Here is a 57,671-nt window from a genome sequence, read left to right as displayed (position 1 = left end):
GGCCGGGGCGACGAGAGCGCCCGGGTGGTCCTGGTCGGCGAACAGCCCGGCGACATGGAGGACCAGAAGGGGCTGCCCTTCGTCGGTCCCGCCGGGCGGCTGTTGCGCAAGGCCGCCGACGACGCCGCGCTCGACTCCTCGCAGATCTATCTGACCAACGCGGTCAAGCACTTCCGCTTCGAGTTGCGCGGCAAGCGGCGTATCCACCAGACCCCCGACCGGGTGCACATCACCGCGTGCCGGCCGTGGTTGGTCGCCGAGTTCGCCCGGCTGCGCCCGGAGATCGTGGTGGTGCTCGGCGCGACAGCAGCCAAGGCGCTGCTCGGCCCGTCCTTCCGGGTCACCCGCCAGCGGGGCGAGCTGCTGCCCTGGCCCGCGTCGGCCCAGCACGCGGAGGACTTCCAGCGGGTGCCGGTGGACAACGCCGGAAAGCGGGCCGACGCGCCCGAGGCCCGCCTGCTCGCCACCATCCACCCGTCCGCGGTGCTGCGCGCCGACGATCAGGACAAGGCGTACGAGGGGCTGGTCGCCGACCTCACCGTCGCCTCCCGCGCCCTGTCCGGCTGACACCGCCCCGCCCTGACACCGCGGCGCCGGAGGGACGAGCGTCGGCTCGGCCGACAGCGAAACCCACTGCCGCTGGTCGGCACGGGTGCGCGAGGATGGGGCACCCCCATCCTAAGGAGCGCCGATGGCCACCGACCTGACCGCGCCGCGTACCGTCCGGCCCGACGTCGCGCCGATCCAGCGCCGTACCCTGCGGCTGCTCTTCACCACCCAGATCATCGGCGGCGTCGGCGTGACCATCGGCATCGCCGTCGGTGCCCTGCTCGCCGCCCGGATCGCCGGCACGGCGGTGGCCGGGCTGGCGCAGAGCGCCGGTGTGGTGGGCGCGGCGCTGCTCGCCGTCCCGGTCACCCGGATCATGGCGCGGCACGGCCGGCGGCCGGGTCTGGTGATGGCGTACGTGGTCGGCGCCGTCGGCGGCGTGCTGGTGGTGCTGGCCGCGGCCACCCGCTGGGTGCCGCTGCTCTTCCTCGGCATGCTGCTCTTCGGCGGAGGCACCGCCGCGAACCTCCAGGCCCGCTACACGGCGGTGGACCTCGCCGAGCCGGCCCGCCGGGGCCGGCAGCTCTCCCTGATCGTGTGGGCAACCACCATCGGCGCGGTGGCCGCGCCGAACTTCGCCGCGCTGGCCGACCGGGTCACCACCGGCTGGGGGCTGCCGCCGCTGGCCGGCCCGTTCGCGTTCAGCGCGGTCGCGTTCGTGCTGGCTGGCGGCGTACTCCTCGGGTTGCTCCGGCCCGACCCGCTGCTCACCGCGCGCCGTCTCGCGGCGGCCGACGCGCCGCCCGCCGAAGTGCCGGCTGCGGCCGCCGCGCCGGTCGGGGTGCGCGCGCCGCGCGGCGCCGGGATGCGGGCGGCCTGGTCGGTGGTACGCGGACGGCCCGCCGCCCGGCTCGGCATCGCGGCGGTGGCGGTCGGCCACCTGGTGATGGTGGCGGTGATGTCGATGACCCCGGTCCGGCTCGGTGAGTCGCACGCCGACGCCGACGTGCTGCGGCTCGTCGGCATCGTGCTGAGCCTGCACATCGCCGGCATGTACGCGTTCTCCCCGCTGGTCGGCTGGCTCACCGACCGGCTCGGCCGGCGGGTGGTGATCCTCGGCGGGGTGGCGCTGCTGCTGGCCGCGTGCGCGGTTGCCGGCACCGCCGGGCACCACACGCCCCGGCTCTCGGTGGGGCTGGTCCTGCTCGGGCTGGGTTGGTCGGGGACGATGGTGGCCGGCTCGACGCTGCTCTCCGAGTCGGTGCCGGGCGGCGTGCGGCCGAGCGTCCAGGGGCTGTCCGACCTGACCATGGGGCTGGCCGGGGCCGGCGCCGCCATGGTCAGCGGGTTTGTCATGCAGGTGGCCGGCTATCCGGTGCTCACCCTGCTCGCGGCGGTCGCGACGGTGCCCCTGGTGGCGCTAGCGTTGCGGCCGGTGCCGACCGGGGCACCGGACGAGGAGGGCTGATCACGTGCGGCTGACCGACTTCTGGGCGCGGCTGGAGGAGGCCTTCGGCCCCGGCTACGCGGCCAGCATCGCCCGCGACCAGGTGCTGTCCCAGCTCGATGGACGCACCATCGAGCAGGCGCTGGCGTCGGGGGAGCAGACGCACGTGGTGTGGCGGGCGGTCTGCGCCGCGTATCCCGACCGCGTGCCCGCGCGACTACGCTGAGCAGCCTTTTCGCGGCTTCCGCGTGTCGCTTGTCGAGTCGTACACCTGTTCGGCTATTGTCCACAGCGGGGTGCTCGTCCACAGCTCGCGGCCCGTCGGCTGGTTTTCTGTCGGACCCAGCGCCTAGCGTGTCCGCGTGACGCGAAGCTCAGCAAAGACGCCGGCGAAGGCAGGGGTGGCAACCATGGCAGCAGGGCCTGACCGGGAGAAGGCACTCGACCTTGCTCTCGCTCAGATCGACAAGCAATTCGGCAAGGGCTCGGTGATGCGGCTGGGGGAGCGGCCCGTCATCCAGACCGCCGTGATCCCGACCGGTTCCATCGCGCTCGACGTGGCACTCGGTGTGGGTGGTCTGCCACGTGGCCGAGTGGTCGAGATCTACGGTCCCGAGTCCAGCGGTAAGACCACGGTGGCGCTGCACGCGGTGGCCAGTGCCCAGCGGGCTGGCGGCATCGCGGCCTTCATCGACGCGGAGCACGCGCTCGACCCGGAGTACGCGAAGGCCCTCGGGGTCGACACCGACGCGATGCTCGTCTCCCAGCCGGACACCGGCGAGCAGGCGCTGGAGATCGCGGACATGCTGATCCGCTCCGGCGCGATCGACGTCATCGTGATCGACTCGGTGGCGGCCCTGGTGCCGCGCGCCGAGATCGAGGGCGAGATGGGCGACAGCCACGTGGGTCTCCAGGCACGGCTGATGAGCCAGGCGCTGCGGAAGATCACCGGTGTGCTCAGCAACACCGGCACCACGGCGATCTTCATCAACCAGCTCCGGGAAAAGATCGGCGTGATGTTCGGCAGCCCGGAGACCACGACCGGTGGCCGGGCGCTGAAGTTCTACGCGTCGGTCCGGCTCGACGTGCGCCGCATCGAGAGCCTCAAGGACGGCACCGACGTGGTCGGTAACCGCACCCGGGTCAAGGTCGTGAAGAACAAGGTCGCCGCGCCGTTCAAGCAGGCCGAGTTCGACATCATGTACGGCAAGGGCATCTCGCGCGAGGGCTCGCTGATCGACGTCGGCGTGGAGCAGGCGATCATCCGCAAGTCCGGCGCCTGGTACACGTACGACGGCGACCAGCTCGGCCAGGGCAAGGAGAAGGCCCGGGAGTTCCTGAAGGAAAACCCGGACGTGGCAGCCGAGATCGAGAAGAAGATCCTGGAGAAGCTCGGCGTCGGGGTCGGCGCGAGTGACGCCGCCGGTGGCCCGGAGCTGCCGCCGGTCGACTTCTGACCGGTCGCTGACCCGTGGCAGGACGACGCGCTCGTACGGGGCGGGGCTGGGATGCCAGTCCGCCCCGTACGGGCGACGCCAGCGATCCACCCCGTCCCCGGCGGGGTCGCCGTGGCCGGTCCGGGGAGGCCGACGCGGCCGAGTCCCCGTCACCACCTCGCGACGAGTCGGAGGTGGCCCGCGAGATCTGCCTGCGCCAGCTCGCCGTCCGGCCACGCACCCGGGCCGAGCTGGCCGGGGCGCTGGCCAAGCGGGGCATCTCCGAGCAGGTCTCGGCCGAGGTGCTCGACCGGTACGACGAGGTCGGCATCATCGACGACGCCGCGTTCGCACGGGCCTGGGTCTCCAGTCGGCACTCCGGGCGGGGTCTGGCCCGGCGGGCGCTCGCCAACGAGCTGCGCCAGAAGGGCGTGGACGGCGAGGTGGCCACCGAGGCGCTTGGCGAGTTGGACGAGGAGACCGAGGCGGAGACCGCCCGCGCGCTGGTGGAGCGGAAGCTGCGCACCGCCCGTGGTGAGCCCGACGCGGTCTTCCGGCGGCTGGTGGGCATGTTGGCCCGCAAGGGTTACCCGCCGGGCGTGGCGATCCGGGCGGTGAAGGACGCGATCGCCGCGCAGAGCGCCGAGGCGGCCGAGTTCGCCGAGCAGATCGACGCCGACGCGCTCGCCGACGCTGAGGGCGAGTTGGAGCGGGACAACCACCCGGGCGGGTGAGCGGCCGGGTGGATGCCCGGGGCCGACCCGCCGCGCCACTCGGCGGATGTCCGCAATTGGACGGATGGGTCACACCGCCGGGCCGGCCTGGACGGCCGAGTGTCATCCAGTGGGCGCTTGGGCCGGGTTGAGCAGGGCGGACACGCTCACTGACCGAGCCCACTCACGGAGTTTGTCCGCCCGTGTCCGGCTCGACATCAGCACGTGGTGATGTGGCGGCTTCTCTCCGTTCGGGGGGTTTGATCATGAGTTCTTGACCAGACCGCCTCCGGAGACCTAGCCTCGCCATACAGGCTCACATTGCCCGACCAAGCGCAGGCTAAGCGCACAACATAGATCGCGTAACAGAACAGCATCACTTTGGCCAGCGCAACCGGCCATTCATCGCAGCTCCGGGCAGGCCGGTCCGGAGCCGGCGCGACAACTGCACCCGGCCGCCGACGATGCCCGCGGGCACCGCCGGCGGAGAGAGCTACCCACGGCCAGTCGCTCCGGTCGGGCGTCCAGAGCCGCAGGAGCGTGCCCTCGGCACGGTCGCTGCGGCGCCGACGTATCCAGGGGGAGGCGGCCATGGCGGGGCGGCACAAGTTCACCGGCGGTCCGCACGAGGTCCCGGCATGAGCACCTTCGACATGGCGCTCCTCGCCGCCGTACTGGTCCTGACCGTGGTGGTGGTCGGCGCGGTGCTCTTCGGCGTCCGGACGCTGCGCCGGGTCGGCGCGGCCCCGGTGCCGGAGGATCCGGCGTTCATCGCCGAGAAGGACCGCCAGGAGCAGTCGCTGGCCGCCCTGCGCAGCGCGGCCGACCACGCCAACAGCACGATCGACGTGGCGAAGTCCGCGGCGTCGGCCGCCCGGGCCGAGGCCGCGGCGGCGAAGGCAGAGGCGAAGGCGGCCCGGGCCGAGGCCCGCCGGGTGCTCGACGACGCCCGCGCGGAGGCCGACACGGTGCTGGAGCGGGCGCACAAGCAGGCCGAGGCGGACGCTGAGCAGTTGCGCACCACGGCCCGTCGGAGCGGCGAGCGGGAGGTGGCGGTGCTCGCCGCCACCACCCGGGAGCAGGCGGCCGAGGTGGAGCGCCGGGCGGCCCGGATGGACGAGCGCGAGCGGCTGCACACCGAGGAGGTGGAGCGGTTCGCCGAGCGGGAGCGGCAGCTCACCGGGGCCCGCGCCGCACTGGCCGCCCGGGAGGCCGAGCTCACCCGACGGGAAGCCGAGCTCACCGAGGCGGAGGAGCTGCGCCGCCGGGAGCTGGAGCGGGTGGCCGGGCTCACCGCCGAGGCGGCCCGGCTGGAGCTGATCGAGGCGATCGAGACGCAGGCCAAGCGGGAGGCGGCGCTGCTGGTGCGGGACATCGAGTCCGACGCCCGCAGCACCGCCGAGCAGCGGGCCCGGCACATCGTGGTCGACGCGATCCAGCGGGTGGCGAGTGAGCAGACCGCGGAGAGCGTGGTCAGCGTCCTGCACCTGCCCGGCGACGAGATGAAGGGGCGCATCATCGGCCGGGAGGGGCGCAACATCCGCGCCTTCGAGTCGGTGACCGGGGTCAACCTGATCATCGACGACACCCCGGAGGCGGTGCTGCTCTCCTGCTTCGACCCGGTACGCCGGGAGGTCGGCCGGCTAACCCTGGAGAAGCTGGTGCTGGACGGGCGGATCCACCCGCACCGGATCGAGGAGGTCTACGACCTGGCCCGGCACGAGGTGGAGGAGCTCTGCCACCGGGCCGCCGAGGACGCCCTTGTCGAGGTCGGCATCACCGAGATCCACCCCGAGCTGGTCACCCTGCTGGGCCGGCTGCGCTACCGCACCTCGTACGGGCAGAACGTGCTCAAGCACCTCGTCGAGACCGCGCACATCGCCGGCCTCATGGCCGCCGAGCTGCGGCTGGACGTGCCCACCATCAAACGGTCGGCGTTCCTGCACGACATCGGCAAGGCGCTCACCCACGAGGTGGAGGGCAGCCACGCCATCATCGGCGCCGACCTGGCCCGCAAGTACGGCGAGCACGAGGACGTGGTGCACGCCATCGAGGCGCACCACAACGAGGTGCCCCCGCAGACCATCGAGGCCGTCCTCACCCAGGCCTCCGACGCCTGCTCCGGCGGTCGGCCGGGCGCGCGCCGGGAGAGCCTGGAGGCGTACGTCAAGCGGCTCGAGCGGATCGAGGAGATCGCGGCCAGCAAGCTCGGCGTCGACAAGGTCTTCGCCATGCAGGCCGGCCGGGAGATCCGGGTGATGGTCAAGCCGGACGACGTGGACGACATCGGGGCGGCTGTGCTGGCCCGGGACGTGGCCAAGCAGATCGAGGAGGAGCTGACCTACCCGGGTCAGATCCGGGTCACCGTGGTCCGCGAGTCCCGGGTCACCGAGATCGCCCGCTAGTCCGCGACACCGGCAGCTCGGCCTGCTCCGCGGGCGGATCGTACGGCGAGTGCGGTGCAGACCACCGCGACGGCCAGGCAGAGGAACGCGATCGGGTTGACGTTCGAGGGAACGAGATCCGCCGTGGTGCCGTCGTTGTAGCGACAAAGGTGTCTCAGCGGCAGCCAGTCGGTGCTGGTCGGCGTCGACGCCAACGGCTTCGCGGAGCAGTACTCGCTGGTGGCCCGGAGGTCGATGAAGTGGCCCGCCCACACTCCGTGCAGGTAGACGATGACGGCGCCGGCCGGCGCCACCACTGTCCCGACGACGAACTGGGCGACGGTGTTCATTGGTGAGAGTTTGCCCTGTTCACGGAGCGAAGTGAGAGGGCCAACCCGGACTCCGGGCTGGCCCTCTCACGGTGAGCTGAGTCTCAGATGCCCCCGCCGCCCTCGGCCTGGGACATCAGTGCCGCGGGCGGCGGATTCTGTGCCGGGGTGTTCGCGGTCTTGCGGCCCTGGGCGAGCCGGCGCTGGACGTACTGCGCGAGCTTCGACAGCGAGTAGTTCACCACGATGAAGAGAACGGCGATCACGACGTAGACCTGGATGGGGTTACCCAGTGCGCCGATGATCTGCTTGCCGATGTTCAGGGTCTCCTCGTAGCTGATGATGAAGCCGAGTGAGGTGTCCTTGAGCACTACCACCAGCTGACTGATCAGCGCCGGCAGCATGATCCGGAATGCCTGCGGCAGAAGGATCATCCGGGTGGTCTGTGCCGGGGACAGCCCGATGGCGGCGGCGGCCTCCGCCTGGCCGCCAGGTAGTCCCTCCATGCCGGAGCGGAGGATCTCGGCGATCACCACCGAGTTGTAGATGGTCAGGCCAATGACCAGATACCAGAGGTTGTCGAAGGCGATGCCGAACTCGGGAAAGCCACGGGCCACGAAGAAGATGGTGATCACGACCGGCAGGCCGCGGAACACTTCGACGCAGACCCGGGTGATCGCCGACAGCAGCGTGCTCAGCCCCCGCAGCAGGTACGCCAGCGGCGTGGCGAGCCCGGTGAACTTGCGACGGGTCAGGCTCTTGAGCTGGATCCGCAGCACCGCCAGCAGCGTGCCGACCACCAGCGAGGCCACGATGGCCATCGCCGCCGCCATCAGGGTGTTCTTGAAGCCGAGGCCGATCCGCTCCCATACCAGGGAGAAGTTCTCGTTGGAGGGGTCGACCAGCGGACCCCACAACTCCATCGACAACTGGCCCTTTTCGTCCAGGGGCCGGTAGATCAGGAAGTACGCCCCGACGAGCAGGACCAGCCCGGCGACGATGCTGCTGATCAGCGTGATCCGCCGCTGCCGGGGCCCGGGGACGTCGTAGAGGACGCTGGTCTGCTGACTCATCGGGCCACCGCCTGTCGCTTCTCGATCCGGTCCAGCAGGGTGCCGAGCGGCACGGTCATGATCAGGTAACCGATCGAGATGCCGATGGCGACCGGGACGAAGGCGTAGCCCTCGGCCCCGGTGAGCTGGTCGGCCGTGGCCGACAGGTCGCCGACCACCCCGAAGAAGCCGGCCAGCGCCGAGTTCTTGATCATCGCGATGATCACCGAGCCGAGCGGCACCACCGAGGCCTGCCAGGACTGCGGCAGCACCACGTAGCGCAGGTTCTGCCCGAAGGTCAGACCCAGCGATCGCGCCGCCTCCGCCTGGCCGGCGGGCACCGCGTTGACCCCGGACCGCAGCGCCTCACAGACGAACGCGGCCGTGTACAGCACCAGAGCGATCAGCGCGAACCGGAAGTACGGCAGGTCCGTGCCGAGCCGGGTGAACAACGAGTCGATCACCGGGATGCGGAGGAAGTCCGCGTTGGATCCGAGCGCCGGCAGACCGAACGCGGCGAAGAACATCACCACGGTCAACGGCATGTTGCGGAAGACGTTGACGTAGCTGGTGCCCACCGCGCGTAGCGGCGGCACCGGCGAGATGCGGAGCACCGCCACGATGGCACCCAGGATGAGGGCGCCGATCGCGGCGAGTATGCAGATCTGGAGGGTGAGCCAGAAACCACCCGCAAAGACGTCGAACTTGTCGATGAGTACGTTCACGGGTCGGTGTTCCTTCCACCCTCCAGATCGAAGGTTCAGATCAGTAGCGGTTGATGGTGGGCGCCGAGCCCAGTTCCGCGCCGAACTTGCCGGCGGTGTCGTCCCAGGCCTTCTTCCAGCTACCGTCGGCGACCGCCTTGTCCAGCGTGTCGTTGATGAAGCTGCGGAAGTCCGCGTCGTCCTTCTTCACGCCGATGCCGTACGGCTCCTTGGTGAAGTTGGAGCCGGCCAGCTTGAAGGACGCCTCGTCCTTGGCGATGTAGCCGAGCAGGATCACGTTGTCCGTGGTCACGGCGTCGACCTGGCCGCCCTTGAGGGCGTCACGGCACTTGTCGTAGGTGTCGAAGAGCACCAGCTGGGTGCCGACGTCCTTGACGTGCTTCTTGATCTCCTCGGCCGGGGTGGAGCCGGTGACCGAGCAGACCTTCTTGGTGCCGTCCTTGAACGAGTCCGGACCGGTGATCGTCGTGTCGGCCTTCTTCACCATGATGTTCTGGCCGGCCTCGTAGTACGGCCCGGCGAAGGCAATGCGCTCCTTGCGCTTGTCGTTGATCGTGTAGGTCGCGGCGACCAGGTCGACCGTGCCGTTGACGATCACGTCCTCGCGGACCTTCGAGGGGGCCTCGACCCACTCGATCTTGTCCTCGGGGATGCCGAGCTCCTTGACGATGATCTTCGCGACCTCGACGTCGAAGCCCTCCGGCTTGCCCGACAGGCCCTTCTGACCGAAGCCCGGCTGGTCGAACTTGGTGCCGACCTTGATCTTCTGGGCCTTGTTCAGCTTCTCCATGGTGCTGCCGGCGGCGAAGGACTTGCTGCCGGCGCCGGTGCCTTCCCCGCCGTCGTCGCCGCCACAGGCGGTCAGGCCGAGCGCCAGAGCGGCGACCGCGGCAACTGCCGCAACGCGCGTGATACGCATACACTTCTCCTTCTTCAACGGGGCCCGCCGGTGGCCGGCGTGCTCCACTACGGACGCCTAGTGCGTGAGGATCTTGGAGAGGAAGTCCCGGGCGCGCTCGCTGCGCGGGTTGGCGAAGAACTCCGCCGGTGGGGCGTCCTCGACCAGTTGGCCGTCGGCCATGAAGATGACCCGGTTCGCGGCGTGCCGCGCGAAGCCCATCTCGTGGGTGACCACGACCATCGTCATGCCGTCGCGGGCCAGCGAGGTCATCACGTCCAGCACCTCGCCGACCATCTCCGGGTCCAGGGCGCTGGTCGGCTCGTCGAAGAGCATCGCTTTGGGCTGCATGGCCAGTGCCCGGGCGATGGCCACCCGCTGCTGCTGGCCGCCGGAGAGCTGGGCTGGGAACTTGTCCGCCTGGTTGGCGATGCCGACCCGGTCGAGCAGAGCCAGGCCGCGCTCGCGGGCAGCGGCCGGCTTCTCCTTGCGGACCTTGACCGGGCCGAGGGTGACGTTCTCCAGGATGGTCTTGTGGGCGAAGAGGTTGAAGGACTGGAAGACCATCCCGACCTCACTGCGCAGCTTGGCGAGGGGCTTGCCCTCGGCCGGCAGCGGCTGGCCGTCGAACGTGATGGTGCCGGAGTTGATTGGTTCCAGTCGGTTGATGGCGCGGCACAGCGTCGACTTGCCGGAGCCGGACGGGCCGATCACCACGACCACCTCGCCCCGGCCCACCGACAGCGAGACGTCGTCCAGCACGTGCAGCGGCCCGAACCACTTGTTGACCGCGTCCAGCACGATGAGCGGTTCGCCCGTCGTCACGTCGTCCACCGTCCCTGTCGTCTCCCCGATAGGGGTCGGTTGACCCCCGGTGCGGCCACTGTAGGCGGCGTGATGTGGCGGAACGCAACCTGGCGGGTCACGGAGCGGTAACACCGGTCGGGTTCGTCGCGACGAGTCCGATTCCGGTCACCGTGCGAGCCCCATCGGTGGCGTCGACGGCGGGTTACCGAGACCATGGGGGGATGACTGAACCGGTACGCCTGACCCGGTACGCCCGCGGCGGCGGCTGCGCCTGCAAGATCCCCCCGGGCGAGCTGGAGATCATGGTGGCCGGTCTCGGGCCGGCCACCGGCACCGCGGAGCTGCTGGTCGGGTTGGACCACGGTGACGACGCGGCGGTGGTCCGTCTGGATGAGCGGACCGGCCTGGTGAGCACCGCCGACTTCTTCACGCCGGTCGTCGACGACGCGTACGACTGGGGTCGGATCGCCGCGGCCAACGCGCTCTCCGACGTGTACGCGATGGGCGGCGTCCCGCTGGTCGCGCTCAACCTGCTCTGCTGGCCGCGCGACGTGCTGCCGCTGGAGCTGGCCCGCGAGGTGCTGCGGGGCGGTCAGGACGTGGCCCGGGAGGCCGGCTGCCACCTGGCCGGCGGGCACAGCGTGGACGACGACGGCCCGAAGTACGGCCTCGCGGTCACCGGCACCGTCCGGCCGGAGGAGCTGATCACCCTCGACGCGGGCCGCGCCGGGGTGCCGCTGTCGCTGACCAAGCCACTCGGGGTGGGTGTGCTGAACACCCGGCACAAGGCCACCGGCGAGATCTTCCCGGAGGCGGTGGCCACGATGAGCGCGCTCAACCGGGACGCCGCCCGGGCGGCGGTCGCCGCCGGCATCCGGTGTGGCACCGACGTGACCGGGTTCGGCCTGCTCGGGCACGCCTCGAAGCTGGCCCGTGCCAGCCGGCTGACGGTGGCGATCGACACCGCGCGGGTGCCCTACCTGCCCGGTGCGCGGGAGGCGCTGCGCGACGGGTACGTCAGCGGCGGCAGCCGGCGCAACCTGGACTGGGTCACCCCGTGGACCGACTTCGGCGCCGTAGGCGAGGACGAGCCGCTGCTGCTGGCCGACGCGCAGACCTCCGGCGGCCTGCTGGTCGCCGGTGAGCTGCCGGGGGCGCCCGTGGTGGGCGAGTTGCTGCCGCGCGGCGAGCACCTGGTCGTCCTGCGCTGACCGGCTGCCGGTGCGCGGTCGCCGGTTCGGAACGCGCGCCGCCGGTCGTGTGGGCGGGGCACCATACCCGATAAACTGTCACCTTCCCGCCACTCTGAGCATTGGCGGTCAGGGAAATTTTGCCCGGAATGGTCACAGACCGGTAACTTGCCCCCGGCTGAGGTCATATGCCCCCCACCATCGTCAGTAAGGCCCGATCCGGAGGCCGGTGGGACGAACGCAGCGAGGAGGCGGAATGACCGAGCTGTGGAACTGGAGAATCGACCGGGTACGACCCGTGGAGGTCTACCCGGCGCTGGCCGAGGCGCTCGGCCGTGTGGTGATGCCGCTGGCGGTGGCCGACCCGGCCCGGCTGCCGGCGTACGCGGTGGTCTGCGACGTCTGGCAGGCGCCGGGGGAGTTCGCGACGATCGTGGACTGCTACGGGGTGCCCGAGCGGCTTCCCGAGCACGCCAGCATCGCCGCCTTGGCCCGACTGCTCGACCGCAACTGCCTGCTGCGCGACGACACGCTCGACGCCGGCCGGCATCTGCTCGTCACACCGGACGGCACGGTCCGCCCGGTGCACTTCGACATCCGGGACACCGACGACGGCGAGGTGCTCAGCAGGCAGCGGCTCTGCACGTTGGCCGACCCGGGCTGCCGGGGTTGGTCGCAGTGCCACCGCTCACGCTGGGCGCCCGACACGGTCGCTCCGGCCCTCGCCGCGGCCTGACCCCGGTCGGCCCGGCTGGCCCGGTCCGCGGTGCCGCGCCGATCAGCTGGAGGTGGTGGCCGTCCGGTCGGCGGCGGCGGGCCCGGCTCCCCGGACCACGAGCTGGTCGAGCAGGGTGCGGGTGGCCTCGGTGACGGCGGCCACCGCGGCGTCGAACGCGGCGGCGTTGTGCGCGGCGGGCGCCCGGAAGCCCGAGATCTTCCGGACGTACTGCAACGCCGCCGCCTCGATGTCCGCGTCGGTCACCTGCGGGGTGAACGGCTCACGCAGGGTCTTGATGCTCCGGCACATGTGACACTCCTCATCTGTCGCTGTCGACACCCCGGCTGCCACCGGCGGTGCCGGCGGCCGCACCGACGGTGACATTGAGTCGATATTTGTCTATCCTGGTCACGGACCAGAGCCTTTCGAGCCATTGTCGCCGCTCGCGCTCCCGCGCCCCGGGCCCCCGGAGACTCATTGTGGACCATGCCCCCACCCGCCCATCCCGTCCAGCGCTCGACGATCTGACGCGTAGCCTGCACACCCCGCTGGAACGGATCGCCGTCGAGCATGCCGACCTGGTCGCGACGGTTCGGCAGCGCGTCCTTGCCGGTGAGTCGATGCCCTCGGGCGCCGTTCCCGTCGCCGCCTTCAACTCGTCCATCTGATCGATGGTCTGCCGGTGCGGCTCGTCCGGATCGGGCGGATCCTGCCGGCGGGTCAGCCAGTTCGTGCTGAAGGTGCACAGCAGGTGTGACCTCAGCTGCGACCACTGCTACGTCTACCAGCACGCCGACCAGACCTGGCGTGGCCGACCGGTCCGGATGGCACCGGCCACCGTCCGGGCTGCCGCGAAGCGGATCGCCGAGCACGCGCGCGAGCACGAACTGCCGGTCGTGCACGTGGTGCTGCACGGCGGCGAGCCGCTGTTGCTCGGCGCGGCCGGGCTACGCGAGGTGGTGGCCGAGCTGCGGGCGGCGATCACGCCCTGGACCCAGCTCGACCTGCGCATGCAGACCAACGGCGTGCTGCTCGACGAGGAGCTGTGCGGCGTGCTGGTCGACCACGACGTGAAGGTCGGCGTGTCGTTCGACGGCGACCGCGCCGCCAACGACCGGCACCGCGTGTTCGCCCACGGCGGCAGCAGTCACGACCACGTTCGGCGGGCTCTGGCCCTGCTCCGTCAACCGGCTCATCGGGCCAGCTACGCCGGCATCCTCTGCACCGTCGACGTCCGCAACGATCCCGACCGGGTGTACGAGGCGCTGCTGGCCGAACACCCGCCGCGGGTCGACCTGTTGCTGCCGCACGCCACCTGGGACCGCCCTCCCGACCGCCCCGGCGTCACGGCCACCCCGTACGCGGACTGGCTGGGGCGGATCTACCGGCGGTGGGTGGACGACGGGCGGCCCGTGTCGATCCGGCTGTTCGAGGCGCTGCGTCCGGGTGGAGGCGGCACCGAGGCGTTCGGCCTCGCCCCGGCCGACGTGCTCGTGGTCGAGGCGGACGGCACCTGGGAACAGGTGGATTCGCTGAAGACGGCGTACCACGGCGCGGCCGGCACCGGATTCGACGTGTTCGGTCAGTCGGTGGACGAGGCGGCCCGGCACCCGGGGGTCGCCGTCAGGCAGGCCGGCGTGGCCGGGCTCAGCGCCACCTGCCGAGCCTGCCCGGTCGTCGACCGGTGCGGCGGCGGGCTGTACGCCCATCGTTGGCGCACCGGCTCCGGGTTCGACAACCCCTCGGTGTACTGCGCCGACCTGCGCCGCCTCATCGACACGGTGGCCGCGTACCCGGCGCCGGGCCACGCCGCCCACCCCGATCGCGACGACTCGCCCGTCGACGAACTGCTGGACGAGCTGGCGACCGGGCACGAGTCGGAGGGCACCCTCGGTCTGCTCGCCGCCACCCAGCTCTCCATCACCCGGGCACTGCTGGTGGCCTGGCGGGAGAAGACCGGCCCCAGCGCCGCCTGGGAGTTGCTCGCACACCTCGACGGCACGGCACCGGACGCGGTCCGGGCGGTCCTGGCGCACTCCTTCGTCCGCCCGTGGCTGGTGCACCTTCTCAGGCCGTCGACCCGGTCCGGGCCGACCCGGGCGGGTGACCCGTTACCGGCCCTCGCCATCGTCGCCGCCCTGAGCGCGGGCGTCCCGACTGCGCTGAACGTCCCGGTGCGGGCCGGCGCCATCACGCTGCCCACGCTCGGCAGCCTGGTGTTGCCCAGCGGTGGCGGGGAGACCGCCGAGGTGACCGTGCTCCCGGGCGGGTTCCGGGTCCGTGGCGGGCGGGCGGAGCAGGTGGTGTCCCTCGATCCGGGCGAGCCGCCGCCGGCCGGCTGGCGACCCACGCGCCGCGTGCCGGTGCCCGGCCACCACCTGCTCGTCGAGGACGGCGACCCGTACCGGGACTGCTACGGCCAGCCGGTCGCCTCCCGCCTGGACGACGCGGGGGCGCGCGCGTTGGGCCGTACCCTGGCTGACGCCTGGCGTGTCGTGCACCGTGACGTGCCGGCTCACGCGGCGGCGCTCGACGCCGGTCTGCGCGTCGTCGTGCCGCTGGCCTCCGACCCGGCGGGACCGCTGCGGAGCGCCACCGCCCGGGACGCGTTCGGTGCGGTCGCCGTCACCCCCGTTGCGGACCCGGAGGCGCTGGCGGTGCTGCTCGTGCACGAGTGGCAGCACGCGAAGCTCGGCGCGGTGCTCGACCTGTGCGACCTCGTCGAGCCGAGCTCGGCCACCCGGATCCGGGTGGCCTGGCGACCGGACCTCCGGCCGCCCGAGGGGGTGCTCCAGGGGGTGTACGCGCACCTGGCGGTCACCCGGGTGTGGCGTTCCCGGGCGGATGCCGACCGGCCCGAGCATCGGGACGCGCTGGCGCACGCGGCCCGTTACCTGTCGTGGACCCGGGACGGCGCCGACGCGCTGTTGGCCAGCCGCACGCTCACCCCGGCGGGGGAGCGGTTCGTGGGGCGGATGCGGCACGCCCTGGAGGAGACCCGTGTCGGGCCCGGATGAGCCACGACACCTGCCCGCGCTGGGTCGCGACGGCCTCGCCGCGGACCTGCGGGCGCTGGGCGTCCGTGCGGGTGCGTGCCTGCTCGTGCACTGTGGCCTACGTCGGGTGGGCCCGCTGGAGCACGGCCCGGGGACGCTCGTCGGAGCGCTGCGCGACGTCCTCGGCCCGGCCGGCACGCTGCTGGTGCCCACCCAGACCGACGGCAACTCGACCACCTCCCGGACGTACCTCGCGGCCACCGCCGGCATGGACGCGGCGCAGCTCGCGCGATACGAGGTGGCCCTGCCGGGCTGGGACCGCCGGACCACCCCCTCGCAACGGATGGGGGTGCTCGCCGAGTACGTCCGGTGTGCCCCCGGCGCGGCACGCAGCGACCATCCGCAGACCTCGTTCGCCGCGCTCGGTCCCCGGGCGCGGCAGCTCACCGACGGCCACGACCTCGACTGCCACCTGGGCGAACGCTCACCGGTGGGCGCCCTGTGCGCGGCGGACGGGCAGATCCTGCTGCTCGGCCTCGGCTACGAGGCGTGCAGCGCGCTGCACCTGGCCGAGTACCGTCTGCCGGTGCCGCCGCCGGGGCGGGATTACCGCTGCTTCCGTCTCGTCGACGGGCGTCGGGTCCGCCTCGACTTCCACGCCCTCGACCTGGACGACACCGACTTTCCGAGGGTGGGGGCGGCGCTCGACGCCGAGCCGTTCGTCCGGCACGGGACGGTCGGCCGGGCGAGCGCCCGCCTGCTGCCACTTCGCGCCACTGTGGACTTCGCGGTCGGTTGGTTTGCCGCGAACCGCTTGACGGTGCGGCGTTGACGTGGGGACTACGCTGATGTTCCGGCCGCGTGGGGAGGGCGGAGGGACTGCGGTGAGCACAGTGGACCCACGCTCTGGCGCGCGCGCCCCGCTGTTTTTTCTCAGCTATTCCCTGCCGCCGATCCACTGGGTCACCGGCAACCCCGCCGAGAACATCTCCCGCTTCTACAAGGACCTGTCGGTCCACGTCAGCGAGCTGGTCGGCCCGGTGACCGGAGTGGATCCCGGCTTCCTGGACAGCTCCATCGCCGGCGGGGAACGCTGGAGCCCCGAGCTGCTCCAGGCCGCCGGCACCTGCCAGGTCTTCGTTCCGCTGGTGTCCAGCGCGCTGCTCGGCAGCGACTGGTGTGGCCGGGAGTGGGACGCCTTCGCCCGCCGGCGGATCGTCCCGCGACCCGGTGCCTCCTCGGCGCACGAGACGGCGATCGTGCCGGTCACCTGGTCGCCGACGGACGGCACGCCACTGCCCCGGGTGCTCCGCGACATCCAACGGTTCTCCCCGACCGCGATGCCGGACCCGGACATCGCGGTGCACTACCAGCGGGATGGGGTCTACGGATTGCTGACCATGCAGTGGGAGAACGCCTACCGGGCGGTGGTCTGGCGGCTCGCCCAGCGGATCGTGGCCATCCACCGGTCGTACCTGGTGGAGCCCTGGGTGCCGGCGAGCGTGGACGAGCTGTGCAACCGGTTCGTTGAGGAGCCCGGATGAGCCCGCCGGCGGGCCGACGCAAGGCGGCGGATCTGGGGACGTACTTCTTCCTCAGCTATGCCCACTCCGCTCCGCCGCAGGGCGCCCAGGCCGACACCGACGTGTGGGTCGGCAAGTTCTTCGCCGACCTGACCGACGAGGTGACCCGCCAGGCGAAGCCGGTGGCCGGGATGCGGATCGGGTTCTTCGACCAGCACATCCCGTTGGGCGCCGACTGGAAGGCGGCCCTCGCGGAGGCGCTCGGTGCCGCGGAGGTGTTCGTCCCGCTCTACTCGCCCGGCTATTTCAGCCGCCCGTGGGCGCTGGGGGAACAGGAGTCCTTCCGGGCCCGGCTGGCCGCCGCCGGGCCGGCCCGGCTGGCCGCCGCCGGGCCGGCCCGGGCGGCCGCCGGCCACCTCACCCCGGTGCTGTGGATCCCCTTCCCACCGTGGGAGACCCATCCGGAGCTGGACGGCGCTCTCGACCTGGGCCGGGACGTCCCGGAGTACGCCGAGAACGGCCTGCGCGCGCTCTGCATGCTGGCCTCCTACCGGACACAGTACGAACTCCTGCTGAGCCGGTTGGCCGGCCGGGTCGTGCACACCGCCGAGCGGCGGCCGCTCGGCCCGTCCCGGGCACCCGGCCTGGACGAGGTCACCCGCCCGGCACCGGCCGACCCGGACTTCGTCGTCGCCGTCCTCGCACCCACCCGGGACCGCCTGCCGGCCGACCGTGATCCCGCCGGCTACGCGGCCAGCGGCCGGCTCTGGCGGCCGTACGGCAGCCGTCAGGAACTACCCGCCGCCGAATACGCGGCCAGCACGGCCGAGCGGCTCGGGCTGTCGGCGCGTACGGCGGACTTCGCGCAGGCCGCCGGGCTGCTCGATCGCAGACCGGCCGTGCTGCTGGTCGACCCGTGGATCGTGACGGCACCGGATGCGCTCGGCACCGTCGAAGGCCTGCTGCACGGCCTGCGGGAGTGGGTCGTCCCGCTGGTGGTCACCGACGACGACGATGCGCAGGACACCGCCCGATGGGCCACCGAGGTGACCGAGCTGCTGCACGACGCCGGCCTGCCCCAGGTGAAGCGGGCGTGCACCATGCGGGAGTTCGTCGACCTGATGCCGGCGCTGGTGACCGAGGCCCGCCGCCAGTTCCTCAAGCACGCCCCGGTCGTCGCCTTCCCCCCGCCGGAGCCGGTGCCCAGCCTGCGCGACGTGCCGCCCAACCCCGGCCCGGCGACTCTGCCCGACCCTGCGTCCCCGCCCGATGATCCGGCGACACCGCGTCCCCACGGAGAGACCCCATGAGCAACGATCGCGAAGGCCAGGTCGTCACCTTCTACTCGTTCAAGGGTGGAACGGGCCGGACGATGGCGCTGGCCAACGTGGCCTGGATCCTGGCGGCCAGCGGACGGCGGGTCCTGGTCGCGGACTGGGACCTCGAGTCACCCGGCCTGCACCGCTTCTTTCACCCGTTCCTCGACGCCGAGGCGATCCAGGGCACCAGCGGCGTCATCGACCTCATCCGCGACTACGAGTGGGAGACCACCCGGGCCGACGACCGCCCCGAGCGGTGGATGGAGCAGTACGCCCGGGTCGGCCGCCACGCGTTCTCGCTGCGCTGGAACTTTCCCGACGGCGGCGGCCTCGACTTCCTCTCCGCCGGCCGGCAGAACAGCGACTACGCCGTCTCGGTCAGCGGGCTGGACTGGGACAACTTCTACAACCGGCTGGGCGGGGCGCAGTTCTTCGAGGCGCTGCGGGCGGACATGAAGCGGCAGTACGACTTCACCCTGATCGACAGCCGGACGGGGCTGAGCGACGTCGCCGACATCTGCACCCTGCACCTGCCGGACACCCTGGTCGACTGCTTCACCCTCAGCGACCAGGGCATCGACGGTGCGGCCCGGGTCGCGCACTCGGTGCGGGACCGGTACCGGCGGCGGGACATCCGGGTCCTGCCGGTGCCGATGCGGGTGGACCAGGCCGAGAAGGAGCGCGCCGAGGCCGGCCGCCTGCTGGCCATGCGCCGGTTCGCGGGGCTGCCAACGGGCATGACGGAGGCGGAGCGGCGCCGGTACTGGGCGGCGGTGGAGGTCCCGTACCGGCCGTTCTACGCGTACGAGGAGACGCTGGCGACGTTCGGCGACCCGCCCGGCTCGCCGACGTCGTTGCTGGCCGCGTTCGAGACGTTGACCGGGATCCTCACCGACGGCGCGGTGACCGCGCTGCCGGTGATGGACGAGTCGGTGCGGGAACGGGGCAAGGCCCGCTTCCGCCGGCGTACCGAGGCGATCGACGACCAGATCGTGCTCCGCTGCGCCCCGGAGGACGCCATCTGGGCCGAGTGGCTGGAGCGGGTGCTCAGCGCGGCCGGGATGCGGGTGGTGGACGCCGCGTCCGCCGTCGGGTCCGCCGGCACGCCCGCCCCGCGCACGCTGACGGTGGTCTCGCCGGCCTACGTGGCGACGCCGTCCGGTGGCCTGCCGGCCCGCGACACCAGCACCGGTTCGACGGCACTCGCCGTGTACGTTGCCGATCTGCGCCCGCTGGCGGAGTTCCCGGCCCAGAGCTCGACCAACCTGGTCAACGTGAGCGTCGCGACGGCTGTGGAGCGGGTGTTGCGGCTGGTCGGCCGGCCGGTGCCCGCAGCAGCGGACGGCCCGGCGGGCGGCGGCGCCCGCTATCCCGGCGCCGAGCCGTTGATCTTCAACGCGCCCAACCGGAACGCCCGGTTCACTGGCCGTGAGGACGACCTGGCGCAACTGCGCAGGCAGTTGCAGAGCGGGGGCAGCGCGGTGGTGCTGCCGGTCGCTCTGCAGGGCATGGGCGGCGTCGGCAAGACCCAGGTCGCCCTGGAGTACGTGCACCGGTTCAAGGCCGCCTACGACGTGGTCTGGTGGATCGTTGCGGACCCGCCGCAGTTCGTCGACACCGCGCTGGCCGACCTCGCCGGTCGGCTCGGCATCGCCGCCGGGCCCACCCTGCCCGACACCGTCCGGTCGGTGCTCCAGGTGTTGGGCCGGGGCGAGCCGTACGAGCGGTGGCTCGTCGTGCTCGACAACGCGGAGGAACTCGACCAGATCGAGCCGTTCCTGCCACAGGGGCCCGGGCACGTCCTGCTGACCTCCCGCAACCGCGCCTGGGGCGATCGGGCGAACCCCATCCAGGTCGACGTCTTCGACCGGACGGAGAGCGTCGCCCACCTCGCTCAGCGGGTGCCCACGATCAGCGCCGAGGAGGCCGATCGGGTGGCTGAGGCGCTCGGCGACCTGCCGATCGCCGTGGCCGCCGCCGGCGCGTGGCTCGCCGACACCGGCACGTCGGTCGCGGACTACCTGCGGCAGATCGAGCGGCACGGGCCCAGCGCGCTCTCCGTGGAGGCCACCTGGGACCTGTCGTTGAACCGGCTGCACGATCAGGCGCCCGCCGCGTACCGGCTGTTGCAGCTCTGCTCGGTGCTGGCTCCGGAGATCGCCCTCGACCTGATCTACAGCGACGAGATGGCGGCGGCCCTCGTGCCGTTCGACCCGTCGGTGTCGGAGCGGCTCGTGCGCGGCGCACTGATCCAGCAGATCAACCGGTTGGCGCTGCTCAAACTGGATGTCCAGGGCGGTCGGGTCCAGGTGCACCGGCTTCTGCAGGCGGTGGTTCGGGACCGGATGACCGACGACGAGATCGTCACCGCCCGGCATCAGGCGCACCTGGTGCTCGCCGCGTCCCGACCCCGCGGCGACGTCGACGACCCGACCACCTGGCCCCGGCTGCGCATGCTCTGGCCACACCTGGAGGTCTCCGAGGCGGTGACCTGCCCCGACGAGTCGGTGTGTCAGCTGCTGATCGACCGGGTCCGCTACCTGTGGCAGCGCGGCGGCCTGGAGCAGGCTGACGGGTTCAGCCGGCTGGTGGACGACACCTGGTCTGCCCGGCTGGCGGGTCTGGACGACGAGGGCGAGGCCACGGCGCTGGGTCGACAGCTGCTGCACCTGCGGTTCAACCGGGCGAACATCCTGCGCAGCCTGGGTCGGTTCGACGAATCCCGCGACCTGGACGAGGCGGTGCTGGCCGAGCAGCGCCGGCTGCTGGGCAATCTGCACCCGCACAGTCTGATGACCGCCGGCAGCCTCGCGGGTGACCTGCGGGCGCTCGGCCGGTACGCCGAGGCGCTGGAACGGGACCGGTCCACCTACGCCTCCTGGCTCCAGGTGTTCGGCGAGGATCATCCCCGGACGCTGAGCGCGGCCAACAACCTCGCCGTCTCGTACCGGCTGGTCGGCGACTACCGGTCGGCCCGCCGATGGGACGACGAGGTGCACCAGCGGCGGCGGCTGGTGCTCGGCCCCACCAACCCCTACACGCTGATCTCTGCTGTCCGCCTCGGCAGCGACCTGCGCGAGGCCGGCGAGTACGAGCGGTCGGCCACCCTGCTGCGCACCGTCCACGACGCGTACTGCGAGGTGCTCGGGCCCGACGACGGCCTCTCCCTCGGCGCCCAGGTCAACCTGGCGGTGTCCCTGCGCAGTGCCGGGCGGGCCGGCGAGGCCGCGCCGATGTTCGAGTCGGCCTACCGGAAGCTCGAAGAGCGCTTCGGCCCGGATAATCCGGACACGGTGGCGTGCCGGTCGAGCCGGGCTGCGAACCTGCTGTCCGTCGGCGACGCGGTCCGGGCACTGACCGAGATGATCGCGGTCAGCCAGGCGTACGAGGAGGAGCTGCGCCTGGGCCCCACCCATCCGCACACCCTGGCGACGTTGAGCAACATCTCCGCCGCCGAACGTGCGGTCGGCCGTCGGTCGGCGGCCCTCGCGTCGGCCACGCGTGCGGTCGGCGAGCTGCGCAAGGTGCTCGGCCCCGAACACCCGCACACCCTGGCGGCCGAGGTGAACCAGGCGGTGTGCTCCGCCGAGGAGGGAGAGTGGGTGCCGGCGCGGGACCGGCTGCGGGAGACCGCCGACCGGCTGTCCGGGGTGATCGGCGCGGATCACCCCGACACGCTGCGCTGCCTCGGTGATCTCGCCCTGGTGTCGAGGCACGCCGGCGACGGCGCTCCCGCCGAGGCCGTTACCGCAGTGGCCGACCGGTTGGCCGAGGTGCTCGGCCAGGAGCATCCGACCGTGCAGACCCTGCGTGAGCGGCGGTTCGTCGTCCGGGTGATCGACCCGCACCCGTTCTGACCGACGGCGGGAGGCGGCTCGGCGGGCGGTCCAGCCGTCCGGGCCGCCGTGGCCGTGGTGCGGCTCGGGCTTACAGCTGCGGGCTGGCCGCGAGTTCCGGCGTGGCCAACCAGGCCAGGGTCTGCGGCAGGATCTCCACCGCGCCGAAGTGCGCGGCGCCGGCCTGCACCTGGACCTCGGCGTGCGGGATCCGCGCGGCGAGCCACCGGGAGTGCTCCACCGGGGAGAACCGGTCCTGCTCGCCGTGCCACAACCGGACCGGCGCGCGGATGGCGCCGAGGTCGAACCCCCAGCCCCGTCGTATCGCCAGCACGTCGTCGATCCAGCCCTCGGGGCCGTGCCGCAGCGCTTCGGCGTACATGTCGGTCAGCAGCCGGCGGATCGCGATGTCGTCGACCACCCGGATGTCCGCCTCGGGCAGTTGGGGGCGGAGGAATTCCAGCAGCGTCATCGGATCCCGCCGGGCCTGTTCCGCGCGGACCTGCAAACTGAGCGTGAGCTCGGCCAGGTCCTCGTCGGCCTGCCCGTAGTCCTCGACGTTGTTCTCCGACATGCCGGCGTACCAGTCCAGGTCGGGTGCGCCGGCCGGGGCGAGCCCCACCAGCACGGCCGCCCGGGTGACCCGGTCCGGCAGCAGCGCGGCGCAGGCCAGGGCGTGCGGCCCGCCGCCGGAGCGGCCCACCACGGCGAACCGCTCGATGCCGAGGTCATCGGCGATGGCCGCCACGTCGGCCGCCGCGTCGGCCACCCGTCGACCCTCATGCCGGCAGGAGTCGCCGTAACCGGGCCGGTCGTAGCAGACGAGTTGCACGCCGAGGCGATAGAGGACGATGCCGCGAGGGCGGGGACCGCTGCGACTGCCCGGCGTACCGTGCAGCAGGAAGACCGCGGGCCCGTCCGGCGAACCGGAGGTCTCCACCGCGAGGTGCCGGCCGTCCGGAGTGGCGACGGAGCGCTGTGCCGCATGTTGTCGCGTCACGGTTGCCTCCCGCGGGTCGTCATGTGCTCCCCCGAGTGCGGAGCCGCGCATCGGCGGCGCCGAGTGCAAAGCCCCCGAAATCGCCCAGAACACATTCTTGTTGTGCAGCGTACTGCCCGTCGTGGGCCCCCGCCATGGGTCACCGGGTCAATGCCGGTCGGCTGGGCCCGCCGGCGGGGCCGCTACCCTGGTAGCCCGAGGGGAAGGGGCACCAAGAGGGTGGCTAGGACCTACAACGTCGTGACGTACGGCTGCCAGATGAACGTGCACGATTCCGAGCGCATCTCCGGCCTGCTCGAACAGGCCGGCTACGTACGCGCGGCGCCGGCCGACGACACCCCCGACATCGTCGTCTTCAACACCTGTGCGGTGCGGGAGAACGCCGACAACCGGCTCTACGGCAACCTCGGTCGTCTGCGCCCGGTGAAGGACAAGCACCCCGGGATGCAGATCGCGGTCGGCGGCTGCCTGGCCCAGAAGGACCGTGGCGAGATCGTCCGCAAGGCGCCCTGGGTGGACGTGGTCTTCGGCACGCACAACATCGGTGCGCTGCCGGTGCTGCTGGAGCGGGCCCGGCACAACGCCGCCGCCGAGGTGGAGATCCTGGAGTCGCTGGACGTCTTCCCGTCCACGCTGCCGACCCGGCGCGAATCCACGTACGCCGGCTGGGTCTCGATCTCGGTGGGCTGCAACAACACCTGCACGTTCTGCATCGTGCCCGCCCTGCGCGGCAAGGAGAAGGACCGCCGCCCCGGCGACATCCTCTCCGAGGTGCGCGCCCTGGTCGACGAGGGCGTACTGGAGGTGACCCTGCTCGGGCAGAACGTCAACTCCTACGGTGTCGAGTTCGGCGACCGGTACGCGTTCGGCAAGCTGCTGCGCGCCTGCGGCGACATCGACGGGCTGGAGCGGGTCCGGTTCACCAGCCCGCACCCGAAGGACTTCACCGACGACGTGATCGCCGCGATGGCCGAGACGCCGAACATCTGCCACTCGCTGCACATGCCGTTGCAGTCCGGCTCCGACGACGTACTCCGGGCGATGCGCCGGTCCTACCGGTCCGACCGCTACCTGGGGATCATCGAGAAGGTCCGGGCGGCGATGCCGGACGCGGCGATCACCACCGACATCATCGTGGGCTTCCCCGGCGAGACCGAGGCCGACTTCCAGCGGACGCTGGACGTGGTTCGCGAGGCCCGGTTCTCCTCGGCCTTCACCTTCCAGTACTCGAAGCGCCCCGGCACCCCGGCGGCGACGATGGACGATCAGCTGCCCAAGCAGGTCGTGCAGGAGCGCTACGAGCGGCTGGTCGCCACCGTGGAGGAGATCACCTGGGCGGAGAACAAGCGCCTGGTGGGGGAGACCGTCGAGGTGCTGGTCGCGGTCGGCGAGGGTCGCAAGGACGAGCGGACCGGCCGGATGTCCGGCCGAGCCCGCGACGGTCGGCTGGTGCACTTCGCGACCACGGCGTCCGATGGTGTGTCGCTGGCCGATCAGATCCGACCCGGGGACATCGTGCACACCGCGGTGACGTACGCCGCCCCGCATCACCTCAACGCCGACGGCGCGCCGCTGGCGCACCGGCGGACCCGGGCCGGCGACGCCGCCGAGGCGGGCCGCTCCCCGCGTACCCGCGGGGTGTTGCTCGGCCTGCCCACGATCGGCGCCCCGGCGGTCGCGGCCGCGCCCACCAGCGGCTGCGCCGCCCACTGAGTGAAAGGAAGGGCCCCTTGTTATCGCCCGGCGATAACAAGGGGCCCTTCCTTTCACTGTGCGCCGGTCAGATCGCGATCCGGGCAGTCCCGGCAGCTCAGCAGCCGGTGCCGTTGAGCCGCACCGTGCCCGGGGCGCTCGCGGTGCCGTTGGCGGTGAAGCCCACGGTGACCGACCCGCCCGCCGACAGGGACGGAGCGTGGCTCGGGGCCGCGGCCGTGACAGTCGTACCGGACTGCGTGACGGTGGCGTTCCAGCCACTCCCCAGCGTCACCCCGGACGGCCAGCTCCAGGTCACCGACCACGGGTTCACCGCGGCCGACCCGGCGTTCCGCACGGTCAACTCGCCCTGGAAGCCGCCCTGCCAGGCATTGACCTGCCGGTAGGTGGCCGAGCAGGCGCCGGTCGGCGGGTTGCTCGGCCCGCCGGTGGGTGGCGTCGGGCCGGTGCCGCCGGACGGCGCGATCAGGTACGGCTGGAGGATCGCCTGCTTCGTGGTGTTGATGCTGGTCCAGTCGTCCAGCGCGATGCCGCCGGTGTCGCCGGAGTTGGGGTTCCACGACCAGTAGGTGAAGGACATCCCGGTGACCGCGGTGCCGGTGTAGGCCATCAGCTTCTCCAGCCATACCCGGTCCTTCGGGTCGGCCAGCGTGCTGCCGAACTCACCCATCATGATCGGCGCGATGTTCTGCTTGTGGAGGTAACCCCAGTACCGGTCCCAGATGGCTGGCATGTTCGCCGGATAGTCCGGCGCGTCGAACCAACTCTGCCGGTAGACCGACGTGGCGTACTCGTGCGGTGAGTAGACGAGTCGATTGGCCACGTCCAGCCGTACCGGGAACTGGCCGGCCTTGGACAGGTTGCCACCCCACCAGCCGCAATCCTCGTCGTTGCTCGGGTCGTTATCCCAGACGTTGGAGAGGCCGCCACTCGGGCAGCTCACCCCCTCCACGAAGATCAACCAGTTGGGCTGGCCGCCGAGGATCGCGTTGCCGGCCCGCTCGGCGGCGAGCCGCCAGTCCCGGGCCGGGTCGCCACAGCCCCAGCAGGCGCCGATGGCCGCCGGGTTGGTGCCCTCGGCGTGCGGCTCGTTGTGCAGGTCCGCGCCGATCACCGTGGGGTTGCCCGCGTACCGCTGGGCGAGCATCTTCCAGTCGTTGATCCAGGTTGCCTCGGAGACGGTCGAGGTGTACCAGAGCGGCGACTGCCCCGCCGACGTCGGCCGGTGCCGGTCCAGGATGACCCGCATCCCCTTGCTCCCGGCGTACTCGATCACCTTGTCCAGGATCTGCAACGGGGAGAGCCCGACCAGGTCCGGGTTGACGAAGTCGTTGATCCCGCTGGCGGTCGCGCCCGGCTTCAGCGCGTCGTTCGAGTACGGCACGCGCAGCGTGTTGTAGCCGAGCCGGGCCATCGTGTCGAGCTGCCCCCGCCACGGGTTGCTCGACCAGAGCCCGTGGAAGGTCTTGTTGTCGGTCTCCATGCCGAACCAGTTGATGCCGGTCAGCCGGACCGTGGTGCCGGTGCTGTCCACGATCTGGTTGCCGCTGGTGTGCAGGTACCCGGTGCCGGTTCCAGCTGCGGCGGCCGGGCTGGTGCTGACGGCGGCGATGAACACGCCGGCCGCGGCGGTGACGAGCGCGGTCAGCGCGCCGCCAAGTGCGGTGGGACGGAACATGCGAGCTCCACTTCGGAGGCCCGGCGCCCGCCGTGGGCGGCGCGGGCGGGCGGCCGTCCGCACGCCACGGTCCCTTTGGGGGTACGCGGACAGTGCGCGACGGCCGAGGTCACGCGGACGGGGACACTCGCGGAGGCTCACCGACGACCCCCGACGGCGGTGTCCCGCCGTCGTCGCCCTCGTGCCGGTGACCCAACCTGGCTCCGGCGCCCATTCTCATCAGCCCAGCTCGATGCGTCAACAAGGCCCCGGCTGCCGCTCCCACCCCGCATGATCGTGCTCGATCCTGGAGGTAGTGGTCTCACCCTGGGGTGGATGCCACTACAACCAGGATCCAGTGCGACCTTGGGGCGGCGTGCGGGGTGCGGATACGCCGGAGCCCCGGTCCCGTGCGGGACCGGGGCTCCGGAAGGCTCAGGTCAGGTCAGCCGGCCTGCTCGGCGAGCTGGAGGAACTGCCGCTTGGCGGCGAGGGCCTGCTCGGCCTCCTTGATCCGGCGAGCGTCCCCGGCGCTCTGCGCCCGGGCCAGCCGGTCCTCGGCCTCCGCCACCTGCGACCGCATCTGGGCGAGCAGCGGGTTGTCCTCCTTGGTGGTCCGGCGCCAGGCCGAATCCATCACCTCGCGGACCTTGTCGTCGATGACGCGCAGCCGGCGCTCCAGCCCGGCGGCGGCCTCCCGGGGCACCCGGCCGGCCTCGTGCCACTGGGCCTGGATGTCCCGCAGCTTGGCCTGGGCGCCCTTCGGGTCGGCGTCGATGTCCAGTGCCTCGGCCTCGGCCAGCAGAGCCTGCTTGCGCTCCAGGTTGGCGCGCTGCTCGTTGTCGCGGGCGGAGAAGACCTCGCTGCGCCGGCTGAAGAAGGCGTCCTGCGCGGCCCGGAACCGTTCCCAGAGCTTCTGCTCGGCCTCCTTGGAGGCGCGCGGCGCGGCCTTCCACTGGGTCATCAGCTCCTTGAGCTGGTTGGCGGTGGCCGCCCAGTCGGTGGAGTCCTTGAGCGTCTCCGCCTCGGCGACCAGCTCCTCCTTGGCGGTCTGCGCCTGCTTGCGCTGCGCGTCCAGGGAGGCGAAGTGGGCGCCCCGGCGCCGGGTGAAGCCGTCCCGGGCGGCGGCGAACCGCTTCCACAGCTCACCATCGGCCTTCTTGTCGACTCCGCGGATGGTCTTCCACTCGTCGAGGATCTCCTTGAGCCGGTCGCCGGCGGTCTTCCAGCCGGTTGACTCGGCGGCGAGCTTCTCGGCCTCCTCGACCAGCGCGGTCTTGCGGGCCAGGGCTTCGCCGCGAGCGGCGTCCCGGGCGGCACGCGCCTCGCCGGCCTTCTCCTCGGCGAGGGTGGCCAGCTTGTCCAGCCGCGCGGCCAGCGCGTCGATGTCGCCGACCACGTGGGCCTCGGGCAGCGAGGCGCGGATCCGCCGAATCGTGCTCAGCGAGTGCCCGGCGTCCGCCGCACCCGAGTTGAGCCGCGCTTCGGTCAGGTCCACCTCGGTCACCAGATCGGCGAAGCGCCGTGCGAAGTGCGCGAGGCCCTCCTCCGGTGCTCCCGCCTGCCAGGATCCGACCACCCGCTCGCCCTCGGTGGTCTTGACGTACACGGTGCCGTCCGCGTCCACCCGTCCGAAGGCAGTCCAGTCGCTCATGTGCCCATCCTCGTTCTCCCGGCGTCGAGGGAACCGTCCCCCGTCGCCGCCACGGCGCAGCCAAGTTGCTTCCGGCATTGTCACAGGTCCGACCCGGTCCGCGTCGAGCGCCTATCGCCGACCGTGACCATACGGTGTCCTAGGGCCCGATTGACCGGATCAGCGCGGAGACGCACCGGGGATTCCCGCTACGGTAAACGGGTGCCACTGGTCGCCGCCGCCGTCTGCCCGCATCCGCCCCTGCTCGTGCCTGAGGTGGCGGGCGCCGCCGCGCCCGAGTTGGACGATTTGCGGGCGGCCTGCGACACCGCCGTACGCGGGCTGCTGGCCGCCGACCCGTCCACCGTGGTGCTGCTCGGCGCCGGCCCGGTGACCGGCCCGGTCCCGCCTCCGGCCACCGGCTCCCTGCAGCCCTGGGGCGTCGACCTGGACGTGCCGCTCGCCCCCGGCCAGCCGGACCGGGGCGCGGTGCTGCCGCTGAGCCTGACCATCGGTGCGTGGCTGCTGGCCCGGCACGCCGTGCGGCTGCCGGTGACCGCCGTGCAGGTGGCCGCCGACGCCGCCCCCGCCGAGCTGGCCGCGCTCGCCGACGAGGTCGGCGCTGTGGGTGCCCGGGTGGCACTGCTGGTGCTCGGGGACGGGTCGGCCTGTCGGGGGGAGAAGTCCCCGGGGTACGACGACCCGCGCGCCAACGCGTACGACCAGCGGGTGGCGACCGCCCTGGCCGAGGCGGACGTGGATGTCCTGCTCGATCTCGACCCGGTTGTGTCCGCCGAGCTGAAGGCCGCCGGCCGGGCGCCCTGGCAGGTGCTCGCCGGCGTGGCCCGGTCGACCGGCGGCGGGTGGCGCGGCGAGCTGCTGCACGACTCGGCCCCGTACGGCGTCGCCTACTTCGTGGCGTCCTGGGTGCCGGCGTGAGTGGCGACGGGGGCCGCCCGATCGGCACCGTCGTCGCGGTGGTCGGCCCGACCGCGGCGGGCAAGTCGGCGTTGAGCATCGCGTTGGCGCATGCCCTGGACGGGGAGGTGGTCAACGCCGACTCGATGCAGCTCTACCGTGGCATGGACATCGGCACCGCCAAGCTGACCCCCGCCGAGCGGGACGGGGTGCCGCACCACCTGCTGGACATCTGGGAGGTCACCGAGCCGGCCAGCGTCGCGGAATACCAGCGTCTGGCCCGCGCGGCGGTGGACGACATCCTGTCCCGGGGGCGGGTGCCGCTGCTGGTCGGCGGCTCAGGGCTGTACGTGCGGGCGGTCCTGGAGCGCTTCGACTTCCCCGGCACCGACCCGGAGCTGCGCGAGCGGCTGGAACGGGAGCTGGCCGAGGTCGGCCCGGCGCCGCTGTACGCGCGGCTGCGCGCGGCCGACCCGGCCGCCGCCGAGGGCATCCTGCCCGGAAACGGCCGGCGGATCGTCCGGGCCCTGGAGGTGATCGAGCTCACCGGTGCCCCGTTCACGGCGTCGTTGCCGGAGCCGGCCCCGTACTACCCGTCGGTGCAGCTCGGAGTCGACCTTGACACCGGGCTGCTGGACGAGCGGATCGCGCTGCGGGTCGACCGGATGTGGGCCGACGGCCTGCTGGCCGAGACCCGCGAGCTGGTCGGGCGGGGGTTGCCCGAGGGGCGGACGGCCAGCCGGGCGCTCGGCTACCAGCAGGTGCTGCGGTTCTTCGCCGGTGAGTTGACCGAGACGAAGGCGCACGACGAGACGGTCCGGGCCACCCGGCGGTTCGTCCGCCGGCAGCGGTCCTGGTTCCGGCGCGACCCGCGGATCCACTGGCTGGATTCGGCCGCGCCGGACGTGATCGAGGCCGCCCTGCGTCTGGTGCCCGCTCCTGCGCGATGATGGGGGCGTGGAGTTCACCAAGGGCCATGGCACCGGCAACGACTTCGTCGTTCTCCCCGACCCGGACGGTCAGCTCGATCTGACCCCGGAGCTGGTCGCGGCGCTCTGCGACCGGCGGCGGGGCATCGGCGCGGACGGGGTGCTGCGAGTGGTCCGCGCGGCCAAGCATCCGGAGGGTGCCGGGCAGGCCGGTGAGGCCGAGTGGTTCATGGACTACTGGAATTCCGACGGCTCGTTGGCCGAGATGTGCGGCAACGGCGCCCGGGTCTTCGTCCGCTACCTGGTCGACACCGGGCTGGCCATGCCGGCCGGTGTGGCGCTGCCGGTGGCCACGAGGGCAGGCGTCGTGCGCGCGCGGGTCGAGGGGGACGTCATCGCCGTCGAGATGCGCCGCCCCCGGCTGCACGCCGACTCGACCGCCACGCTCGGCGGGCTGACCCTGCCCGGCACCGCCGTGGACGTCGGCAACCCCCACCTGGTCTGCGTCCTGCCGGCCGGTCTGGAGCTGTCCACGCTGAATCTCGCCACCGCGCCCGGATTCGACCCGGCGCTCTTCCCGAGCGGCGTGAACGTGGAGTTCATCGTGCCGGGCGAGCCGGTCGACGGCACCGACGAGCACACCCTGATGCGGGTGTACGAGCGCGGCAGCGCGGAGACCCTCTCCTGCGGCACGGGCGCCTGCGCGGTGGCCGCGGTGGCCCTGCGCGACGCGGCCCGGGACACCGGCAGCGTCGCCGTCGACGTTCCCGGCGGCCGGGTCACGGTGACCGTCACCGAGGACTCCTGCTGGCTGTCCGGCCCCGCCCTCCTGGTGGCCAGCGGCGAGGTCGACCTCGCTGCGCTGCCCGCCTCGGCCTGACGCCCGGCGGCGCTGGCCCGTCCGGTCCTCTGCCGCCCGCGTGCCGCGTCTGCTGGTCGCCCGTGTGCCGCGTCTGCTGGTCGCCCGTGTGCCGCGCTCGACCGCGGTCGGTCACCGCGAAGCCTTTGCTCTGCTTCACCCCACGCAACGGTTGATGTCCGGTAATCGGACACCGACCGTTGCGGTGGTTGAAGCAGAGCAAAGCGGGGGAGACGACCACCAACCGGTCGTCTCCCCCGCTCACGTCGATACCGGCGTGTGCCGGGCCGGCTCCGCGTCGATCAGTCCGTCAGGGGGTGGCGCTGGCGTTGGCGGCGATCTCGGGGAGGTCGGCGGGGCCCGGGTCGGCGGCCGGCAGCGGGCTGGGGTTGTGGGCGGCGGCGCGGACCGCGGCGGCGACCGCCGGGGCGACCCGGGAGTCGAAGACGCTGGGCACGATCACCGTCGGGTTGATCTTGTCTTCGCCGACCACGTCGGCGATGGCCTGGGCGGCGGCGAGCGCCATCTCCTCGGTGAACTCCTCGGCGTGCGCGTCCAGCATGCCGCGGAACACCCCGGGGAAGGCGAGCACGTTGTTGATCTGGTTCGGCTGGTCCGAGCGGCCGGTGGCCACCACGGCGGCGTGCTTGCGTGCCTCCCGCGGGTCGACCTCCGGGTCCGGGTTGGCCAGCGCGAAGACGATCGAGTCCTTGGCCATCTGGGCGATGTCGTCGCCGGTGAGCAGGTTCGGCGCGCTGACCCCGATGAAGACGTCCGCGCCCCGGATCGCACCCGGCAGGTCGCCGGAGTAGTTCTCCTTGTTGGTGTTGTCCGCCAGCCACTGCCACGCCGAGTTGAGCCCGGTCAGCCCACGGTGCAGGGCGCCCTCCCGGTCGTACGCGATGATGTCGCCGACGCCCTGGCGCAGCAGCAGCTTCATGATCGCCGTGCCGGCCGCGCCGGCGCCGGAGACCACCACCCGCACGTCCGCGAGCTGCTTGCCCACGACCCGCAGCGCGTTGGTCAGCGCGGCCAGCACGCAGATCGCGGTGCCGTGCTGATCGTCGTGGAAGACCGGGATGTCCAGCAGCTCACGCAGTCGGGCCTCGATCTCGAAGCAGCGCGGCGCGGCGATGTCCTCCAGGTTGATCCCGCCGTACGCCGGCGCGATCGCCTTGACGATGGCCACGATCTCGTCGGTGTCCTGGGTGTCCAGGACCACCGGCCAGGCGTCCACCCCGCCGAAGCGCTTGAACAGCGCCGCCTTGCCCTCCATCACCGGCAGCGACGCGGCCGGGCCCAGGTTGCCCAGGCCGAGCACCGCCGAGCCGTCGCTGACCACCGCGACGGTGTTGCGCTTGATGGTCAGCCGGCGGGCGTCCGCCGGGTTCTCGGCGATCGCCATGCAGACCCGGGCCACCCCGGGGGTGTACGCCCGGGACAGCTCGTCGCGGTTGCGCAGCGCGACCTTCGAGGTCACCTCGATCTTGCCGCCGAGGTGCAGCAGGAACGTCCGGTCCGACACCTTGCGCACGTCCACGCCGTCCAGCGCGGTCAGCGCGTCCACCACCTGGTCGGCATGGCCGGCGTCGGCGGTGTCGCAGGTCAGGTCGACGATCACGTGGGTCGGGTCGGAGTCCACCACGTCCAGCGCCGTGACGATCGCCCCCGCCTCGCCGACCGAGGTGGTGAGCCGGCCGATCGAGGAGGCGTCTGCGGTCACGGCGATCCGGATGGTGATCGAGAATCCGGCGCTCGGCAGTCGGGTGATGGCCACGGGGTCCCTCCGTCACAGCTGTGCGGCCGCTCGGCCGCCGCCCAGCATTTCTACCGGGTTGTCGAGGTCGACCGGCATTCGCCCCCGCTTTTGGCGACCTTCGGCACGGGCATATAGCAGGTGCGCTCGGCGTTGACACATGTCAGGATTACGTTCTACTTATCAAAACGGACAGGAGAACCGCTTGCGAGACCAGGAGAGCTTTGTCCCCGTCGAGGACGAGCTCGACGACGTCACCACCGGCGAGATGGAGCTGTCGGAGCGGCAGTCGCTACGACGCGTACCGGGCCTCTCCACCGAGCTCACCGACGTCACCGAGGTGGAATACCGGCAGCTGCGGCTGGAACGGGTCGTCCTGGTGGGGGTCTGGACCGAGGGCACGGTGACCGATGCGGAGAACTCGCTGACCGAGCTGGCCGCGCTCGCCGAGACCGCCGGCTCGCAGGTGCTCGAGGGGCTGATTCAGCGCCGTACGCGACCCGACCCGGCCACCTACATCGGCCGCGGCAAGGTCGACGACCTCGGCGCTGTGGTGCTCTCCACGGGCGCCGACACGGTGATCTGTGACGGTGAGCTGTCCCCGTCCCAGCTGCGCAACCTGGAGCAGCGCACCAAGGTCAAGGTGGTCGACCGGACGGCGCTGATCCTCGACATCTTCGCCCAGCACGCCAAGAGCAAGGAGGGCAAGGCGCAGGTCGAGCTGGCCCAGCTGGAATACCTCCTGCCGCGGCTGCGCGGTTGGGGCGAGACGCTCTCGCGGCAGACCGGTGGTAGCGGTCGCGGCGGCGGCGCCGGCGGCGGCGTGGGTGTGCGTGGCCCCGGTGAGACCAAGCTGGAGACCGACCGGCGGCGCATCCGGCACCGCATCTCCCGGCTGCGCCGCGAGATCAAGAGCATGAAGACGGTACGCGTGACCAAGCGCGCACGGCGCACCCGTAACGCCGTCCCCGCGGTGGCCATCGCCGGCTACACCAACGCCGGCAAGTCCAGCCTGCTCAACCGGCTGACCGGCGCGGGTGTGCTGGTGGAGAACGCGCTCTTCGCGACGTTGGACCCGACCACCCGTAAGGCCACCGCCGCCGACGGGCGCCTCTACACCCTCTCGGACACGGTCGGCTTCGTCCGGCACCTGCCGCACCAGATCGTCGAGGCGTTCCGCTCGACGCTGGAGGAGGTCGCCGAGGCGGATCTGGTGGTGCACGTCGTCGACGGCGCCCACCCGGACCCGGAGGAGCAGGTACGGGCGGTCCACGAGGTGCTCGCCGAGGTGGGCGCCGACCGGCTCCCCGAGCTGCTGGTGGTCAACAAGACCGACACGGCCGACGAGGACACGCTGCTGCGGCTCAAGCGGCTCTGGCCGGACGCGATCTTCGTCTCCGCGCACACCGGGCGGGGCGTCGAAGGGCTGCGCGAGGCGATCGAGGAGCGGCTTCCCCGACCGGCCGTGGAGGTCCGGGCCGTCCTGCCGTACGACCGGGGTGACCTGGTGGCACGGGTGCACCGTACGGGCGAGGTGCTCAGCACGTCGCACCTGCCGGAAGGCACCCTGCTGCACGTGCGGGTCGGCGAGGCGCTCGCCGCCGAGTTGGCGCCGTTCGACGTTGAGCGACAGGGGCAGACGGCCGGCAGCCGGCGCTGAGCGGCCCCGGCGTCATCCCCCGGAAACGCGCGGCATGCGACACTGACCGAATGCGCCGCGTTGTTTCCTCGGTCACGGTTGCCCTCGGCCTGTTCGGGGCAACCGTGGCGCTCGCCGGAGTGGCTGTCGCCGCTCCCGCCCCCGCATCTCTCGAAGCGCCCGCCGTCACTCCCGGTAAGAAGCGGTGCACGATCGCCGACGAGCGACTGCGCGAGCTGTCCGGGATGGTGGTGACCAAGAGCGGCTACATCGTCATCAACGACGGCACCGAGGTCTCGGCACGCAAGCGGGTCTTCTTCCTGGACAGCAAATGCAAGATCTCGAAGGACCCGGTCCGCTACTCGGGGGATGGCCCGTTCGACACCGAGGACCTCGCTCTCTCACCGAACGGCGCGACCCTCTGGATCGCGGACACCGGCGACAACGTCTTCGCCAAGGAGCGCCGTAAGCGGGTCGCGCTCTGGTCGATGCCGGTCACCGGCGGCAAGGAGCCGGTGCTGCACCGGCTCTCCTACCCCGAGGGCAAGCCCCACGACGCCGAGGCGCTGCTCATCGGCAACGATGGCAAACCGCTGATCATCACCAAGGTGACCAGCGGGAAGGCCGAGATCTACACCCCCACGGCGGCGCTGAAGAACGGCGACACCGACCCGGTGCCGATGCGCAAGGTCGGCGACATCGCGCTGCCCAGGACAGAGACCGAGAACCCGCTCAACACGTTCGGCCGGGTCGCGATCACCGGCGCGGCGCGGTCGCCGGACGGCACCCGGGTGGTCCTGCGCACCTACGCGGACGCCTTCGAGTTCGACGTGACCGGCGGCGACATCGTCGGCGCGCTCACCACTGGCAAGCCCCGGGTGACGCCGCTCACGGACCCGTTCGGTGAGGCCATCAGCTACACCACGGACGGCAAGACCTTCCTCACCGTCTCCGACGGCCAGCAGTTCACCGAGGAGGAGACGGTCGACATCCTCAGCTACACGCCGTCCACCTCAACGGCGCAACCGCTGGCGGAGGATGCCGGTGAGTCCAAGTCGGCCGCCTCCAAGTCCTGGATCGACGGGATGAGCTTCGACGACATCACGTACCTGGTCGGCGCGGTCGGGCTGATCGGCCTGCTGCTGGTTGGTGCGGGCATCGTCGGCATCCTCCGGGCCCGCCGCCGCCCGCCGACCGCCGATGGCTCCGACCGGTCGGATCCGGACGGCGAGCCTCTGGGCCCGCCCGGCGCCCGTGCCGACGACGGGTTCCCGGCCGGTGACCGTGCGGGTGGCGTCTACGGTGGTGGCGCGCCGGCCGGTGGGGCGGTCTACGGCGCCGGCGGCGGGACGTACGGCGGCGGCGCGGGTCGTGGTGGTCCCGCCCCGGCGGGCGGCGGGGTGTACGGCGGTGGCCGTCCCGCGGCCGCCGACGGTGGCTACGGCCCTGCCCCGGCGGGCGGCCCGCCCGGCGTCTACGGCGGGGGTCGTCCCCCGGCGGGCGGCGGTGGTCGGCCGGCGGGTGGCGGCGGTCGTCCTCCGGGCGGTGGCCGTCCCGGCGGAGGCGTGTACGGCGGCGGAGGCCAGCCCGGTGGTGGTGGCCAGCCCAGCGGCGGTCGGGCGGAGCCGCCACGGCGTGGTGGGCCGGAGCCGGACTACCGGGGCCAGCGGCCCGGTCGTCGGCGTGAAGAGGACGCGCCCGTGGACCCGTACGGGCAGTATCCCGGGGGCGGTCGCGGCCACCGGGGCGACCGCTACTGACGCGTCCCGGCCACGTGCCCTGACGCACCCTGAACGACTGCACCGCCCTGGGCGGCGCGGGTGAGTGCCGTGGGCACTCACCCGCGGACCGGTCAGATCCGGCGCAGCACCGCCACGACCCGGCCCATGATGGTGGCGTCGTCACCGGGGATCGGGTCGAAGGCTGGGTTTTGCGGCATCAGCCAGACGTGCCCGTCGCGCCGCCGGTAGGTCTTGACGGTCGCCTCGCCATCGAGCATGGCTGCCACGATCTCGCCCGAGTCGGCGGTGGGCTGCTGCCGGACGACCACCCAGTCGCCGTCACAGATCGCGGCGTCGAGCATCGAGTCGCCCTTGACCTGGAGCATGAAGACCTCGCCCTCGCCCACCAGCTCGCGGGGGAGGGGGAAGATGTCCTCCACCGCCTGCTCGGCGAGGATCGGCCCACCGGCGGCGATCCGGCCGAGCATCGGCACGTATGCCGGGGTCGGCCGCTGCGCGCGGGACAGTTCGTCGTCGATGGCCTCGCTCGGGGCCCGGACGTCCACCGCGCGCGGCCGGTTGGGGTCGCGGCGCAGGAAGCCCTTCTTTTCCAGCTCCTTGAGCTGGTAGGCGACGCTGGACGGCGACACGAGGCCGACCGCCTCGCCGATCTCCCGGACGCTCGGCGGGTAGCCGTGGCGCTCCACCCAGCTGCGGATGAACTCCAGGATGCGGCGCTGGCGGGCGGTCAGGTCGACCGTCGCCGGGTCGGGGAAGGTGCTGACCACCGGGGTGACCGGGCGCACGACGGGCTGGCCCGTCCGGCTGCGCGCGGCGCTGCGGCGTCGGGTGGCCGGCGGGCCCGCCTCGGTGATCTGCTGCGGGCTCTTCGGCCGGCTGGCCCGGTCCTCGGTCACGTCCGTCCTCCCTGGTCGGCGCTGGGTGCCTCGTCGGCTCGTGGTGCGTGCGGTGGTGCCACGACGGTGCTGGGGGTGGTGCGTCGCCGCGTGTGGCGAAGATCCATCGCACCCGGCTGTTCCTGACCGTATAGGTGAGATCGGTCATTTTCAAACATCTGTACGACCTCTCACCGGCGTGTCGGGGTGAAAAACCGCTCCTGTCGTACGGATGTTCTGATAAATGGTACGTCGGATAGCACGGGTGTTCGATCCTCGGTCGTTTTGCGGGCTACTTCGGCCCGTTGGCCGGTAACCGCGGCGGGGGTCCGGCGTTGGGTCTTCCGGTGGAGCGCTGGGGGTGGATGACCGGATGGTCCGTGACGCGCCGGACACGCCAGCCAACTTGACCCGGGTTCGCCAGCGACATACGGTCAACCCCTAGATGTAGTAGTGACACGGGCGTAAGTTGCCTACAGGTTGGGTCCGACTGCCGACCGCACTCTCGTAACGTCGACCACGGCGGGCGCCGTCTCCGGACGGCACCGTCGTGGCGAGCCGTGCCCGGGAGTGCCCGGCGCAACCGTGGTTGATCATGATTAGGAGGTAGGCGATGCGGTGTCCGTACTGCCGGTACGCCGACTCCCGGGTGGTCGACTCGCGGGAGGCCGACGACGGTCAGCTCATCCGGCGGCGACGGTCCTGCCCGGAGTGCGGCAAGCGGTTCACCACCGTCGAGGAGGCGGTCCTCGCGGTCGTCAAGCGCAGCGGGGTGACCGAGCCGTTCAGCCGTACGAAGATCATCGGCGGGGTGCTCAAGGCGTGCCAGGGCCGGCCCGTCGACGAGGACTCGATCGCGCTGCTGGCCCAGAAGGTCGAGGAGACCGTGCGGGCCAAGGGTGCCGCCGAGATCCCCAGCCATGACGTGGGGCTGGCCATCCTGGGCCCTCTGCGGGACCTGGACGAGGTGGCGTACCTGCGGTTCGCCAGCGTCTACCGGTCCTTCGACTCGCTCGCCGACTTCGAGCAGGAGATCGAGACATTGCGGGCCGCGGCCCGCGCCCGGGAGGGCGCGGCCCAGGCCGGGGCGGCGGGGACCGCCGGCCGTACCAACTGAGGTTTGTGTTGCTGACAGGTGGAAGCGCGGCGGGTGGCCGCGTGGACGAGGGGGCGGATGAGATGTCGGGGGATGGTGTGACGACAAGCAGGTCACGGAGCAAGGCCAGCGCGAGCGCCGGGGTGAAGATCGAGCGGGTGTGGACGACCGAGGGGGTCCACCCGTACGACGAGGTCACCTGGGAGCGCCGCGACGTCGTGATGACGAACTGGCGGGACGGCTCGATCAACTTCGAGCAGCGCGGGGTGGAGTTCCCGGAGTCGTGGAGCGTCAACGCGGCGAACATCGTGACCACCAAGTACTTCCGGGGCGCGGTGGGGACCCCGGAGCGGGAGTGGTCGCTCAAGCAGTTGATCGACCGGGTGGTCAGCACCTACCGCACCGCGGGTGAGGAGTACGGCTACTTCGCCAGCCCGGCCGACGCCGAGATCTTCGCGCACGAGCTGACCTGGATGCTGCTGAACCAGGTGTTCAGCTTCAACTCGCCGGTCTGGTTCAACGTCGGTACGCCGTCGCCGCAGCAGGTCAGCGCCTGCTTCATCCTGTCCGTCGACGACTCGATGGACTCGATCCTCGACTGGTACAAGGAGGAGGGGCTGATCTTCAAGGGCGGCTCCGGCTCCGGGGTCAACCTGTCGCGGATCCGCTCGTCCCGTGAGCTGCTCTCCTCCGGCGGCAACGCCTCCGGCCCGGTCAGCTTCATGCGCGGCGCGGACGCCTCGGCCGGCACCATCAAGTCCGGCGGCGCGACCCGGCGGGCGGCCAAGATGGTCATCCTCGACGTGGACCACCCGGACATCCAGGAGTTCGTGGTCACGAAGGCGCGCGAGGAGGACAAGATCCGCGCGCTGCGCGACGCCGGGTTCGACATGGACCTCGGCGGCTCCGACATCGTCAGCGTGCAGTACCAGAACGCCAACAACTCGGTCCGGGTCTCCGGCGAGTTCATGGCGGCGGTGGAGAACGGCGGCGGCTTCGACCTGCGCGGCCGGCTGGACGGCTCGGTGATCGAGACCGTCGACGCCAAGAAGCTGTTCCGCGCCATCTCCCAGGCCGCCTGGGAGTGCGCCGACCCGGGCCTGCAGTACGACGACACGATCAACGACTGGCACACCTGCCCGGAGACCGGGCGGATCACCGCGTCGAACCCGTGCTCGGAGTACCTGCACCTGGACAACTCCTCGTGCAACCTTGCCTCGCTCAACCTGATGAAGTTCCTCCGCGCCGACGGTGGCTTCGAGGTGGAGAAGTTCGTCAAGTCCGTCGAGTTCGTCATCACCGCGATGGACATCTCCATCTGCTTCGCGGACTTCCCGACCGAGAAGATCGGTGAGACCTCCCGCGCCTACCGGCAGCTCGGCATCGGCTACGCCAACCTGGGCGCCCTGCTGATGGCCACCGGCCTGCCGTACGACTCGGAGCAGGGCCGCTCGGTCGCCGCGGCGATCACGTCCCTGATGACCGGCACCGCCTACCGCCGCTCGGCCGAGTTGGCCGGCGTCGTCGGCCCGTACGACGGCTACGCCCGCAACGCCGAGCCGCACAAGCGGGTCATGCGCAAGCACGCGGCGGCCAACGACGAGATCAAGCCGACCAGCCCGGTGGCCACCGCGATCGTCCGCGAGGCGACCAGGCAGTGGACCCAGGGCAACAAGATCGGCGACAAGAACGGCTGGCGCAACGCGCAGGCGAGCGTCCTCGCCCCGACCGGCACGATCGGCTTCATGATGGACTGCGACACGACCGGCGTGGAGCCGGACCTGGCGCTGGTCAAGTTCAAGAAGCTGGTCGGCGGCGGCTCGATGCAGATCGTCAACCAGACGGTTCCGCGTGCCCTTCGCAGCCTCGGCTACCCCGAGGAGCAGGTCGAGGCGATCGTCGAGCACATCGCCGACAACGGCCACGTGGTGGACGCCCCCGGCCTCAAGCCGGAGCACTACCCGGTCTTCGACTGCGCGATGGGTGAGCGGACGATCGCCCCGATGGGTCACGTACGGATGATGGCGGCCATCCAGCCGTTCGTCTCCGGCGCGATCTCCAAGACGGTCAACATGCCGGAGGCGGCCACCGTCGAGGACGTCGAGAAGATCTACTTCGAGGGCTGGAAGCTCGGCCTCAAGGCGCTGGCGATCTACCGGGACAACTGCAAGGTCGGCCAGCCGCTTTCGGTGGCCAAGTCCAACAAGGCCACCGAGCCGGCCGCCGTCGAGACCGCAGCCGCCGCGCCGGCCGCGGTGGAGAAGGTCATCGAGTACCGGCCGGTGCGTAAGCGCCTGCCGAAGAAGCGCCCGTCCGAGACGGTCAGCTTCTCCGTCGGTGGCGCCGAGGGCTACCTCACCGCGTCGTCCTACCCGGACGACGGCCTCGGCGAGGTCTTCCTCAAGATGTCCAAGCAGGGCTCGACCCTGGCCGGGGTGATGGACGCCTTCTCGGTGGCCATCAGCATCGGTCTGCAGTACGGCGTGCCGCTGGAGACGTTCGTCAGCAAGTTCACCAACATGCGCTTCGAGCCGGCCGGGATGACCGACGACCCGGACGTGCGGATGGCGGCCTCGGTGATGGACTACATCTTCCGTCGCCTGGCGTTGGACTTCCTGCCGTACGAGCGCCGCGCCGAGCTGGGCATCTTCACCGCCAGCGAGCGGGCCGCGCAGCTGCGGGCCGAGGCCGACGCGGAAGCCGCCGCCGTGACCGGCGCGGAGCTCACCGCGATGGCGTCCTCGGCACCGGTGGAGGCCCCGGCCAAGCCGGAGGCCGTCGCGCAGCCGGCGCAGGAGATGGTCGAGGTGGCCGCCGCCAAGCCGGCTCCGAGCGTGGGTTCCAGCACCGAACTGCTCGAGGCCGTGATCGGCAAGGCCGCCGACGCGCCGCTCTGCTTCACCTGCGGTACGAAGATGCGCCCGGCCGGTAGCTGCTACGTCTGCGAGGGCTGCGGCTCCACCAGCGGCTGCAGCTGACGTACGCGATCGACCGTATTACCCGCGAGCGCGGCAGGGATCACCTGCCGCGCTCGCGGCATTCCCGCCTGATCGACTCGGGTTCAATGAAATCGGGGCATCATCCTCGCCCGGATACCCCGACATCACGGAACCCGAGTCGATCGTGATGGACCGAAGCCACGCGAGCAGCGCGGCTCGTCGGGTCAGGGGCGGGCGAACAGCGGCCCGTAGTTCGACCGGAACATCTGCTCGCCGAGGCGGCGCAGCACCAGGTCGCGCAGCGCGGGCGACAGCCCGGTGGCCTTGTCCCGGCGGTGCGTCTGGCTGAGTACCCAGTCGGTACGCGGGCGGCGGCGCGTCTCGTACCCGTGCAACGCCTCGGCGATGCTTCCGGCGGCGGCCAGTGACTCGGCGAGCACGATGGCGTCCTCCAGAGCCATGGCCGCGCCCTGGGCCATGTTCGGCGAGGTGGCGTGAGCGGCGTCGCCGATCAGCAGCACCGGCCCCCGGGACCAGGAGTCGAGGACGACCTCCTGGTTCGGCCCGGCGTGCAGGGTGCTGGCGTCGTAGTCGAGGGCCTTGAGCATGGTGGCGGCCGGCTCGGTGAACGTCGCGCCCAGCTCGTCGCGCCAGCCGGGTCGGTCGGCGACCGGTCCGTCGTTGTAGTAGCAGTACGTCTGCTCGGCGCTGATCGGGATCGTCAGGAACTGCCTGCCGCGCCCCAACTGCACCGACCAGACCGGCTCGTCGTCGATCCGGGGAGCGACCCACCGGTACGCGTACTGGCCTAGGTCGCGGGCCGTCTGACCGTTGAAGGCGAGCCGCCGGACCGTCGAGTTCACCCCGTCGGCGCCGATCACCAGGTCGTACCGTGCGCTGCTGTCGTCGTCGAAATCGACGGCGACCACGTCGCCCTCCCGGCGGAGCGCGACCGGCTGGCGGCCCCAGCGGATCGGGGCGTCGCCGACGCCGGCGAGCAGGGCCCGGTGCAACTGCGCCCGGGACAGCGACGCGCAGGGCCCGACGCCCTGCCACAGTGCGGCCACGTCGATGTCGAAGAGCCGGCGTCCGCGCTGGTTGGCGCTGCGCTGCCGCGTGATCTCCACGGCGACGTCGGCGACCGGCTCCCGCAGACCGAGTACGTCGAGCATCCGGGTCGCGTTGCCGGTGAGGTAGATGCCGGTGCCGGAGTCGGCCGGCCCAGGTGCCCGCTCAACCACGTCGGCCGTCGCGCCCCAGTCCCGCAACGCGGACACCGTCGCCAGTCCGGCGACACCACCGCCGACGATCAGTACCCGAACACCGTCACCCCGCACGACATGTACCTCCCCGTTGCCCGTTCCGGCCGGCTGAGCTGCTGCTCAACGGTCCGGCCGCCGCCGCACTCTACGAGGCGGGGAAGGCGGCGGCTGGCATCGGGGACACGGGGTGTGCCGTGCCGGCGGATGGCTGCGACGATCAGGACATGACGACCGCTGAGGCGTACGCCAGGTTTGCCCGCCGCGAGGTGCGCGGGGTCTCGCCCGCGTACGAGCGGCTGTCCCTGGCGGTGTCCCGCGACGACGAGCTGCTCGCCCTGCTCGACGGGCTTCCGCCGGCCAAACGGCAGCCGAACCTGTTGTTCGGTGTCGTCCGGTGGCTCGGCGGCCCGGTCGAGGACCCGGCCGCGTTCCACGACTACGCCGTGGCGAACTGGTCGGCCATCGAGGCGCAGGTGCGGGCTCGGGCCACCCAGACGAACGAGGCCGGGCGGTGCGCGGTCCTGCTGCCGGTGCTCGCCGCGCTGCCGCAGCCGCTCGCTCTACTGGAGGTCGGCGCGTCCGCCGGGCTCTGCCTCTACCCCGACCGGTACGCCTACCGCTACGGCGAGCATCAGGTCGGCTCCGGCGAGCCGGTCCTGGACTGCGCGGCCAGCGGACTGGTACCGCCGGCACGCGTACCCCAGGTGGTGTGGCGGGCCGGCCTGGACCTCAACCCGCTCGACGTGACCGACCCCGACGACGTGTCCTGGTTGGACGCCCTGATCTGGCCGGAGCACGCGCACCGGCGGGCCCGGCTGCGCGCCGCGGCGGCGGTCGCCGCGGCCGACCCACCGCTGCTGGTCCGCGGTGACCTGGTGGACGACCTGCCGGCGCTCGCGGCGCGGGCGCCGGCAGGCGCGACCCTCGTGGTCTTCCACACCTCCGTGCTCTACCAGGTGCCCGTGCCGCGTCGGAAGGCGTTCGTCCGGCTGGTCAGTGGCCTGCCCGGGCACTGGGTCGCGAACGAAGCCCCGGAGGTGCTGCCGTACGACGGGTTGCCCGACCTCCCGGAGGCGGCGCTGCACAACGTCCTCGCCTTGGATGGGAAGCCGCTGGCGTGGACCCGGGGGCACGGCCAGTCGATGACCTGGTTCGGCTGACGCCCCCGGGGCGTCGATGCCGGATACGGGTCAGAGCGAACGGCTGAACTCCATCCGGTCGGCGAAGTTGTCGTAACCCGCACGCTGAAAGCCCTTGAACATCGCGATGTTCTGTACGTCGCAGTCGCCGCGGATCTCTGTGGCACCGTTCTCCGCCAGGATCGCCGTACCCCGTGCCACGACCGACGAGCTGTAGCCCTTGCCCCGGTGGGCGGGAGCGACACCGACGAAGCCGATCACGGGAAAGGCGGGGCTGTGCGCCGGGAGGCTGATCACGGCCGGGGTGCCGTCGGCGTCGTACCCGATCTCCCACCACTGCGGCTCGTGGTGGAGTTCGGCCGATTCCTCGAACAGCAGCTCCGCGGCCTTGCGCCGGCCGTGACGGCGTACGTCTTCGGACAGCCGGGCGTCGGCGGTGTCGGCGAGCAGGGCCTCCAGCAGGTCGACGAAGGGTTCGGGGCCAAGGTCGGCGAGGGATCGGAATCGAAGCCGCTCGTCCTGCGCGGGCAGTTCCCCGCCGGCCAGCCAGCGGAAGCGCCGGCCGTCGCGGGCCACGGTGAATCCGGCCCGGCGCAGCAGTTCACCGCGCCGCTCGGGATGGCGCTGAAACTGTGGTGCCTGGGCCGGGGAATCCACCACGTGCCCCAGTTCCGTGGCACCGAGCGTCCTGGCCAGGGTGGCCATCTCCGCGAGCAGGGCGAGCCCGACGGTCAGGTCGGGGTCGTCCCAGGGGGCTTCCAGGAGCACGACATCGCTCGGCATGTCGTGGCCCGGCATGGTCCACCCGGCGACGCTGCCGATCAGACGGTCGCCGTCCTCGGCCACCAGGCACCACTCCGGCCGCGTGCAGCCCTTGGTGAGTAGGTCGGTCAGGTAGGTGCTGGTCGCGGCATTGCGTCCGGCATCGTTCGCGTCTTGGACGAGCCCGGGGATTTCGTCGGAGCGGGCAACACGGATCGTGGTCACAGGAGGGGCCCTTCAGTGTGGGTGTGGGGCAGCTTACGCAGGGTGCGGCTCGGACATCCGACCGCGCAGGGCCCGGATGAACCAGTCCAGCGCCGGCGCGGTCTGCCCGCCCGTCGGCCAGCCGTTGACCACCGCGAGCAGGTCGAGGTAGCGGTCCCGGCGAGGATCGTTCGCCGTCCCCAGCCGGGTCAGCAGTCGACGCCGCAGATCGGCGCCGTCGGACTGGCCGCTGAGCTGCGCGTACCGGCCGGTGACGGTCTCCACGATGGCGTCGGCGGCCGGCGAGGTCGGGTCGACGCCGGCCGCCAGGGCGGGTGCCACGGCGTCCCGGACCACCGCGACAGCATCCGGGCGGGGCAGCCCCGGGACGTCGTGGTCGGCGGCGTACTGCCGCACCAGTCGCCGCATGCCGGCGCGGAAGTCCGGGTCCCGGGCCAGCTCGGCCAGCTCCACCCACGCCTGTATCTGCGCCGCGCTGGGCTCGTCAGGCAGCTCCGGGGTCAGCGACCGCATGATCCCCGGGTACGCCAGCACGGTCACCAGGCCGTCGAAGACGGCGTCGAGGAAGTCGTCGACCAGCCGGCGACGCTCATGCCCGGAAAGCCGGGCCAGGGTGTGCAGCAGCTCCAACTCGTCGGCTCCGCCGCCGCGCCGGGTCGCCGCGATGAGCACCGCGTGGCGCAGCCGCAGGACGCGGATCTGCACCGCCAACGCCTCGGCGTGTGCGGCGGCCACCTCTGCCAGCGGCACCTCGTGATCGACCACCCGACGGATGGCGGCGAGGTCCACGCCGAGGTCGCGCAGCGTCCGGACCAGCTCCAGCCGGGCGACCGCGTCCGGGCCGTAGCGGCGGTAGCCGGCCGGACTCCGGTCGGTGGGCGGCACGATTCCCCGGTCGGCGTAGTACCGGATGGTCTTGACGCTCAGGCCGGTCCGCCGGGCCAGGTCGCCGATCGTGTAGCGCGTTTCCCCGTTCATGCCCCCACCCTGCTGTCTCCCCCCACTGGAGACTCAACCCAACACCGGCGGCGGCCGCTGACCACGCCCCGGCCGTACCCTGCCACGCGCCCTTTGCTCTGCTTCACTCCACGCAACACTCAGCACGGACAAGTGTTGCCTCCGTTGAAGCAGAGCAAAGGACCACACCCGGGCCTGGGCGCCGGCCGGCGCCGCCGACGGCCGGGAGCGCCGCCTGCGCTGACCCGCCGCCTGCACTGACCCGCCGCCGGCCGGGCGCGGCACTGCGCGAGTGTGGTGCCGTCGGGCGCGGCGAAGGTGGCCATGAGTACGCCCTCCCAGGACGGTTGGCCCGTGCGGAACCGCCCGGGCGATGTGGGTCAGCCGGCCCGCTCGTGGCGCAGCAGGACGACGCCGTTGCCGAAAACCCGGCTGCCGGGCGAATCGTCGGACCCTACGACGAAACCGTCGGATCCTTCGACGACACCGCCGGCATGTCCCGCATCCGGCGCAGCGGGGAGCAGACCACGAACAGGCACGCGGCCCAGGTGCCCAGCACACACACCCAGAGGGCGGCGCGCAGACCCAGCGCGGTGCCGAGCGCGCCGCCGGTCAGCGCCCCGAGCGGGATCACCCCGAGGCAGATCCAGAGGAACGCCGCGTTGACCCGTCCGAGGATCGCCGGCGGGGTGATCCGCTGCCGGTACGACATCGCCGCCACGTTGAACAGCACCGCGTTGGCCGAGAACGCGGCCAGCCCGGCCCCGTAGAGCAGCAGCCCCCAGCCGGGCTGCGCGAGCGGCATGAGCAGGTAGAACGGGCCAGGTGCGGCCATCGCCACCCAGATCACCCGGGCCGAGCCGAGCCAGGCCGTCAGCCGGGCGGCCAGCACCCCCACCACCAGCCCGCCGACCGCGCTGACCGAGAAGACCAGCCCCACCTGCACCGGGTTGGCGTGCAGCTCGCGGACCAGGAAGGTGACCTCGATCGAGCCGGACGCCATCACCCAGAAGTTCGACCAGGTGGTGCACGCCAGGATGCTGACGAGGATCGGTTGCCGCCGGATGAAGCTCAGCCCGTCGGTCAGCTCCACCCGCAGCGGCACCCGGGGGGCCGGCTCGCGGCGTACCGGCGCCTCGCGGATGAGGATCAGCGTCAGCGCGCTGACCAGGAAGGCGAATCCGTTGGTCAGGAAGGTCCGGGCCGCGCCGACCAGCCCGATGAGCACGCCGCTGACCGTCGGGCCGACCAGTTCGGCGGCATCCTCGCTGATGGTGAGCTTGGCATTGCCGTCCACCAGCAGGTCCGCCGGCACCAGCCGGGGCAGCAGGGTCTTGTACGCCACCGTGAACAGCACGGTCAGCACCCCGCCCAGCCCGACCACCGCGTACAGGAAGGTAAGGGTGAGTTGGCCGACCAGAGCGGCCACCGGCAGCGACAGCATGAGCGCGGCCCGACCCAGGTCACACGCGATCATCAGCCGCCGCTGGTCGAGCCGGTCGGCGACGATGCCCGCCGGCAGCGAGAAGAGCAGGTACGGCAGCCAGGCCAGGACGGTCAGCAGGGAGACCTGGAAGACGCTGGCGTTCAGGGTGTCGGCGGCGAGCAGCGGCACCGCAACGTTGGCGATCCGGGTGCCCAGCTCGCTGACCGTCTGACCACCCCAGAGCAGCAGGAAGCTCCTGCTGCGCCACAGCGACGGGACGGCACCGGTCGCGCTCGCCGGGGCCTGGGTCACCTGCTGGGTCACGATCACAGCCTGTCTGTGCGGTCACGCGTGCCGCCGGCCGGCTGCCCGGGGACCCTACCGGGGCCGCGATCGCACACGACACCGTATTTCGCGCCGCCCGGTCGGGTCGCCGGCCCGCTCAGGGGCAGGGCAGGTACCGTCCCAGGGCCGCGGGACGCCCCAGCGGCGAAAGGAGGCATCCGTGTCCATCGCCCTGATCACCCTCGGCGGCACGATCGCGATGGGCGGCGTCGACACCGGCCGCCCGGGCGTGGTCACCCGACTCACCGGCGCGGACCTCACCGCCGCCGTGCCCGGCCTCGCCGAGCTGGGCGTACCCGTGGACGTGCGCGACACCCACGCGGTGCCCAGCGCTCACCTCACCGGCCGTCAGCTGCTCGACGTGGTCGCGGAGGCGTCCCAGGCGGTGAACGGCGGCGCGACCGGCGTGGTGGTCACCCAGGGCACCGACACGGTGGAGGAGACGGCGTTCCTGGCCGACCTCATCTGGCCGCACGCCGCCCCGCTGGTGTTCACCGGCGCCATGCGCAACCCCACCCTGGCCGGCGCCGACGGGCCGGCGAACCTGCTCGCGGCACTGCGGGTGGCCGCCGCGCCGGCCGCCCGTGACCTGGGCGTGCTCGTCGCCGTCAACGACCAGGTGCACGCCGCCCGCTGGCTGCACAAGACGCACAGCACCAGCACCGCCACCTTCGCCTCGCCCAACGCCGGCCCGCTCGGCCAGGTGATCGAGGGGGAGGTACGGGTGCTGACCCGGCCGCAGCGGCACGAGCCGCTGCCGCCGGTCGACCCGGACCGGCTCGACGCGACCCGGGTGGCCCTGTACGTGGTGACGATGGACGACGACGGGCTGCTGCTGGATGGGTTGGCCGACACCCACCAGGGCCTGGTGGTGGCCGGCTTCGGAGTGGGGCACGTGCCCGCCACCCTGGCTCCGGTGCTCGGTGCCCTCGCCAGCCGGATGCCGGTGGTGCTCACCTCCCGATCCGGGGCCGGGTCGGTGCTGCGGCACACGTACGGGGCGGTCGGCTCGGAGACCGACCTGCAACGGCGTGGGCTGCTCAACGGCGGGTTGCTCGACCCGTACAAGGCGCGCGTGCTGCTGCGCCTGCTGCTCGCCGCCGGTGCCGGCCGGGACGAGGTGGCCGCCGCGCTGGCCCGGCACGGCTGACCACGGGCCGGGCGCTCCGACGGCGTCCCTAGACTGCTGCGGTGACCGGAGAGCGACGACCCCTGGCCGACCGGCCGCTCACCGAGCCGCACCCGTCCCGGCTGCCGCCCGAGCACCCCGACCGGCCCCGGATCCTCGCGGCGCACACGGCCGCGCTCGCCGCCGGGGAGGCGGGCTATCTCGACCCGGCGACCGGGCTGTTCGTGCTCAGCGCCGGTTTCCTGGCCGGCCGCGGCACCTGCTGCGGACGCGGCTGCCGGCACTGCCCGTACGCGGACGACCGGCCGGCCGGATGAGCGCCGGCCAGGTCGCGGCGGACCCGCCGAACGAGGGCTTCCGCCGGGCCCGGACACCCCGTACGGTGTCCGACGGACATCTGGCGGGCACCTTCCGCCGTCGGTCGGCGAGAGGGTGGAGCGTGCGCGGGCGGATCGTGGTCGCCGGGCTGGCGGCGCTGCTGGTGAGCGGCTGCGCCGCCGAGGCCGAGCCGGTGGCGGTGCCACCGCCGGCACCGATCGCGGTGGACGTGCCGGCGGCGTCGTCGGGCGGCGCCTGCCGCCTGCTCGACTTCACGGTCATCGAGCAGCTGGTCAAGGTGCGCTTCGACGTGGCGGCCGCCAGCGAACGGGGCGACACGTTCACCTGCGTCGTCCGGGCCGAGCGCGCGGCGCTGCCGGAGCTGACGCTGAGCGTGACCGACACCAAGATCGACAAGGCCACCTTCGGTGCGGACGTGGTGCCCGACAAGGCGACGAAGGTGACCGGGCTGGGTCAGCAGGCGTACCGGCGGACCATCGCGGCGGCGAGCGGGCGCGGGCCGGTCGCCGAGGTGGGGTGGCTGGCCAGCGAGGGGCGGCTGGCAACGCTGAGCTGGACGGCGGCGCGCGGTGCCCAACGTTCGGCGGCCGAGAAACTGACCGGTGACCTGGTCGCGCTGGCCAAGAAGGTGAACACCCGGACGCTGTGACGCCCGGGTCGCCCTCCTGGCCGGCGGTTGGTCAGTTGGCGGCGACGAAGACCCGGGAGGCGACCTCGCGGGGCAGCCGGACCCGGTCCCCGGAGCGGTCGATCGACACGCCGTCGCGCTCCTGGGCCACGGTCACCGTGGCGCCCGGGTCGACGCCGGCGGCGTGCAGCTGGCGCAGCACGTCGGCGTTGGTCTGCACGCTCTCGCAGATCCGGCGCACCACGACCGGCCCGGAGAGACCGGGGAAGGCCAGGTTGCGCTCACCCTCGCCGGCCTCGGCGGGCGCCGCCTCCGGCGAGCCCAGCTCCTCCAGGCCCGGGATCGGGTTGCCGTACGGGGAGCGGGTCGGCCGATTGAGCAGGTCGTACACCCGCTTCTCCACGGCGTCGCTCATCACGTGCTCCCAGCGGCAGGCCTCCTCGTGGGCCTCCTCGTAGGGCATCCCGATGACGTTGACCAGCAGCAGCTCGGCGAGGCGGTGCTTGCGCATCACGGACACGGCGGTGCCGCGACCCTGGACGGTGAGCATCAGGTGCCGGTCGCCCTCGACGGTGAGCAGGCCGTCGCGCTCCATCCGGGCGACGGTCTGGCTCACGGTGGGACCGCTCTGCTTCAGTCGCTCGGCGATCCGGGCGCGCAGCGGGGGCACACCCTCCTCCTCCAACTCGAGGATGGTGCGCAGGTACATTTCGGTCGTGTCGACGAGCGAGTGAGCGTTTATCTTCATCACCTGTTAGCGAGGACCGTTACCGGAGGCTCTAGTGTCTCACGATCGACCGACGATCGACCACCACCACCCCGGAGGCAGCCGTGGGTGAGCCTGTACCGCTGAGGTGCGGCATCTACTGCCGGATCAGCGAGGACCGAGAGTCCGAGGAGAAGGGCGTCACGGATCAGGAGGCCGACTGCCGGGAGCTGGTGGCGGCGTTCGGGTGGGAGGTGGCTGAAGTCTTCGTCGACAACGACCTGTCGGCCAGCACCAAGGCCAAGAAGCCCCGGCCGCGGTTCGAGGAGATGATGGAGCAGGCCGAGGCCGGCTCGCTCGATGTGCTCGTCTCGCTGAGCAACAGCCGGTTCACCCGTCGCCCGATGGAGCTTGAGCGGCTGATCACGCTGCACGACGCCAGGGGGACGCTGCTCTATACCGTCAAGAGCGGCAACGACGACCTGTCGACCGCCGATGGCCGCATGGTCGCCCGGATCAAAGCAGCGGTTGACGCCGCGGAGGCCGAGCGGACCGGAGAGCGTGTCGAGCGGGCCGCCAGGCGGCGCCGGGAGGCCGGCGAGCTGCACGGGGGCTCCCGGACGTTCGGCTACGTCCACGACTCGCCGCTCGGGTACTGCCGGGAGAAGGACCCGATTGCCGAGAAGGCCCTCAAGGACGGCAGGGATGTCCTGCTCCAGACCGGCAAGGTGTCCAAGGTCCGGCAGCTTTGGCAGAGCATGGGCGTTCTCACTCCGCTGGGCAAGGAGTGGAATAACGACGGCAACGTGGCCCGAACTCTGCGCAACCCTCGCATCGCCGGCCTTGTGTCGCACGACGGCGAGATCGTCGGGGTGGGCAAATGGCCTGCCATCTTCACCCGCGCGGACCATGAGGCCATCGTCGCGGCTCTGGGCACTCGGGGCGGCAGGGGCAAGGGCGGACCCCCGAGGGCTCGGAAGTACCTGCTGCCGGGGTTCGTGTACTGCATGTGCGGCACCCCGATGTCCGCTCAGGTCTACGTCGCCCCCGAGGGCAAGACCGGCAGCTTCAACCGCTACATCTGCATCAAGCAGAGGGGCGGGTGCGGCCAGGTCTCGCGTCAGCGTCCGTGGCTGGAGCTGGTGGTCAGGGAGTGGGTGGCCGGCGCCATTGAGGGCCGCCTGAGTGTCCCTGAAGGCGAGGATGCGGGCGACCCTAACCCTGTCCTGGAGGCGGAGATTCAGGAGCTGGAGGCGGCGATCAAGCGGGTGCGGAGCGCGCTGGTCAAGGGCGTCTTCACTGACGATGAGGCCCTGGAGGAGATCATCCCGATGCGGGAGCAGATCCAAGCGCTGCGCTCCAAGCAGGGGGAGCTGGCCAGGGAGGCTGCGGCGATCCCGGTCGACAAGGACCAGGAACTAGAAGACTGGCTTGACGATGACCCGGAGACGTTGCACCACCGCAGGGAGATCCTGGGTCGGTACGTCAAGCGGATCATCGTCAAGCCAGTAGGGAAGGGCGGTAGCAACGGAGTGGACGGGCCGCCGATTGACTCGGTGGTTATCGCTCCTCGCGGCTGAGCCTGGCCTTCCGGATAGATCGAAGGATGGCAGTTACCTCGGGGGTCTGCGAGGAGATCCCGCCGGCCGGCGCGTGGATCTCCTGCACCCACCGCATCTGGTTCTGCTCGCCCGGCAAGTGGCGCACGCGGGCGCTGGTGACGGGCACCGGGCCGAGCGGCACGCCGTTCTCCTTCAGCCCGGACGACAAGGCCGAGGCGCAGATCGTGTCCTGCCCGAAGCCCAAGAAGTAGGATCGGGGCATGAAGACGTGGGGGATGGCGGTCGAGTACCGAGGGGCGCCCATCGAGCCGCACCTGGACGGTGGGCGGATCGACGAGCGCGTGGAGTTGGCCAGCATGACGGTGGACGGGGAAAGCAAGACCCGGATCACCGCCTCGGTGACCGCTGAGTCGGAGGAGGAGGCCCGCGCGATCGGGACGGCCGGCATCGCCGAGCTGGCCCGTACCCTGCGCCTGCCGGCGGAGCCCGCCAGCATCAGCGTCACCGCATAGCGCTACCCAGAAGGCCCGGCTCCCTACTCGGGGGTCGGGCCTTCTTGCGTTTCCAGCAGCTCCGGCCGGTGATCCTTGATCCACTTCCCCACGTCGGCCTTGCGCCACACGTTGCCCATGGTCAGCTCAGCGATCGGGTCAGGGAACCCCTTCGAGGAGGCGATCACATGGGCACGCTGACGGGACACGCCACCCAACATCACGCGGATCTCCGCGACTCCCACCAGTTCCACGTCATTGACGGTAGACATGTGCGGAGTGCTACGTGAAGACAACGTCGATCACTGCTGGCGGCCATCACTGACGACTGTCCCGTCGGTTGTTGACGGCCATCACTGACGACTGTCAACCTGTAGGGCATGGAGCTGAGCAACCGAAGTTCGCACTACATGTCCGGCCAGCCGGAAGTCGTCCGCCCCTACGTCGACCCGCGTCGACTGGCGCCGAACCGCCCGCACATCCCGCAGCGACCGATCTGGCAGTGCAGGGTCTCTGCGGTGACCCGTGGCCGTGCGAGCCGTCCCGGCTGCTGATGCTGATGGAATACCGGCGGAACATGATCGCCCTGTCGATCTACATGGGCAGCTACCTACACGACGCGGTCGGCGACCTGATCCGCCTGCACCCGGACACTCCGCCCGACTCCCAGGACTTGTTCGACAGGTTCATCGCTTGGACCAACCCGCGCCGGCACTCTGCGGACGAGACCCAATAGCGCAAGACGAAGGAGGTCCCTGGCCATCGCGGCTTGGGGCCTCCTTTTTGGTGCCCTTTTTCCGTTTGGAAAGTCAGGCGGCGAAGCGGACCCGACTCCAGTCGAAGTGCCCTTTGCCCTCGTGGATGTAGAGCGCGGGCCGCGGAGCGACGCGCCGGGTGAACCGCCCCTCGAACCAGACCTCGCCCTTGCGCCGGCCGTGCTCGCTGGCCGTGGCTCGCAGGTAGGCGCGCGTGTCGGTCACCAGCTCGACGCGGCACCGGACAGGGTGCCGGTCATCGTCGAGCCAGTACGCGAGGTCACCTACCGTGAGCTGCCACACGCGGGGAAGGATACGCCCGGCTCGCGTGGATATGCACGGTAGGTGACCCGCCCCACTGCCTCTGGCCAGCGAAAACGCTAGCGGCGCTCCCGGCTGCCCTGCGCGCTCTGCTTCTCCTGCGCCGCCAGTCGCTGGCCGTACTCGCGGCCGAGGTTGCGGAAGTGGTCCCGGACGCTCTGCGGAAGGTTGCTCATCGTGACTCCCTGTACCTAGTAGAACGGGCGATCGACCGCCGCCGACCCGCGAACCGACGACCGGCATGGTGTTGGATGGTCGCCATGTCCGGTAATCAGGAGCCGCTGGTCGAGGTCGAGCGGCTCGCCGCCGAGCTCGACCGCGCCGACCCGCCCACCCTGCTCGACGTCCGCTGGCGGCTCGCCGGCCCGCCCGGCCGCGACGACTACCTGGCCGGTCACCTGCCCGGCGCGGTCTTCGTCGACCTGGACACCGCGCTCTGCGGGCCGCCCGGTGCGGGCGGCCGGCACCCGCTGCCCGACCCGGCCGCGTTGCAGGCCGCGCTGCGGGCCGCCGGCGTCCGGGCCGGTCACCCCGTGGTGGTGTACGACGGCGGCGACGGGCTGGCCGCCGCCCGGGCCTGGTGGATGCTGCGCTGGGCCGGGCACCGCCCCGTCCGCGTGCTGCACGGTGGCTACCCGGCCTGGGTCGCCGCCGGTCGACCCGTCTCCACCGCGAAGCCCACCCCGGCCCCCGGCGACGTCGAGGTGCGCCCCGGCGATCTTCCGGTGCTCGACGCCGGGCAGGCCGCCGCGCTGGCGGCCGCGGACGACGCCGTACTGCTCGACGTGCGGGCCGCGCCCCGCTACCGGGGTGAGGTCGAGCCGATCGATCCGGTCGCCGGGCACGTCCCGGGCGCGGCGAACCTGCCCGCCGGAGAGTACGTCGACCCGGACGGGCGTTTCCCGGCCGCCGACGTGCTGCGCGAGCGGTTCGCCGCCGCCGGGGTGACCGGGGCGCGGTCGGTGGGGGCGTACTGCGGCTCCGGGGTGACCGCCGCGCAGGCCGTGCTCGCGCTGCACCTGGCGGGCCGACCGGACGCGGCGCTCTACGTCGGATCGTGGAGCAACTGGGTGGCCGACCCGACCCGGCCGGTTGCCTCCGGGCCGACACCCGGCCCCTGAGCAGCGCGTGTGGTGGGCCGGCGACGGTCCTCGTGCGACGATGGGCTCATGTCCGACGACACTGTGGTGGTGTGGGACGAGTCGCTGCTCGCCTACGACATGGGTGACCATCCGCTCGACCCCGTCCGGGTGGAGCTGACCGTCGCGCTCGCCCGTGAGCTGGGCATCCTGGACCGCCCCGGGGTCCGCCTGGTCAAGCCGGAGCCCGCCGACGACGCCCTGCTCACCCGGGTGCACCACCCGGCCTACCTGGCCGCGGTGCGCGCCGCGCCGCGCGACCCGCTCTTCGCCGGGTACGGGCTGGGCACCTCCGACAACCCGGTCTTCGACGGGATGCACGAGTCCAGCGCGCTGGTCGCCGGCGCCACGGTGGCCGCCGCGGAGGCGGTCTGGCGCGGTGAGGCGCGGCGGGCGGTGAGCGTGGCCGGTGGCCTGCACCACGCGATGCCCGCCCGAGCCTCCGGTTTCTGCGTCTACAACGACCCGGCGGTGGCCATCGCCCGCCTGCTCGACCTGGGCGCCGAGCGGATCGCGTACGTGGATGTGGACGTGCACCACGGCGACGGGGTGCAGCAGATGTTCTGGGACGACCCTCGGGTGCTCACGGTCAGCGTGCACGAGACCCCGCTCGCGCTCTTCCCGGGCACCGGTTTCCCGGACGAGACGGGTGGGCCGGGCGCGCAGGGCACCGCGGTCAACATGCCCCTGCCGCCCGGCGTCAACGACACCGGCTGGCAGCGGGCGTTCCATGCGATCGTGCCGTCGGTGCTGCGTGCGTTCCGGCCGCAGGTGCTGGTCAGCCAGTGCGGCGCCGACGGGCACCGGCTGGATCCGCTCGCCGACCTGAACCTCACGGTGGATGGGCAGCGAGCCACCTACGTCGCGCTGCGGGCGCTCGCCGACGAGTTGTGCGACGGCCGCTGGGTCGCCACCGGCGGCGGCGGGTACGCGTTGGTCGAGGTGGTGCCCCGGGCCTGGAGCCACCTGCTGGCAGTGGCCACCGCTGACCCGCTCGACCCGGCCACGCTCACTCCGCCGGCCTGGCGGGCACTGGCCGCCGCCCGTGGTCCGGGCCGGGAGGTGCCGCTGCGGATGACCGACGACGCGGACCCGTCGTACGAGCCGTGGCAGCCGACCGGCGAGCCGAACGCGGTGGACCGGGCGATCGCGGCCACCCGCAAGACGGTCTTCCCGCTGCTCGGGCTCGACCCGTACGATCCGCGGGACTGAGCCGGGCCCGGGGGAGGACCGCGCCGGTGACCACCGTGGACCAGCCGGTGGACGTGCTGCTCAGCGACGGCAGCACCGTCCAGTTGCGACCAATCAGGCCGGATGACGCGCCGGCCGTCGTGGCGATGCACGGCCGGTTCTCCGAACGCACCCGCTACCTGCGCTACTTCTCGCCGTACCCGCGCATCCCCGAGCGGGATCTGATCCGCTTCGTCACGGTCGACCACCACGATCGGGAGGCGTTTGTGGTGCTGGCCGGCGACCGGATCGTCGCGGTCGGCCGCTACGAACGACTGGGCCCGCAGGCCCCGGAGGCGGAGGTCGCCTTCGTGGTGGAGGACGCCCACCAGGGCCGGGGCATCGGCTCGGTGCTGATGGAGCACCTGGCCGACGCCGCACGGCGCAACGGCATCATGAGCTTCGTCGCCGAGGTGCTGCCGGCCAACGGGCAGATGCTGCGGGTCTTCGCCGATTTCGGTTACCAGGTCCAGCGCGAGTTCGCCGACGGGGTGGTGCACCTCAACTTCCCGATCGCGCCCACCGAGGCCACGCTGGAGGTGCAGCGCGGCCGGGAGCACCGTACCGAGGCCCGCTCGATCGCCCGGCTGCTCGCCCCGCGCGGCATCGCCGTCTACGGTGCGAGCGCGACCGGCCAGGGCGTCGGCGCGGCGGTGCTCGGGCACCTGCGCGACGGCGGCTTCACCGGCGCGGTGGTGCCGGTGCACCTGAGTGCGTCGACCGTGGCGGGGCTGCCCGCGTACCCGTCGGCGGTCGAGGCCGGGGTGCCGGTGGACCTGGCGGTGGTGGCGGTGCCGCCGGAGGCGGCGACCGCGGTGGTGGCCGACGCCGCGGTCGCCGGGGTGCACGGCCTGGTGGTCATCTCCGCCGGCTTCGCCGAGGCCGGCGCCGAGGGCGCGGCGGCGCAGCGGGCTCTGGTCCGGGCGGCGCACGCCGCCGGGATGCGGGTGGTCGGCCCGAACTGTCTCGGCGTGGCCAACACCGACCCGGCGGTACGCCTCAACGCCACCCTCGCCCCGGCGCTGCCGCCGGCCGGACGGGTCGGCATCTTCAGCCAGTCCGGCGCGTTCGGGGTGGCGTTGCTCGCCGAGGCTGACCGGCGCGGCCTGGGGCTGTCCAGCTTCGTCTCGGCCGGCAACCGGGCGGACGTGTCCGGCAACGACCTGCTGCAGTACTGGCAGGACGACCCCGCCACCGACGTGATCATGTTGTACCTGGAGACGTTCGGCAATCCGCGTAAGTTCGCCCGGCTGGCCCGGCGGATCGGCCGGGCCAAACCGGTCGTGGCGCTCGCCTCGCCGGCCCGCCCGGTCGGGGTGGGCGACACCGCCGGCCCGGACGAGGTGGCCGTGGCCGCGCTCTTCGCCCAGTCCGGGGTGATCCGGGTGGACACGGTGCCGGAGCTGCTCGACGTGGGGGTGCTGCTGGCCAACCAGCCGCTGCCCGCCGGTGGCCGGGTCGGCGTGGTCGGCAACTCCTCGGCACTCACCGGCCTGGCCGCCAGCGCCTGCGCCGGGCACGGCCTCACCGTCGTCGACGGGTACCCCCGCGACGTCGGGCCGCACGCCGGCGCTGCCGAGTTCGCGACCGCGCTGGCCGAGACGGCCGGCGACGACCGGGTGGACGCCCTGGTGGTCGTCTTCGCCCCGCCGCTGCCCGGCCAGCTGACCGGTGTGGACGCCGACGTCACCGCCGCGCTGCCGGCGGTGCTCGCGTTGGGCAAGCCGACCGTGGCGACCGTCCTGGTCGGCCGGCTGCCGGCGGGGGTGCCGGCGTACGGCGGCGTGGAGGAGGCGGTGCGTGCCCTCGCCCGGGTGCACCGGTACGCCGAGTGGCTGCGCCGGCAGCCCGGGGTGGCACCCGAGCTGCCCCGGATCGACCGGGCTGCCGCACCGGCCGCGCTGCGCGCCGACGCCACCGACCCGATCGCGCTGCTGGCCGCGTACGGCGTCGACGTCGTGGCGTCGGTGCCGGTCGACTCGGTCGACGGCGCGGTCGACGCGGCGGTGCGGTTGGGCTTCCCGGTGGCGCTCAAGGCTGCCGCGCCGGGGCTGCGGCACCGGCTCGACCTCGGCGCGGTCCGGCTGGACCTGCCCGACGAGCCGGCGGTCGGCCGGGCGTACGCCGAGTTGGCGGCCGTCTTCGGCGCGGACGTCCTGGTGCAGCCGATGGTTGCGCCCGGCGTGGCCTGCGTGGTGGAGCTGGTGGAGGATCCGGCGTTCGGGCCGGTTGTCGGCTTCGGTCTGGGCGGCGTCGCCACCGAGTTGCTCGGCGACCGGGCCTGGCGTGCGGTGCCGTTGACCGACCGGGACGCCGCCGAGCTGGTCGACGAGCCGCGGGCGGCGCCGCTGCTGCGCGGGCACCGGGGCGCCGCCCCGGTCGACCGGGCGGCCCTGGCGGATCTGCTGCTGCGGGTCGGTCAGCTCGCCGACGAGCAGCCCCGGGTGCGGTCGCTGACCCTCAACCCGGTGCTCGCCCGCCCGGACGGCATCTCGGTCCTGCACGCGCAGGTGCAGGTCGGCGGCGTGGCCGCCCGCCCGGACACCGGCCCCCGCCGCTTGTAAGGAATTGCACCTT

General features: G+C 72.2%; 51 protein-coding genes (1 of these 51 only partly in view). 33 read left to right on the top strand and 18 right to left on the bottom strand.

The genetic code is table 11. From position 1 onward, the window contains the following. From ABZU69_RS05480 to rny, 6 genes are all read left to right on the top strand, one after another. A protein-coding gene (locus tag ABZU69_RS05480) for a UdgX family uracil-DNA binding protein (RefSeq protein WP_354963188.1) crosses the window boundary here: on the top strand, window positions 1-567 show its 3' portion. It extends 138 nt beyond the left edge of the window; 567 of the gene's 705 nt are visible here — the last part of the coding sequence; its start codon lies beyond the left edge, outside the window; it ends in the stop codon at window positions 565-567. A gap of 124 nt (window positions 568-691) precedes the next feature. After that, window positions 692-2,017 carry an MFS transporter gene (locus tag ABZU69_RS05475; RefSeq protein ID WP_354963187.1) on the top strand — a complete coding sequence of 442 codons (1,326 nt, stop codon included), beginning with the start codon at window positions 692-694 and terminating at the stop codon, window positions 2,015-2,017. A gap of 4 nt (window positions 2,018-2,021) precedes the next feature. Further along, the gene (locus ABZU69_RS05470; protein WP_074318010.1) at window positions 2,022-2,222 is read left to right on the top strand and encodes a DUF3046 domain-containing protein; all 201 of its coding nucleotides are present in this window, start codon (window positions 2,022-2,024) and stop codon (window positions 2,220-2,222) included. Window positions 2,223-2,406: 184 nt separating this feature from the next. Next, window positions 2,407-3,453 carry a recombinase RecA gene (gene recA / locus ABZU69_RS05465; RefSeq protein WP_354963186.1) on the top strand — a complete coding sequence of 349 codons (1,047 nt, stop codon included), beginning with the start codon at window positions 2,407-2,409 and terminating at the stop codon, window positions 3,451-3,453. A gap of 14 nt (window positions 3,454-3,467) precedes the next feature. After that, window positions 3,468-4,166: a regulatory protein RecX gene (locus ABZU69_RS05460; RefSeq protein ID WP_354963185.1), complete on the top strand. Its 699-nt coding sequence runs from the start codon at window positions 3,468-3,470 to the stop codon at window positions 4,164-4,166. A gap of 617 nt (window positions 4,167-4,783) precedes the next feature. Next, entirely contained in the window at window positions 4,784-6,550 is a 1,767-nt protein-coding gene (gene rny, locus ABZU69_RS05455) for a ribonuclease Y (protein WP_354963184.1), read from the top strand. On the opposite strand, the gene ABZU69_RS05450 is transcribed toward rny, so the two are convergent. The 5 genes from ABZU69_RS05450 to ABZU69_RS05430 all read right to left on the bottom strand — a co-directional run bounded on the left by ABZU69_RS05450 (window position 6,547) and on the right by ABZU69_RS05430 (window position 10,367). Continuing rightward, complete coding sequence (locus ABZU69_RS05450; RefSeq protein WP_354963183.1) at window positions 6,547-6,879, bottom strand: hypothetical protein; 333 nt, start codon at window positions 6,877-6,879, stop codon at window positions 6,547-6,549. The genes rny and ABZU69_RS05450 overlap by 4 nt on opposite strands. Window positions 6,880-6,962: 83 nt before the next feature. Continuing rightward, window positions 6,963-7,931, bottom strand: a complete 969-nt coding sequence (locus ABZU69_RS05445) for an amino acid ABC transporter permease (RefSeq protein WP_354963182.1) — start codon at window positions 7,929-7,931, stop codon at window positions 6,963-6,965. Then, window positions 7,928-8,635: an amino acid ABC transporter permease gene (locus tag ABZU69_RS05440; RefSeq protein ID WP_354963181.1), complete on the bottom strand. Its 708-nt coding sequence runs from the start codon at window positions 8,633-8,635 to the stop codon at window positions 7,928-7,930. The genes ABZU69_RS05445 and ABZU69_RS05440 overlap by 4 nt, the downstream gene beginning before the upstream one ends. A gap of 40 nt (window positions 8,636-8,675) precedes the next feature. Further along, window positions 8,676-9,554, bottom strand: coding sequence for a glutamate ABC transporter substrate-binding protein (locus ABZU69_RS05435; RefSeq protein ID WP_354963180.1), 879 nt, complete (start codon window positions 9,552-9,554; stop codon window positions 8,676-8,678). Between the two features lie 57 nt (window positions 9,555-9,611). Further along, on the bottom strand, window positions 9,612-10,367 hold the full coding sequence (locus tag ABZU69_RS05430) for an amino acid ABC transporter ATP-binding protein (RefSeq protein ID WP_354963179.1): 756 nt from the start codon (window positions 10,365-10,367) through the stop codon (window positions 9,612-9,614). A gap of 194 nt (window positions 10,368-10,561) precedes the next feature. Between ABZU69_RS05430 and selD the strand changes: the two genes are divergently transcribed. Beyond that, the gene (gene selD / locus ABZU69_RS05425) at window positions 10,562-11,551 is read left to right on the top strand and encodes a selenide, water dikinase SelD (protein ID WP_354963178.1); all 990 of its coding nucleotides are present in this window, start codon (window positions 10,562-10,564) and stop codon (window positions 11,549-11,551) included. Between the two features lie 235 nt (window positions 11,552-11,786). Beyond that, window positions 11,787-12,266 carry a hypothetical protein gene (locus tag ABZU69_RS05420; RefSeq protein WP_354963177.1) on the top strand — a complete coding sequence of 160 codons (480 nt, stop codon included), beginning with the start codon at window positions 11,787-11,789 and terminating at the stop codon, window positions 12,264-12,266. Window positions 12,267-12,308: 42 nt separating this feature from the next. On the opposite strand, the gene ABZU69_RS05415 is transcribed toward ABZU69_RS05420, so the two are convergent. Beyond that, the gene (locus ABZU69_RS05415) at window positions 12,309-12,557 is read right to left on the bottom strand and encodes a DUF2277 family protein (RefSeq protein ID WP_354963176.1); all 249 of its coding nucleotides are present in this window, start codon (window positions 12,555-12,557) and stop codon (window positions 12,309-12,311) included. A 170-nt stretch (window positions 12,558-12,727) separates the two neighbouring features. On the opposite strand from ABZU69_RS05415, the gene ABZU69_RS05410 reads away from it, so the two are divergent. The 6 genes from ABZU69_RS05410 (at window position 12,728) to fxsT (ending at window position 21,943) form a co-directional block, all read left to right on the top strand. Beyond that, a complete protein-coding gene (locus ABZU69_RS05410) occupies window positions 12,728-12,916 on the top strand; it encodes a hypothetical protein (protein ID WP_354963175.1) in 189 nt (62 codons plus the stop codon). Between the two features lie 63 nt (window positions 12,917-12,979). Continuing rightward, window positions 12,980-15,265 carry an FxsB family cyclophane-forming radical SAM/SPASM peptide maturase gene (locus ABZU69_RS05405; RefSeq protein ID WP_354963174.1) on the top strand — a complete coding sequence of 762 codons (2,286 nt, stop codon included), beginning with the start codon at window positions 12,980-12,982 and terminating at the stop codon, window positions 15,263-15,265. Next, window positions 15,249-16,076 (top strand): AAC(3) family N-acetyltransferase, encoded by an 828-nt coding sequence (locus tag ABZU69_RS05400; protein ID WP_354963173.1) that lies wholly within the window; start codon window positions 15,249-15,251, stop codon window positions 16,074-16,076. Before ABZU69_RS05405 ends, ABZU69_RS05400 begins: the two co-directional genes overlap by 17 nt. Before the next feature lie 52 nt (window positions 16,077-16,128). Continuing rightward, window positions 16,129-16,788 (top strand): TIR-like protein FxsC, encoded by a 660-nt coding sequence (locus ABZU69_RS05395; RefSeq protein ID WP_354963172.1) that lies wholly within the window; start codon window positions 16,129-16,131, stop codon window positions 16,786-16,788. Then, entirely contained in the window at window positions 16,785-18,077 is a 1,293-nt protein-coding gene (locus tag ABZU69_RS05390) for a TIR-like protein FxsC (RefSeq protein WP_354963171.1), read from the top strand. Before ABZU69_RS05395 ends, ABZU69_RS05390 begins: the two co-directional genes overlap by 4 nt. Beyond that, window positions 18,074-21,943 (top strand): FxSxx-COOH system tetratricopeptide repeat protein, encoded by a 3,870-nt coding sequence (gene fxsT, locus ABZU69_RS05385; protein WP_354963170.1) that lies wholly within the window; start codon window positions 18,074-18,076, stop codon window positions 21,941-21,943. The genes ABZU69_RS05390 and fxsT overlap by 4 nt, the downstream gene beginning before the upstream one ends. A gap of 70 nt (window positions 21,944-22,013) precedes the next feature. Here fxsT and ABZU69_RS05380 read toward each other — a convergent pair whose 3' ends face one another. After that, window positions 22,014-22,922 carry an alpha/beta hydrolase gene (locus tag ABZU69_RS05380; protein ID WP_354963169.1) on the bottom strand — a complete coding sequence of 303 codons (909 nt, stop codon included), beginning with the start codon at window positions 22,920-22,922 and terminating at the stop codon, window positions 22,014-22,016. A 219-nt stretch (window positions 22,923-23,141) separates the two neighbouring features. On the opposite strand from ABZU69_RS05380, the gene miaB reads away from it, so the two are divergent. Continuing rightward, the gene (gene miaB / locus ABZU69_RS05375; RefSeq protein ID WP_354963168.1) at window positions 23,142-24,635 is read left to right on the top strand and encodes a tRNA (N6-isopentenyl adenosine(37)-C2)-methylthiotransferase MiaB; all 1,494 of its coding nucleotides are present in this window, start codon (window positions 23,142-23,144) and stop codon (window positions 24,633-24,635) included. Between the two features lie 97 nt (window positions 24,636-24,732). Here the strand turns inward: miaB and ABZU69_RS05370 are convergent, their stop codons facing one another. Then, window positions 24,733-26,313 (bottom strand): cellulase family glycosylhydrolase, encoded by a 1,581-nt coding sequence (locus tag ABZU69_RS05370; RefSeq protein WP_354963167.1) that lies wholly within the window; start codon window positions 26,311-26,313, stop codon window positions 24,733-24,735. A 424-nt stretch (window positions 26,314-26,737) separates the two neighbouring features. Continuing rightward, window positions 26,738-27,946 carry a DUF349 domain-containing protein gene (locus ABZU69_RS05365; RefSeq protein ID WP_354963166.1) on the bottom strand — a complete coding sequence of 403 codons (1,209 nt, stop codon included), beginning with the start codon at window positions 27,944-27,946 and terminating at the stop codon, window positions 26,738-26,740. A gap of 201 nt (window positions 27,947-28,147) precedes the next feature. Between ABZU69_RS05365 and ABZU69_RS05360 the strand changes: the two genes are divergently transcribed. From ABZU69_RS05360 to dapF, 3 genes are read left to right on the top strand one after another with little or no spacing between them, the layout of a single operon-like run. After that, window positions 28,148-28,864, top strand: coding sequence for a class III extradiol dioxygenase subunit B-like domain-containing protein (locus ABZU69_RS05360; RefSeq protein ID WP_354963165.1), 717 nt, complete (start codon window positions 28,148-28,150; stop codon window positions 28,862-28,864). Further along, window positions 28,861-29,793, top strand: a complete 933-nt coding sequence (gene miaA / locus ABZU69_RS05355; protein WP_354963164.1) for a tRNA (adenosine(37)-N6)-dimethylallyltransferase MiaA — start codon at window positions 28,861-28,863, stop codon at window positions 29,791-29,793. The genes ABZU69_RS05360 and miaA overlap by 4 nt, the downstream gene beginning before the upstream one ends. A gap of 7 nt (window positions 29,794-29,800) precedes the next feature. After that, window positions 29,801-30,652: a diaminopimelate epimerase gene (gene dapF / locus ABZU69_RS05350; protein WP_354963163.1), complete on the top strand. Its 852-nt coding sequence runs from the start codon at window positions 29,801-29,803 to the stop codon at window positions 30,650-30,652. A gap of 289 nt (window positions 30,653-30,941) precedes the next feature. On the opposite strand, the gene ABZU69_RS05345 is transcribed toward dapF, so the two are convergent. After that, window positions 30,942-32,408 (bottom strand): NAD-dependent malic enzyme, encoded by a 1,467-nt coding sequence (locus ABZU69_RS05345; protein ID WP_354963162.1) that lies wholly within the window; start codon window positions 32,406-32,408, stop codon window positions 30,942-30,944. Window positions 32,409-32,592: 184 nt separating this feature from the next. Between ABZU69_RS05345 and hflX the strand changes: the two genes are divergently transcribed. Both hflX and ABZU69_RS05335 read left to right on the top strand, forming a co-directional pair. Continuing rightward, complete coding sequence (hflX, locus tag ABZU69_RS05340) at window positions 32,593-34,047, top strand: GTPase HflX (RefSeq protein ID WP_354963161.1); 1,455 nt, start codon at window positions 32,593-32,595, stop codon at window positions 34,045-34,047. A 50-nt stretch (window positions 34,048-34,097) separates the two neighbouring features. Next, window positions 34,098-35,786, top strand: a complete 1,689-nt coding sequence (locus tag ABZU69_RS05335) for a hypothetical protein (RefSeq protein WP_354963160.1) — start codon at window positions 34,098-34,100, stop codon at window positions 35,784-35,786. 92 nt (window positions 35,787-35,878) lie between these two features. Here the strand turns inward: ABZU69_RS05335 and lexA are convergent, their stop codons facing one another. Beyond that, the gene (lexA, locus tag ABZU69_RS05330; RefSeq protein WP_354963159.1) at window positions 35,879-36,664 is read right to left on the bottom strand and encodes a transcriptional repressor LexA; all 786 of its coding nucleotides are present in this window, start codon (window positions 36,662-36,664) and stop codon (window positions 35,879-35,881) included. Between the two features lie 592 nt (window positions 36,665-37,256). Here lexA and nrdR point away from each other — a divergent pair. Together nrdR and ABZU69_RS05320 are read left to right on the top strand one after the other, a co-directional pair. Then, on the top strand, window positions 37,257-37,760 hold the full coding sequence (gene nrdR / locus ABZU69_RS05325; RefSeq protein ID WP_354963158.1) for a transcriptional regulator NrdR: 504 nt from the start codon (window positions 37,257-37,259) through the stop codon (window positions 37,758-37,760). 62 nt (window positions 37,761-37,822) lie between these two features. Further along, complete coding sequence (locus ABZU69_RS05320) at window positions 37,823-40,717, top strand: vitamin B12-dependent ribonucleotide reductase (protein ID WP_354963157.1); 2,895 nt, start codon at window positions 37,823-37,825, stop codon at window positions 40,715-40,717. A 185-nt stretch (window positions 40,718-40,902) separates the two neighbouring features. Here ABZU69_RS05320 and ABZU69_RS05315 read toward each other — a convergent pair whose 3' ends face one another. Then, a complete protein-coding gene (locus tag ABZU69_RS05315) occupies window positions 40,903-42,015 on the bottom strand; it encodes an FAD-dependent monooxygenase (RefSeq protein ID WP_354963156.1) in 1,113 nt (370 codons plus the stop codon). Between the two features lie 149 nt (window positions 42,016-42,164). Between ABZU69_RS05315 and ABZU69_RS05310 the strand changes: the two genes are divergently transcribed. Further along, a complete protein-coding gene (locus ABZU69_RS05310; RefSeq protein WP_354963155.1) occupies window positions 42,165-43,100 on the top strand; it encodes a DUF2332 domain-containing protein in 936 nt (311 codons plus the stop codon). A gap of 30 nt (window positions 43,101-43,130) precedes the next feature. Here the strand turns inward: ABZU69_RS05310 and ABZU69_RS05305 are convergent, their stop codons facing one another. The 3 genes from ABZU69_RS05305 to ABZU69_RS05295 all read right to left on the bottom strand — a co-directional run bounded on the left by ABZU69_RS05305 (window position 43,131) and on the right by ABZU69_RS05295 (window position 46,773). Beyond that, the gene (locus ABZU69_RS05305) at window positions 43,131-44,066 is read right to left on the bottom strand and encodes a GNAT family N-acetyltransferase (protein ID WP_354963154.1); all 936 of its coding nucleotides are present in this window, start codon (window positions 44,064-44,066) and stop codon (window positions 43,131-43,133) included. Between the two features lie 33 nt (window positions 44,067-44,099). Next, complete coding sequence (locus ABZU69_RS05300; protein WP_354963153.1) at window positions 44,100-45,044, bottom strand: MerR family transcriptional regulator; 945 nt, start codon at window positions 45,042-45,044, stop codon at window positions 44,100-44,102. 433 nt (window positions 45,045-45,477) lie between these two features. After that, window positions 45,478-46,773, bottom strand: a complete 1,296-nt coding sequence (locus ABZU69_RS05295; RefSeq protein WP_354963152.1) for an MFS transporter — start codon at window positions 46,771-46,773, stop codon at window positions 45,478-45,480. A gap of 181 nt (window positions 46,774-46,954) precedes the next feature. On the opposite strand from ABZU69_RS05295, the gene ABZU69_RS05290 reads away from it, so the two are divergent. Genes ABZU69_RS05290 through ABZU69_RS05280 form a run of 3 tightly spaced genes read left to right on the top strand, consistent with a single transcriptional unit; the run spans window position 46,955 to window position 48,911 of the window. Further along, entirely contained in the window at window positions 46,955-47,944 is a 990-nt protein-coding gene (locus ABZU69_RS05290; protein WP_354963151.1) for an asparaginase, read from the top strand. A gap of 41 nt (window positions 47,945-47,985) precedes the next feature. Then, window positions 47,986-48,240, top strand: coding sequence for a DUF5522 domain-containing protein (locus ABZU69_RS05285; RefSeq protein ID WP_354963150.1), 255 nt, complete (start codon window positions 47,986-47,988; stop codon window positions 48,238-48,240). After that, entirely contained in the window at window positions 48,237-48,911 is a 675-nt protein-coding gene (locus ABZU69_RS05280) for a hypothetical protein (protein WP_354963149.1), read from the top strand. Before ABZU69_RS05285 ends, ABZU69_RS05280 begins: the two co-directional genes overlap by 4 nt. Window positions 48,912-48,942: 31 nt before the next feature. Here ABZU69_RS05280 and ABZU69_RS05275 read toward each other — a convergent pair whose 3' ends face one another. Continuing rightward, a complete protein-coding gene (locus ABZU69_RS05275) occupies window positions 48,943-49,641 on the bottom strand; it encodes a metal-dependent transcriptional regulator (protein WP_354963148.1) in 699 nt (232 codons plus the stop codon). An 80-nt stretch (window positions 49,642-49,721) separates the two neighbouring features. On the opposite strand from ABZU69_RS05275, the gene ABZU69_RS05270 reads away from it, so the two are divergent. Genes ABZU69_RS05270 through ABZU69_RS05260 form a run of 3 tightly spaced genes read left to right on the top strand, consistent with a single transcriptional unit; the run spans window position 49,722 to window position 51,670 of the window. After that, window positions 49,722-51,176 carry a recombinase family protein gene (locus tag ABZU69_RS05270; RefSeq protein ID WP_354963147.1) on the top strand — a complete coding sequence of 485 codons (1,455 nt, stop codon included), beginning with the start codon at window positions 49,722-49,724 and terminating at the stop codon, window positions 51,174-51,176. 26 nt (window positions 51,177-51,202) lie between these two features. Further along, window positions 51,203-51,409, top strand: a complete 207-nt coding sequence (locus ABZU69_RS05265; protein WP_354963146.1) for a hypothetical protein — start codon at window positions 51,203-51,205, stop codon at window positions 51,407-51,409. 9 nt (window positions 51,410-51,418) lie between these two features. Further along, the gene (locus ABZU69_RS05260) at window positions 51,419-51,670 is read left to right on the top strand and encodes a hypothetical protein (RefSeq protein WP_354963145.1); all 252 of its coding nucleotides are present in this window, start codon (window positions 51,419-51,421) and stop codon (window positions 51,668-51,670) included. Between the two features lie 23 nt (window positions 51,671-51,693). On the opposite strand, the gene ABZU69_RS05255 is transcribed toward ABZU69_RS05260, so the two are convergent. Beyond that, a complete protein-coding gene (locus ABZU69_RS05255) occupies window positions 51,694-51,903 on the bottom strand; it encodes a hypothetical protein (protein WP_354963144.1) in 210 nt (69 codons plus the stop codon). 248 nt (window positions 51,904-52,151) lie between these two features. Here ABZU69_RS05255 and ABZU69_RS05250 point away from each other — a divergent pair, with 248 nt between their 5' ends. Next, a complete protein-coding gene (locus tag ABZU69_RS05250) occupies window positions 52,152-52,385 on the top strand; it encodes a hypothetical protein (protein WP_354963143.1) in 234 nt (77 codons plus the stop codon). Window positions 52,386-52,458: 73 nt separating this feature from the next. Here ABZU69_RS05250 and ABZU69_RS05245 read toward each other — a convergent pair whose 3' ends face one another. Beyond that, window positions 52,459-52,707 (bottom strand): hypothetical protein, encoded by a 249-nt coding sequence (locus ABZU69_RS05245; RefSeq protein ID WP_354963142.1) that lies wholly within the window; start codon window positions 52,705-52,707, stop codon window positions 52,459-52,461. Between the two features lie 278 nt (window positions 52,708-52,985). Between ABZU69_RS05245 and ABZU69_RS05240 the strand changes: the two genes are divergently transcribed. From ABZU69_RS05240 to ABZU69_RS05230, 3 genes are read left to right on the top strand one after another with little or no spacing between them, the layout of a single operon-like run. After that, entirely contained in the window at window positions 52,986-53,846 is an 861-nt protein-coding gene (locus tag ABZU69_RS05240; RefSeq protein ID WP_354963141.1) for a sulfurtransferase, read from the top strand. Window positions 53,847-53,894: 48 nt separating this feature from the next. Beyond that, window positions 53,895-55,076, top strand: coding sequence for an acetoin utilization protein AcuC (locus ABZU69_RS05235; protein ID WP_354963140.1), 1,182 nt, complete (start codon window positions 53,895-53,897; stop codon window positions 55,074-55,076). A 26-nt stretch (window positions 55,077-55,102) separates the two neighbouring features. Then, a complete protein-coding gene (locus ABZU69_RS05230; protein WP_354963139.1) occupies window positions 55,103-57,658 on the top strand; it encodes a GNAT family N-acetyltransferase in 2,556 nt (851 codons plus the stop codon). Window positions 57,659-57,671: the final 13 nt, after the last annotated feature.

Source organism: Micromonospora sp. NPDC005206 (assembly GCF_040608175.1).
Classification (GTDB): domain Bacteria; phylum Actinomycetota; class Actinomycetes; order Mycobacteriales; family Micromonosporaceae; genus Micromonospora.
This window is presented reverse-complemented; position numbering and strand designations above follow the sequence as displayed.

Bases quoted from the DNA above. Each gene is read 5' to 3' on its own strand.
- ABZU69_RS05475 (WP_354963187.1), top strand. From the start codon at position 692: ATGGCCACCGACCTGACCGCGCCGCGTACCGTCCGGCCCGACGTCGCG.
- selD (WP_354963178.1), top strand. From the start codon at position 10,562: ATGACTGAACCGGTACGCCTGACCCGGTACGCCCGCGGCGGCGGCTGC.
- ABZU69_RS05320 (WP_354963157.1), top strand. From the start codon at position 37,823: ATGTCGGGGGATGGTGTGACGACAAGCAGGTCACGGAGCAAGGCCAGC.
- ABZU69_RS05445 (WP_354963182.1), bottom strand. From the start codon at position 7,931: ATGAGTCAGCAGACCAGCGTCCTCTACGACGTCCCCGGGCCCCGGCAG.
- ABZU69_RS05390 (WP_354963171.1), top strand. From the start codon at position 16,785: ATGAGCCCGCCGGCGGGCCGACGCAAGGCGGCGGATCTGGGGACGTAC.
- ABZU69_RS05450 (WP_354963183.1), bottom strand. From the start codon at position 6,879: ATGAACACCGTCGCCCAGTTCGTCGTCGGGACAGTGGTGGCGCCGGCC.
- ABZU69_RS05260 (WP_354963145.1), top strand. From the start codon at position 51,419: ATGAAGACGTGGGGGATGGCGGTCGAGTACCGAGGGGCGCCCATCGAG.
- ABZU69_RS05240 (WP_354963141.1), top strand. From the start codon at position 52,986: ATGTCCGGTAATCAGGAGCCGCTGGTCGAGGTCGAGCGGCTCGCCGCC.
- ABZU69_RS05435 (WP_354963180.1), bottom strand. From the start codon at position 9,554: ATGCGTATCACGCGCGTTGCGGCAGTTGCCGCGGTCGCCGCTCTGGCG.
- ABZU69_RS05310 (WP_354963155.1), top strand. From the start codon at position 42,165: ATGACGACCGCTGAGGCGTACGCCAGGTTTGCCCGCCGCGAGGTGCGC.
- recA (WP_354963186.1), top strand. From the start codon at position 2,407: ATGGCAGCAGGGCCTGACCGGGAGAAGGCACTCGACCTTGCTCTCGCT.
- ABZU69_RS05365 (WP_354963166.1), bottom strand. From the start codon at position 27,946: ATGAGCGACTGGACTGCCTTCGGACGGGTGGACGCGGACGGCACCGTG.
- fxsT (WP_354963170.1), top strand. From the start codon at position 18,074: ATGAGCAACGATCGCGAAGGCCAGGTCGTCACCTTCTACTCGTTCAAG.
- nrdR (WP_354963158.1), top strand. From the start codon at position 37,257: ATGCGGTGTCCGTACTGCCGGTACGCCGACTCCCGGGTGGTCGACTCG.
- rny (WP_354963184.1), top strand. From the start codon at position 4,784: ATGAGCACCTTCGACATGGCGCTCCTCGCCGCCGTACTGGTCCTGACC.
- ABZU69_RS05420 (WP_354963177.1), top strand. From the start codon at position 11,787: ATGACCGAGCTGTGGAACTGGAGAATCGACCGGGTACGACCCGTGGAG.
- ABZU69_RS05415 (WP_354963176.1), bottom strand. From the start codon at position 12,557: ATGTGCCGGAGCATCAAGACCCTGCGTGAGCCGTTCACCCCGCAGGTG.
- ABZU69_RS05280 (WP_354963149.1), top strand. From the start codon at position 48,237: ATGAGCGCCGGCCAGGTCGCGGCGGACCCGCCGAACGAGGGCTTCCGC.
- ABZU69_RS05235 (WP_354963140.1), top strand. From the start codon at position 53,895: ATGTCCGACGACACTGTGGTGGTGTGGGACGAGTCGCTGCTCGCCTAC.
- ABZU69_RS05335 (WP_354963160.1), top strand. From the start codon at position 34,098: ATGCGCCGCGTTGTTTCCTCGGTCACGGTTGCCCTCGGCCTGTTCGGG.
- ABZU69_RS05265 (WP_354963146.1), top strand. From the start codon at position 51,203: ATGGCAGTTACCTCGGGGGTCTGCGAGGAGATCCCGCCGGCCGGCGCG.
- ABZU69_RS05370 (WP_354963167.1), bottom strand. From the start codon at position 26,313: ATGTTCCGTCCCACCGCACTTGGCGGCGCGCTGACCGCGCTCGTCACC.
- ABZU69_RS05300 (WP_354963153.1), bottom strand. From the start codon at position 45,044: ATGAACGGGGAAACGCGCTACACGATCGGCGACCTGGCCCGGCGGACC.